Consider the following 56314-nt stretch of genomic DNA (forward strand, 5'->3'; position numbering starts at 1 on the left):
GCTACCTGCCGGCGGCTTTGCGCAACTACCTCGTGCGCCTCGGCTGGAGCCACGGCGACCAGGAAGTGTTCTCCACCGACGAGATGATCGCGGCCTTCGATCTCAAGTCCATCGGGCGCTCGCCCGCGCGTTTCGATTTCGCCAAGCTGGAGAATCTCAACGGGCTCTACATCCGAGGCGCCGACGACGCGGATCTCGTCGCAGCCCTCGACGGCGTGCTGCCGGCCCTGGGCCCGTCGCGCGGCATCGCCTCGCCCATGGCACCCGAACTCCGCGAGAAGCTGATTGCGGCGATGCCCGGCCTGAAGGAGCGGGCGAAGACCCTCGTCGACCTCCTCGACAGCGCCTACTACCTCACGGCGGCCCGGCCCCTGGCCCTCGACGACAAGGCCGCCTCCCTCCTCGGCCCGGAGGCGCGGACCCGCCTCTCCGCGATCCTGCCCGCCCTGGAAGCGCTTCCGGAATGGAGCGCTGCCGCAACGGAAGGCACCGTGCGCGCTTTCGCCGAATCGGCGGCCGTGAAGCTCGGGCAGATCGCGCAGCCCCTGCGGGCGGCGCTGACCGGGCGGGCGACCTCGCCGCCGGTCTTCGACGTAATGGCCGTGCTCGGGCGCGAAGAGTGCCTCAGTCGCTTGCGTGATCAGGCCACCGCCTGACGCGGCGGGTTTCGCTGGCGTCGACGCGGAACGCCCGGGCCGAATGACAAACCGGCCTGGATTTCGCTTCGTGGCGTTCGTGATGCGGACGCTCGGTTGAAGGCGGTCGACCGATCCGCTAACCCGATGCTCGTGTGAGCAAGTGCAGCATGCGTTGCCCTTGCGCCCCGGAACCGGGTTGGTGAACCATCGCCACACGGGCCGGCGCCGCCCCGCTGCCACGAAAGGGTCCACGTCTCCATGAGCGCCACCAGCACCATCACCGTGGGCGACGCGCAGGTCGAGTTGCCGATCAAGACCGGTACCATCGGCCCCGACGTCATCGATATCGGCCAGCTCTACGCCAAGACCGGCAAATTCACGTTCGACCCGGGTTTCACCTCGACCGCGTCGTGTGAATCCAAGATCACCTACATCGACGGCGATGCCGGCGTGCTACTCTATCGCGGCTACCCCATCGACCAGATCGCCGAGAACGGCGATTTCCTCGAGACCTGCTATCTCATGCTGTTCGGCGAGTTGCCGACGCCGGCCCAGAAGGCCGACTTCGATTACCGGGTCACGCGCCACACCATGGTGCATGACCAGATGAACCGATTCTTCCAGGGGTTCCGCCGCGACGCGCACCCGATGGCGATCATGGTCGCCTGCGTCGGCGCCCTGTCGGCGTTCTATCACGACTCGACGGACATCTCGGACGACAAGCAGCGCATGATCGCGAGCTTGCGCATGATCGCCAAGATGCCGACACTCGCTGCGATGGCTTACAAGTATTCCATCGGTCAGCCGTTCGTCTATCCCAAGAACGACCTCGACTATACGTCGAACTTTCTGCGGATGTGTTTCGCGGTGCCGTGCGAGGAATTCAAGGTCAATCCGATCTTCGCCCGGGCGCTCGACCGGATCTTCATCCTCCACGCCGATCACGAGCAGAACGCTTCGACCTCCACCGTGCGTCTCGCCGGCTCGTCGGGGGCCAACCCGTTCGCCTGCGTCGCCGCCGGCATCGCCTGCCTGTGGGGACCGGCCCATGGCGGCGCCAACGAGGCGGCCCTCAAGATGCTCGAGGAGATCGGGCACCCTGAGAACGTGGCCAAGTACGTCGCCAAGGCCAAGGACAAGAACGACCCGTTCCGGCTCATGGGCTTCGGTCACCGGGTATACAAGAACTACGATCCGCGTGCGCGAATCATGCAGAAGACCACCCACGAGGTGCTCGGCCAACTCGGGATCAAGGACGATCCGCTGCTGGAGGTCGCCGTCCAGCTCGAGAAGATCGCCCTCGAAGACGACTACTTCATTGAGAAGAAGCTCTACCCGAACATCGATTTCTACTCGGGCATCACCCTCAAGGCGATGGGCTTCCCGACTTCGATGTTCACCGTGCTGTTTGCGCTCGCCCGCACCACGGGCTGGATCGCCCAGTGGGCCGAGATGATCGAGGACCCGTCTCAGAAGATCGGCCGGCCGCGTCAGCTCTATATCGGCCCGGACAAGCGCGAATACGTGCCCATCGATCAGCGCGCCTGAAGGCGGGGCGGCTCATCCGGTAGAGGGCGAGCCAGGGACAGTGCAGCCGGGTAGGATTTATCCCGCCCGGCCGTACCCGCTACGTGGGCGGAGGCATGCGGCCTTCGCCGCCCGGAGGCACCCATGATCCTTCCGAATGGGCTGTCGGCCTTTCCGATCACACCGGCGGATCCGAGCGGATGTGTCGATGTCGGGGCGTTGCGTCGGCTGGTTACGCCCTTGCGCGATGCCGGGGTCGATTCCATCGGCCTTCTCGGCAGCACCGGCTCGTACCCGTATCTTAGCCGGCAGGAGCGGCGTCGCGCCGTTGAAGCGGCCCTGGATGCAGTCGGCACCGATGTTCCGATCCTCGTCGGCGTCGGCGCCCTGCGGACGGACGAGGCCGTGGCGCTGGCCCAGGACGCCAGAGCCATGGGGGCCGCGGCCGGGCTGCTGGCCGCCATCTCCTATACGCCCCTGACCGAAGACGAGGTGTTCGCGCATTTCGTGACCGTCGCCCGGGAGAGCGGCCTGCCGCTCTGCATCTACGACAATCCCGGCACCACCCATTTCGCCTTCACGGCCGCGCTCGTCGGACGCCTCAGCCGTGAACCCGGCGTGATCGCCGTCAAAAGTCCGGCCTGCGCACCGCCGGAGATCACCGCACATCTGCAAGGCTTGCGCGAGGCCGTCACGGCCGGTTTCTCCCTCGGCTACAGCGGCGACTGGAACACCGTCGAGGCTCTGCTGGCTGGGGCCGACACCTGGTACAGCGTCATGGGCGGATTGTTTCCGCAGACCGCCATGGCGATCGTGAGGGCCATCCGGACGGGAGACCATACAGCGGCGCGGGAGTTGGACGTACGATTGCAGCCGCTCTGGAGTCTGTTCAAGGAGTTCTCGAGCCTGCGCGTGATCTATGCCTATGCCGATGCCCTCGGGGTCTGCCACACCGACCCGCCACGCCCGATCCTACCCCTTCCGGATCGCGCACGGGACCGCGTCGTGCAGACCTTACGTGGTTTGGATCTTCGCTAAGGTCGTCGCCCCGGATCCGATCGCGCCGACAAGCGGATGAGGCGCGGGCGCCAGATACCAAGAACCACGTTGGCCGTCGCGACCGCGAGGAGAACCCAGAGGGTGTTCGCCTCGGCGCCGAGGGATTGGCCCAGCATGGCGAGATCGGCCTTGCCGATCAGGGCGCCGGCGCTGAGGTCCGCCTCCTGCTGCATCGGTCCCTGAACGTAGACGAGGCCACCTTCGAACATCAGCACGCCGGTGGCAAGCTTCACCCAGGCCCAACCCGCATTGTGGAAGGCGCGTTGTGCGAGGGCGAGTAGGCCGGCCAGCAGCGTCAGAGCGAGAGAAGGGAGGAAGATCCAGGACGCCACCGCGCCCATGGCTCCGCGCATCAGCGCATAGCCGGCGAGGGACGAGGACGGGGGCGTGAAGCTCAGCATCACGACGAGGCAGGCCATCGCCCCCATGACGCCAATGGCCCCCATGGTGTGGAGGAATTTGAGCGTGCGTCGCACCGTACCGAGCCCGCCGTACGATTGGGTCCGTGCAAACCTATCGTACGCCGTACACCCCGTCGATCAGGTCACCCGCGTCGCGCCCAGCACGATTCGGGCCGCACGCCGGCTCGGTTCCTCGCCACCGGGCAGCCGCATCAGGCCGTCGATCCGCGACAGGGCCTCGATCTGCGCGTCGCGTGCCGGCCCGCCGGCCAGAAGAGGCGCCAAGGCCTCGACGAGGCGCTGAGCCGTGCAATCGGCCTGGATGAACTCCGGCATGGCGTTCTGCGCCAGAATCAGGTTCGGCAGCACGATGGTGGGCACCTGGATCAGGCGCCGGGCCACAGCCTCCTCGATACGCGAGACCTTGTAGGCGACCACCATCGGCACGCCGGCCAAGGCAAGTTCGAGAGTCACGGTGCCGGAGGCCGCGAGCGCCGCGCGGGCACGCCTGAAGGCCTCATGCTTGGCGGCCTCGCCGTACACGAGGCGCACCGGGGCGTCCCACGCTCGCGCCAGGCGTTCGATGAGGGCGCGGTGGCGGGTCACGGCAGGCAGCACCGCCTCGATCTCACCGAAGCGCTTCCTGAGCTGCCCCAGGGTCGCGCCGAACACAGGCATCAGCCGCTCGATCTCGGAGCGGCGTGACCCCGGCAGGATCACCAGGGTCGGCGGCGTCGCCGCGCGCGCCTGCGCCTCCCGGGCGTCGGGCCGTAGCTCCTCCAGACGCTCGATCAGGGGGTGACCGACATAGGTGCAGGCCGGACCGCCGAGGCGGCGATGGGCTTCCGGCTCGAACGGCAGCAGGGCAAGGACGTGATCGATGAACGGCCGCATCTTCGCCGCGCGCCAGGGCCGCCACGCCCATACGCTGGGCGACACGTAATCGACGATGGGCAGGTCCGGCATCCGCTTGCGCACGCGTGACGCGACCGCATGGGTGAAGCCCGGACTGTCGATGATGACGAGGATATCGGGGCGGGCGTCCACCACGTCGCGCACGGTCTGGCGGATGCGGCGCAGCAGGGTTCGCAGCCGTGCGGCCACGGGCAGGTAGCCCATCACCGCCACGTCATCGATGGGAAACAGCGACGTGAAGCCTTGCTCCGTCATCGCCTCGCCGCCGACGCCGCCGAACCGGATCGGTCGGTCCGACAGGTCGCGCAAGCCGCGCATGAGCTTGGCGCCGAGCTGGTCGCCCGAATCCTCGCCCGCGACGAGCCAAATCTTCCTTGGCGCGGTCTTGTCGCTCATGCGTCGATCCCCAGACCGACGAGGAACAGGCCTGCGCGATCGGCGGCTGCGATGGTCGCGGGCCGGTCGATGATGAGGGTGAACCCGGCCTGGATCGCGAGGCCGGCGCAGCCCGCCGCCGCCGCCGCCGCGATGGTACGCGGGCCGATGGCCGGCAGATCGACTCGCAGATCCTGCCCGACCTTTGCCACCTTGACGAGAACGGTGCCGGGCTGGCTCGCTCCCAGACCGAACGGCTTGCGGCCGAGCGCTCGCGCGCGGGCGAGCATCCGGTCGGTGCCCTCGGGACCCTCGACGGCGACCGCGCGCTGGGCCACCACCACGGCGGCCTGCCCGACGTCGTAGGGCGCCAGGGCGCCCAGGAGGGCGCGCCCCGTGTCGATGGATTCACGGGCGGCGGCATCGGGCACGTGCCGTCCCATGACGCCCTCGGGGCTCAGGAGATCGGGGGCCACCTCATGGACGCCGACGACGCCGTGGCCGTTCTCTTCGAGCAGCGCCAGGGCCCCGCGCAAGAGCCGGTCGTCGCCGCCACCGGCGATGGCCTTGAGGGCGTCCCGATTGCGCAAGGCCGCGGCGGCGTTGAGGATGGCGGCCGGGTTCGGCCGCGAGACGCCGCCGGCCGGCACCACGCTCACCGGCCCCCAGGCCTTGAGGATGGCCAGCACCCCGGCGATGTCGAGGAGATCGACGGTGGCCTCCGCCCGAGCCCGCATGCCACGCTCTGCGAAGCCCCGGATCGCGAGGATGCGGAACGGACGCCCGGCCCGGTCCAGGGATTCGGCCACGAGCTCGGGCAGACGTCCTGCTCCGGCGACAAGGACGAGGGGAGCCGGCAGGGCTCTCAAGGCGCGCCCGGCGTCTCGCGCGGGGTGCAGATCGAACGCTTGCCGCCGGCTCGGATGAACGCGACGATCTCGGCGACGCCCCGATGGGTATCGAACTCCGCCGCCACGTCCTCCACTCGCTCCATCAGCGTTCCCTCGGGGGCGAACAAGAGGCGATAGGCGCGGCGCAACGCATGGATATCCTCGCGGGCGAAGCCCCGGCGCTGCAGCCCGATGATGTTGAGACCCGACAGATAGGCTCGGTTGCCCAGTGCCATGCCGAAGGGAATGCAGTCGTTCTCGAGGGCCGACATACCGCCGACGAAGGCGTGCGCCCCGACGCGGGCGAACTGGATCACCGCCGCGCCGCCGCCAAGGATGGCGAAATCGCCCACCGTGCAATGGCCGGCGAGCATGACGTTGTTGGAGAACACGACCCCGTTGCCGACCCGGCAATCGTGCCCGACATGGGAGTTGGCCAGGAAGGTACAGGTGTCACCGACCGTGGTTTCCAGGCCGCCGCCGGCGGTGCCGGGGTTCATGGTGACGCCTTCGCGGATAAGGCAATCGGCGCCGATGGTGAGCGTCGACGCCTCCCCGCGGAATTTCAGGTCCTGTGGTGGATGGCCGATGGAGGCGAAGGGATAGAGGCGGGTGCGCGATCCGATGGTGGTGGAGCCGGCCACGACCACGTGGCTGACGAGCTCGCAGCCATCGCCGAGCCTGACCTCCGGGCCGACATGGCAGAACGGGCCGATGCGGACATCGGCCCCGAGGATCGCGCCGTCCTCGATCACGGCACTCGGGTGGATGCCCACCACAGCGGTCATTCCGTCACCAGCATGGCGCCGATCTCGGCCTGCGCCACCAGGGTATCACCGACACGGGCTTCACCCCGGAACCACCACATGGTGCGGCGCTGATTCAGCTTCGTCATGTGGTAGCGCACGGTGTCTCCGGGCACGACGGGCTTGCGGAACTTGCACTTGTCGATGGTCATGAAGAACACCTGCTTGGCGCGCAGATCGTCGGTCATGATGTGCTGGCAGCAGATGGCGCCGGCAGTCTGAGCCATTCCCTCGATGAGGAGCACGCCGGGGAATACCGGCAGACCGGGGAAGTGCCCGGTGAATTGCGGCTCGTTGATCGTGACGTTCTTGATGCCGACACAGGAGCGGTCACCGTCGATCTCGACGATCCGGTCGATCATGAGGAAGGGATAGCGGTGCGGCAGGAGTTCCAGAACCTTCTGGATATCGGCCGAGCCGAGCTCGCGCGGCATCTCGTTCATCGATCGGATCATCTCCCTGACACGCGGCGGCGCTTCCGGCGCTTCGCCCCGCTCGTTCTCGTATCCGCCATTCGAAAAAAGGCGAAGTCTTTGTGGTTGAGGTGAAGTCTTTCGGCAGAAACTTCGCCGGATGCAACCCCCGGGCGGGGGAAGTCACGCGTCCCTGTCGGACAACCGGTCGCGCGTGTTCCGCCGTGAACCCAGCTCACGCACGTTGACCAGCCAAAGCTTCAGTGCGAAATCGTACCATAGGATGGCGGAAGGCATCTCTGGACCGTGCGCCATCAAGATATGGGTCTCATGTCCGTCAACCACCCGTCCGCTGTTCCGGTTCGGCGTTCACGTGATCGCACCGGCCGCCCCGTCGCTTCGCAACAGCCGGAAGCCACCTGGGGTCATCAAACGACCGACGTGAGTTTCGGCTCGGCACTGCAGTCGACCGGCTTCTCGACAGCCCAAACCGGTGAGAACGTCGGATCGCTTCGCGTCGGCATCCGCCAAGGCGTGAACCGTTTCAGGCGCAAACTCGAGAGTCACGTCGCACTCGGGAGCCAGGATGGGGAAGCCGTCGAGCGGCTGACCGCTTCGTCGGAAACTTTCTCCGCACGGTCCGACCTGACCGCCCGGCACGAAACGAAGGGCGGACGCCTGATCCTGATGGAAGGGTTCGCCTGCCGCTACAGTCTGCTGACGGGGGGGCGCCGCCAGATCACGGCCTACCTCGTCCCCGGGGACAGCTACGATCTCGATGCGGGCGCGTCGAACCGGATGGACCACGGCGTGACGACGTTGACCTCGGCTCGCATCGTGCGCGCCGAGTCGTCGACGATCGAGGCGTTGGTGCAGGATCACCCAAGCATCGCAGGGGCCTTGCGCGCTGCCGAGAAGGTGGAGGAGGCGACCCTGCGCGAGTGGCTCGTCAACATCGGAGCCCGCCCGGCTCTCGAGCGGATCGCGCACCTGTTCTGTGAAATCGAGCTTCGCCTTCGGGCCGTCGGGCTGGTCGAGAACGACCGCTGCGACATGCCGATCACGCAATACGATCTCGCCGATACCGCCGGCCTGTCGAGCGTCCACGTCAACCGGACCCTGCAGGAGTTGCGCCGTCAGGGCCTGATCACCCTGACGGGACGCGCGTTGACGATCCACGACCGGCCCTCGCTCCGAGCGTTGGCGGGCTTTGAGGCCGGCTATCTCCGCCTGCGGGAAATGGCCTGAGCGTCAGGCCTTCGGCTCCTTCGACCCGTCGCCGCCGGAGCGTTCCGCGAGTCGTGCGAGGGTGGTGAGTTCGCGGAACCACGCGCGAACCGGCTTGGCCGGCGTGCCGCCCCAGCGAGAACCGGGCGGTACGTCGCGGTTGACGTTGGACGACCCGGCGATCTGTGCACCCATGCCGATGCGCAGGTGGCCGACGACGCCGACCTGCCCGCCGAGGACCACGTAATCCTCCAGGGTGGTCGAACCGGAGATGCCGACGCCCGAAACGATGACGCAATGTCGTCCGATGACGACGTTGTGGGCGATCTGGACGAGGTTGTCGATCTTGGTCCCCTCCCCGATCACCGTATCGCGGCTGGCACCCCGGTCGATGGTGGTGTTGGCACCGATCTCGACATCGTCCTGAACGATGACCCGACCGATCTGGGGCACCTTGAGGTGGCCGCCCGGCCCCATGGCAAAGCCGAACCCGTCCTGGCCGATGCGGGCGCCGGGATGGACGATGACGCGATTGCCGAGCAGGGCATGGGTGACCGTCGAACCCGCGCCGATGGCGCAATCCCGCCCGACCCGGACGTTCGGGCCGATCACCGCGCCCGGACCGATCACCGTTCCTGAGCCGATCTCGGCGCCCGGACCGATTACTGCACCGGGATCGATACGGACACCCGTTTCGAGGCGGGCCTCCGGGTGGACATGGGCACCGGGTGCGACCCCTTTTGAACCGAAGACGGAGGCTGGACGCATCGCCTCCGGGTAGAGCCGGGCCAGGAGGCCCGCATAGGAGCGGTAAGGATCACGGGTGATCAGTGCAATGGTGCCGGTCGGCACACGGGCGGCGAAACGCGGCGAGACGAGGCACACTCCGGCCCGCGTCTGAGCCAGGGCGTCACCGTAGCGGGCATTGTCCATGTAGGCGATATCGCTCGGGCCGGCGCTCTCAAGGGGCGCGGCACCGTTGAAGATTGCCTGCGCGTCCGCCGCGGGGGGGAGCGAAACGCCGGCAGCCTCGGCGATGGCGCCGAGGCTGAGGGCGGTGTCGGGCGTGATGAAGATCGGATCTGCCATGACCGGAAACGCGCCGCCCTTGGAAAAGGGCGACGCCTTTGTCGTTAGAAGCGCGAGCCGCCGGAGAACCGGAACGCCTGTAGCTGATCCTTGCCGATGCGGAAGTTGGTGCCCGGGACCTTCACACCTTCGTCCTTGGTGAGGGCGTAGGCATAATCGAAGCGGATCGGTCCGAGCGGGGAGTTCCACAGGATCGAGGCACCGATGGAAGACCGGATGACCGCCTTGTCGTGAACGTTCACGCACTCCGGTTCGACACCGATGGTGGCCGAGTTGAAGTTACAGACGCCGCCGGGTGCGATGCCGTTGATGAAGGCGTCGCCATTGACGTTGAACTGCGTGCGGCCGTTGTAGCCGAACAGGGTACCGGCATCGGCGAAGACTGCGCCCTTCAGGCCAAGATCCTTGGGAATACCCCAGATCGGGAACTGGACCTCGACGGTGCCGCCCACATAGGTGCTGCCGCCGATGGCGTTGGACCGGCTGTCGGCTATGCCGACGTCGCGCGGACCGATGCCGTTGGGCGCGAAACCACGAACCAGCGACGGGCCGAGGAAGAATTGGTCCGTGATGCGCAGGGGCTCGTCGTTGAGCGCCGAGATGTGACCGCCCTGAAGCCGGACGAAGCCGACCACGTCCTCGTAGAACTCCTTGTAGTACCGGGCGTCGCCGGTCACGCGGAAGAACTTCGAGTCACCACCGAGGCCCGCGAGGTCAGGCTTGAGTTCGGCGTAGAGGCCGTTGCGCGGCAGGCCGATGTTGTCGAGGGTCGAGTAGGCCAGCGTGAGGCCGGCCAGCGACGTGAGAGTGTTGCCTTGCGAGCCCTTGAGGGCGATGGAGGCTTCACCGTCGAAGGCGCAGTTCGGGTAGGCCGCGAGGCCCGACACGTTCTGGCCATTGGCCGTGAACGTGTTGTTCGGATAGACCGCCGTGTAGCCCGGGATCGGGTTCGAGCAGTCGTTGTACGGCCGGCGGATGGTGTTCGGGACGCGCAGCTCGGTGTTGTAGAGCGAGTAACGCAGGGTGATACCGAACTCTTCGGTGATCGGCAGGCCGACGCGGAGCTGGCCGCCGTACACGGTGGTCTCGTAGCGCGAGTAGCGGGTCTGGTCGCTGTACTTGTAGAACGCGTCGAAGCCGGCGGCGAGGCGGTAGCCGAGGAAGTACGGCTCGGTGAACGAGAAGTCGACGCCGCGGGCGTACTGGCCGGCGGTGCCGGCGACGCGGACATACTGGCCGCGGCCGAGGAAGTTCGACTCGGAGACCGAGACTTCACCGATGATGCCGTCCTGGGTCGAGTAGCCACCGGCGACCGAGAACGAACCCGTGGGCTGATCCTCGACGTCGATGTTGATGACCACGCGATCGGCGGCGGAGCCCGGCTCGTTCGAGAACCGGACCTTCTTGAAGAAGCCGAGACCGTTCAGGCGACGCTCCGCCCGGTCCGTGAGGACGCGGTTGTAGGCATCACCCTCGGTGATATCGAGCTCGCGACGGATGACGTAGTCGCGGGTGCGGGTGTTGCCGCGGATGTTGATACGCTCGACGTAGACGCGCGGACCATCCTCGACAACGAAGCCGAGGGCCACGGTACCGGTGGCCGGATCGCGCTGCCCGGTGGGACGCACCTGGGCGAAGGGGAAGCCCTGGCGGGCAACCTGGTTCGTCACGCCACTGAGGGTGCGCTCGACATCCTCGGCGTTGTAGACATCGCCGACCTGGGCGCGAACCTCGCCATCGAGACCCTGCGTGTCGAGGCCGGGAAGGCGCGAATCGATGGCGACGGCACCGACCTTGTACTGCTGGCCTTCCTCGACCACCACGTCGATCACCCAACCGGCATCGGTCTCGGCCTCGACGTAGCGGGCATCGGCCTTGACGACGCGGAAATCGGCGTAACCGTTCTTGAGGTAGAAGCGCCGCACGAGGTCGAGATCGTTGGTGATCCGGTCGGGATCATAGACATCGGAGGTCTTGATGAACGACAGGAAGTTCATCTCCGAGGAGGACATCAGCTCCTTGATCTTCGACTCGGAGTATTCCTTGTTGCCCGATATGTTGATCGCCTTGATGCCGGTCTTGTCGCCTTCCTCGATGACATAGATCACGTCCAGGCGGCCGTTGGGCAGATCGACGGTGCGGAAGCTGACCTTGGCGCTGCCGCGGCCCGAGCGACGGTAGATCTCGCGGATGCGCTGCATGTCGGCGGTGACGATGCCCTGATTGTAGGGACCACGCGCCTTGGCTTCGATCTCACCCTCGAGGGTGGCCTTCTCGACCTTCTTGTTTCCCTCGAACACCACCCGGTTGATGATGTTGTTCTCGCGCACGCTCACCACGGTGCTGCCGCCGCTGCGCGACACCTTAACGTCGGAGAACATGCCGCTCGCCAGGAGGTTGCGGCGGGCTTCCTCGGGCGAACCGGAGGCGGTGCCGGTCACGTAGGACCGGATCGTGTCGGAATCGACGCGCTTGTTACCCTGGACGACGATCTGCTCGGCCTGCGCCACGCCGCCGAGAACCAGCCCTGCGGCCGTGGTGGCGACTAGGACGATGGTCCGCTCCGCCGACTTACGTCGGCGCTTTCCCGTCATCGACATCATGTAATCGCCCGTCTCTTTTATTATCAGTACGGGTTCGCACCCGCGGACAGGCGCCGGTTTGCCCGGTCGTCCCGTCGTCTGGTCCCAAGCTCAGCTTCTAGCGGGTTTCCCGGTCGAAGCAAACGTTGGGGTCACCCGCTCACAGGGGATTTTGGGGACACGTGGCCTTCCGGTCACTTAACGCCGAAACGCCATCGCCGAACATGGTGAACGAAGCCACAACGCGACTTGGCCGCGCGGCGGATGCGCCAGCGCGGCCAGTGATTTGATCGAGTTTGAGGATTGCCTGGGAACGTCGATCAGGTGCCGCGCGACCCCCAGGAGGCACCGAGATTGAGGACGTCGTTCCAGGCGGCGAACAGCATCAGGAACAGCACCAGGGCCAAACCGATCCGGAAGCCGATTTCCTGCGTACGCTCGCTCAGTGGCCGCCCGCGCACGGCCTCGAAGGCGTAAAACAGAAGGTGTCCGCCATCGAGCAGGGGCACCGGAAACAGGTTGAGAAGGCCGATGGACACCGACAGAAGGGCGATGAGGCCGATGAGTCCGCCCGCACCGCTGACCTTGGCGACCTCGCCCGAGACCCGGGCGATGCCGATGGGCCCGGAGAGCTGATCGGCCGATTCACGCCCGGTCACGAGCTTGCCGATGTAATCGATGGTCCGGTCGACCACGAAGTAGGTCTCGGAGACGCCCTGACCCACGGACTGGAGCGGGCCGTAATGGACGAGCTTGGCCTCGCTGCCCTTCGGACCCTGGATGCCGAGGCGACCGAAACGGTGCCGCCCGAACGGGGTACGCTCCTCGACGCCGTCCGGCACGGCGGTGAGCACCTGCCGCTCGCCGTTGCGCTCGACGGTGATGGCGAGGCTGGAACCGGCGCTGGTGGTGACCGAACGCTGCATGTCGGTAAAGCTGTTGACGGTGGTGCCGCCGATGGCCCGGATGATGTCGCCGGGCTGGAAGCCGGCGCGCTCGGCCGCGCTCCCTGCCATCACCGCCTCGACGCGGGCCGGTGTCTCGTAGCGTCCGCCAAAGTAGATCGCTCCGGAGAACAGCACGATGGCGAGGAGGAAGTTGGCGATGGGACCGGCGGCGACGATGGCGGCGCGCTTGGCCAGGGGCTGCGTCGGAAAGCTGGTGGCGCGCTCCTGGGGGCTCATCCGCGCCACCGCATCGGGGTCCGGCACGCTGGCACCGTTCGCGTCGCCGTGGAACTTGACGTAGCCCCCGAGCGGCACGGCCGAAAGCTTCCAGCGTGTGCCGTGACGGTCGTTGAAGCCGAAGAGTTCGGGGCCGAACCCGAGGGAAAAGGCGTGGACGCCGACGCCGCACCAGCGTCCGACGAGGAAGTGCCCCATCTCGTGAACGAACACGACGACGCTGAGCACGATCAGGAACGGGATCACGTTGCCGAAGAATCCGGCGGCTGTCCCGCCCATCGCGTTCAGAAAGTCCATCGTCGATCCTCGAAGCGTCCTGCCGGCAAGCCAATCCGCCTGTAGCAGATCGGGGCCGGGGCCGGCGAACGCAAATGCGCCAGCGTGGTTCTGGCGTCGCACTGGGGCAAAGACCAGCCGGAAAGCCGGTATTCCTGCGATTTGGGTAAAGAGGGAGGGCTTGACCCGAAGCTCGCCGCGACGCGCTCCGGGCGGGATCAAGCCGCCAGGGCTTCGCTGCTCCAGGCCCGCACCTCGGCGTCGATGGCCAGGGCTTCGTCGACATCCGACGGTGCCTGCCGGTAGAGCCCTGCGAAATGGGTACAAGCGCGCTCGACCAGATCGGCGATCCCGTAGAAACCGATGGCGCCACTGATGAAGGCCGCCACCGCGATCTCATTGGCGGCGTTCATCACCGTCGGGGCCGCACCGCCGTCGCGCAGGGCGGCCCTGGCGATCCGAAGGCACGGGAACCGTGTCTCGTCGGCGGCCTCGAAGGTGAGACTCCCCACCGCCGCGAGGTCGAGGGAACGGCCCCGCGCGATGGTCAGCCGCTCGCCGAGCCCCAGGCAATGGGCGATGGGCACCCGCATGTCGGGCATGGCGAGCCCCGCCGTGACGGCGCCGTCACGCCAGGTGATGAGGCCATGCACGATGGATTGTGGGTGGACGATCACGTCGAGGCGCGCCGCCTCGATGGCGAAGAGGTGATGCGCCTCGATGAGTTCGAGGCCCTTGTTCATCAGGGACGCCGAATCGATGTTGATCTTCATGCCCATGGACCAGGTCGGATGGGCGGCGGCCTCCGCGGGCGAGGCGGCGGCGATGCGTTCGGCGGTCCAGGTGCGGAACGGCCCGCCGGAGGCCGTGATGGTCATGGTGGCGATATCCGCGACCTTGCCGTCACCGAGCGCCTGGGCGAGGGCGTTGTGCTCGGAATCCACCGGCAGGAGGGTGGCTCCGTAGCGAACGGCGTCCCGCATGAAGGCGTCGCCGGCGCAGACGAGGCTCTCCTTGTTGGCGAGCGCCACCGTGCGACCCAGGCGGAGCGCGGCGTGGGTCGGGCGAAGACCGGCGGCTCCGCTCACGGCGGCCACGACGATGTCGGCATCGCGTGCCACGGCCTCCAGCACCGCGCCTTCGCCGGCGCCGTTGGGGATACCGGTGCCGGAGAGGAGATCGCGCAGGGCCGCCCCCTGTGATTCGTCGGCCAGCGCCACGAAGTCGGCACCGATTTCGCGCGCGAGCTTCGCGATCGCGACGGCGTCACGGCCGCCCACCAGGGCGCCGATGCGGAAGCGCTCGGGATGCTGGCCGAGAAGGTCCGTGGTGGATCGGCCGATGGAGCCGGTGGCACCCAGGATGGAAACGGTGAGACTCAACGGAGACAATCCTTCAGACCGCGCCCATGCGATGCGCGAGGAGATACAATCCGGCCAGCAAGGCCACGGCGGCGAAACCGTCGAGACGGTCCATGACCCCGCCGTGGCCGGGGATGGAGCGGCCGGAATCCTTGACGCCCCAGTGCCGCTTCAGGGCCGATTCGGCCAGATCGCCGGCCTGACTGAAGATCGAGGCGGCGGCGCTGACAGCGCCCACGATGGCAAGTGAGGTCGCCGCGAGCGGGCTCCAGCCGTAGCCCCGCGCCAGGGCGACGAGGCCGATGCCCGCGGCGGTCCCGGCGGCGAGACCACCGAGCGCGCCCGACCACGTCTTCTTCGGGCTGACACTCGGCATCAGCTTCGGGCCGCCGAACGTGCGGCCTGTGATGTAGGCGACGACATCGGTGGACCACACCACCGCGAACATCCAGGCGGGCCCGAGGATGCCGATGCCGGGATCGTCGCGCAGACCCGGCGGAACGAGGGCGACCACGGCGCCGCCGGCAAGGCCCGCCACCGCGCGGCCCCGCGCCGGACCGTCCTGGGCCAGGACGAGCAGACCGAGGGTCCCCGTCGCGGCGACGGCGAGGAATACGAGGGGGGTGGCTCCCTCCCGGAGGCACAGGGAGAGGCCAGCGAGGGTCACGCCGATGATCGTCAGGAGCAGCCGGCGCGGGCCGGTGCGGCTCATGCCGATCCACTCCGCGGCGCCGACTAGGGCGGCGGCCAGCCAGATGAAGGCGAACGGTCCGCCACCGAGGATCAGGGCCGAGACCACGAGGATCGCCAGCACCACCCCAGACACTAGGCGAAGCTGGAACTCGCGCCCGCTCAGGGGATTGCGCCGCACACCCGGGGCCGCCTCGCTCGGGCTTCCCATCAGCCGGTCTTGTCGCTGAGACCGCCGAAGCGCCGGTCGCGGCGATGGTACTCGCCGATGGCCGCCACGAAGGCATCGTGGTCGAAGTCCGGCCAGAGGGCGGGCGTGGTCACGTACTCGGCGTAGGCCGTCTGCCACGTGAGGAAGTTCGACAGACGCAGTTCGCCCGAGGTGCGGATCACCAGATCGGGATCTGGAATGCCGGTGGTATCGAGGGCCGCCGTGATGGCGTCGATGTCGATGTCGTCGGGACTCGTACTGCCCTCGGCGCAGGCCCGGGCGAGGGTGCGCACGGCGCGGACGATCTCCTGGCGACCACCGTAGTTGAACGCGACCACCAGGGTCAGGCCGGGATTGGCCCGGGTCATCGCCTCGGCCTCGTCCAGAAGGGCGACGATATCGGCGCTCAGGCCCTCGCGGTCGCCGATGATCCGCACGCGCACGCCGTTGCGATGAAGCTCGGCCAGATCGCGGCGGACGAACAACTTGAGCAAGCCCATGAGGTCGGCGACCTCCGCCGGCGGACGGCGCCAGTTCTCGGACGAGAACGTGTAGATGGTCAGGTAGCGTACGCCGAGGTCGATGGAGGACCGCACGGCCCGACGCACGGCCTCGACGCCGCGGCGATGGCCCTCGACGCGGGGCAAACCCCGCCGTGCCGCCCAGCGTCCGTTGCCGTCCATGATGATGGCGACGTGCGCAGGCGCTGGCAGCGCGAGGCCGGCGGGCAGCACCGGTGCCGCACCGGACACGGCCGGCGAGCGGACTTCGAACGCCGACGCGCCCTGCCCTCCCACCATCCCGGCTTCGATGTGACGCGCGCCCTCAGTTCGACCCAACGCGCCCCTCCCCCGTGCTTCGTCCCGTTCGGACGGCAATCCGCCGAACGCTGGAACCGTGATCGATCAAATCGAACCGCGGTCCCAGAACCTTCCCTCGTCCTGCGTCCTTACGACGAACTCAACATCCAAGTCGTCGCAGAGCGCAGGGGAGCATCGTCTCGGATACCCGCTCCAAGACGATGCTCCCGATCCTCGGTCACGCATCGGCTGTTGCGAAAGCCGGTGTCCACCTCTCGGGCAGATGCGCTAGACCTGCATGATTTCCTTTTCCTTGGACGCCAGCACGCCGTCGATCTCGGCGATGTGCTGATCGGTGACCTTCTGGACTTCACCGGCCTGACGCTTCTCGTCGTCTTCGCTGATGGCGCCGTCCTTCTCCAGCTTCTTCAGATGGTCGAGCCCGTCGCGACGCACGTGGCGGACGGCGACACGAGCCTCTTCCGTATACTTGTGTGCGACCTTGACCATTTCCTTGCGGCGCTGCTCGTTCATCTCCGGCACGCGCAGGCGGATGGTTTGGCCTTCCGTCTGGGGGTTCATGCCGAGGTCGGATTCGCGGATCGCTTTCTCGACGGCGCTGACCATGCCCCGGTCCCAGACCGAAATGCTCAGCAGGCGGGGCTCCGGCACGCTCACGGTGGCGACCTGCGCCATTGGCATCATCGCCCCGTAGGCATCGACCTGGATCGGATCGAGGATGCTCGGGGTCGCGCGGCCCGTTCGCAGGGAACCGAGGTCGCCCTTGAGGGAGGTGACGGCCCCCTGCATGCGGCGCTTGATGTCGTTCAGATCGAATTCGGGGATAGCAGCCATGCGTTCAGTGTCCCGACGCGAACAGAGAGGGAGGGAAGCCGGGCCGCCGGGGCCCGTTCTGCGGCTTCAATGAACCAAAACCCTGTGGCCCGCAAATGTGTTCGCGGCCCTTCGGCGTTTCGCATCCGAGGATCGCGGGAGCGTGGATCAAGGAACCACGTGGGTGGCCGGTGCCTCCCCCGTGAGGATGGCCCGGATCGAGCTCGGCGCATGGACGGACCCGACCACGATGGAGAGACGGCTCTCGCGGGCGAGGGCGAAAGCGGCGGTGTCCATCACCTTGAGGTCGCGGCCGATGGCCTCGTCGTGGGTGAGGCGATCGTAGCGGGTGGCGGACGGGTCGATCTTCGGATCGGCAGAGTAGACCCCGTCCACCTGTGTCGCCTTGAGCACGGCATCGCAACGCAGCTCGGCCGCGCGCAGAACGGCGGCCGTATCGGTGGTGAAGAACGGGTTGCCGGTGCCGCCCGCGAGCACGATGACCTGCCCCTTGTCGAGGTGATGCAGGGCGGGCTGCCGCGCGAAGGTCTCGCAGATCGTCGGCATCGACACGGCCGACATGGTGCGGGCGGGTACGCCGGCGGCGTTCAGTGCGGTCTCGAGGGCCAGCGAGTTCATCACCGTCGCCATCATGCCGAGCGAATCCCCGGTGGCCCGGTCGATCCAGCCCGCGGCCGAGATGCGCGCACCGCGGATCATGTTGCCGCCGCCGACCACCAGGGCGAGTTGGATTCCAGCTTCCCGCGTACGGGCGATGTCGTCGGCGATACCGGCGAGCGTCGGGGGGTGCAGCCAGTAACCGTCCGGCGCAGCGAGCGCCTCCCCGGACAGCTTCACGAGGACGCGGCGAAACGGTGTGGTCTCCGGCATCGAGCCAGTCCCCTCAAAGCCGTCCCGAAATCGGGGCGGSGAGCCAATCGGAAGCGGAGGGGTGTCTAGCGCAGGCGGGACCGAAACGTCGAGGGGCGGCGGCATCGCTGCCACCGCCCCCCTCACATTTTCGTCAGACCGTCGGTCCGTGATCAGCCGCGAGCGGCGGCCGCGACCTCGGCGGCGAAATCCGGGGCCTCTTCCTTCTCGATGCCCTCACCGAGGGCGTAGCGAACGAAGGCGGTGAGCTTGACCGGTGCGCCGGCCTTGCCCTCGGCTTCCTTGAGGACCTGCGTGATGGTCTTCGATCCGTCGTGCACGAAGGGCTGCTCGAGGAGGGTGACCTCCTTGTAGTAGCTCTTCAGGCCGCTCTCGACGATCTTGGCGAGCACATTTTCGGGCTTTCCGGCGTTCTTCTCGCGCAGGATGTTGATCTCGCGGTCGAGGGTCGGCTGGTCGACGCCGGCGGCATCGAGGGCCACCGGGTTGGTGGCGGCGACGTGCATGGCGATCTGGCGACCGAGGGTGGAGAGCACCTCGACGTCACCCTCGGACTCGAGGGCGACGAGGACGCCGATCTTGCCGAGGCCGTCGACCACCTGGCCGTGGACGTAGGAGGCGATGACGCCCTTGGTCACGTCGAGCTTGGCGACGCGGCGCAGGGTCATGTTCTCGCCGATGGTGGCGATGAGGTTCGCGAGGCTCTCCTTGACGGTGGTCTCGGCGCCGGGGAACTTGGCGGACTCGAGGCCTTCGAGGGTGCCGTCGGTATCCAGGGCGAGCTTGGCGGCCTCGCGGGCAAAGCCCTGGAAGCTGTCGTTGCGGGCGACGAAGTCCGTCTCGGAGTTCACCTCGACGAGGGCGGCGTGGTGCCCGGCGGACTCGACGGCGACGAGGCCCTCGGCGGCGACGCGGCCGGCCTTCTTGGCGGCCTTGGCGAGGCCCTTCTTGCGCAGCCAGTCGACGGCGGCTTCGATGTCGCCGTCCGTCTCGTTCAGTGCGCCCTTGCAGTCCATCATGCCCGCGCCGGTCTTTTCGCGGAGCTCTTTCACCAGTGCGGCGGTGATGTTGGCCATGGCCTGTCCTTTCCGGGACTCTTGATGTGGGGGATTCTTGAAGTGAAGGAGCCCGGCGCTCTGGAAAAAGCACCGGGCTTCAGGATGATGGTGTCGATCCGTCGGTGGCGGCCCTGGCTCGAGGCCGCCGTGGCGGTCTCAGGCGGCGGCGGCGGCCTCGGCGAAGCCACGGGCCTGCTCGACCCAGCCGTCACGGCCGATGCGGCCATTGAGCTTGAGATCGGCATCGACCTTCGCGACGTCCGCTTCGCTCATCGCGGCGATCTGCCAGTAATGGTAGACGCCGGCTTCGTTGAGCTTCTGAACGATCTGGGGACCGGCACCGTGGAGCTTCGACAGGTCGTCGGGGGCGCCGCGCGGGGCCGAGAGCAGTTCGAAGTGCTCGGTGGACTCAACGAGGGCTGCCACATCGGCCTGGGTGACCGAGCCGGACTCGATGGAAGCCGCGCCCTCGTCGTTGGCGGGCAGCTCCTCGGCGGTCGGCTCCTCGGAGGCACCGAGATCGATGCCGCTCGAGCCCTGACCGCGCGAGATGCCGTCGATGGCAGCGCGGGCGATGAGGTCGCAGTACAGAGCGATTGCGCGGCCGGCGTCATCGTTGGCCGGAACCACGTAGGTGATGCCGTCCGGGTTGCAGTTGGTGTCGACGATGGCGGCCACCGGGATCCCGAGGCGCTGGGCCTCCTTGATCGCGAGCTGCTCCTTGTTGGTGTCGATCACGAACAGCAGGTCGGGCACGCCGCCCATGTCCTTGATGCCGCCGAGGGCCTTCTCGAGCTTGTCCTTCTCGCGGGCGAGCATGAGACGCTCCTTCTTAGTGAGGCCCTGGGCCCCGCCATCGAGGATCTCGTCGACCTTGCGCAGGCGCGAGATCGAGCCCGAGATGGTCTTCCAGTTGGTCAGCATGCCGCCGAGCCAGCGGGAGTTGACGTAGTACTGGGCCGAACGCTTAGCGGCCTCGGCGATGGTGTCGGCGGCCTGGCGCTTGGTGCCGACGAACAGCACGCGGCCACCCTTGGCCACGGTGTCGCTCACGGCCTGCAGGGCTTGGTGAAGCGCCGGCACGGTCTGGGCCAGGTCGATGATGTGGATGTTGTTGCGCGTCCCGAAGATGTAGGACTGCATCTTCGGGTTCCAGCGGTGGGCCTGGTGCCCGAAGTGGGCGCCGGCCTCGAGAAGCTGACGCATGCTGAAATCAACGGCCATGATCTTTTGTCTCTCCGGTTATGCCGCCGCGGAGGAAGCGACCAGGGTCCCGTGGGGCACCGGTCACCGGAAACGCCTCATTCAGGCATGAGGCCAACTCCGCGTGTGGAATGGGCGGGGCCTTACCAGACGGTTTTTGCGATGGCAAGGTTTTGGGGCGGGCGGAGCCCGTCAGGCCTGTGCGCCGCCGAAAACGGCGGCGATCGCGGCCTCGTCCATCACCCGGTACGCGCCGGCCTCGAGATCGGCCGGCAAGTCGAGCCCGCCGATTCGGTCGCGGTGGAGGCCGACGACGTGGTTATCGACGGCGGCGAACATGCGCCGGACCTGATGGTAGCGACCCTCGTGCAGGGTGACGGCGGCGAGGGTCTCGTCGTGAACCTCCGTCTCCACCGGCAGGAGCGGCTTGTCCTCGCCCTCCAGCATCAGGGTGCCGGAGGCGAAAATCGCGGCTTCGTTGCCCTTGAGCGGGCGGTCCAGAGTCACCTGGTATCGCTTGGCGACGTTGGATTTCGGCGCGATGATCCGATGCAGCAGGGCGCCGTCGTCGGTCAGCAGCAGGAGGCCGGACGTCTCCTTGTCGAGGCGGCCGACGGTGGACAGGGCCGGGTCGCGCCGGCGCCAGCGGTCGGGCAGCAGACCGTAGACCAGCGGCCCCGCCTCCTTGTGCGAGCAGGTGACGCCGAGCGGCTTGTGCAGCATCAGGGTCACGCCCGGCGGCGGATCGAGGGGGGCGCCGTCCACCATCATGCGCTGCGCCAGATCGGGTGTGACCGGGATGCGCTGGTCCGAATCCCGCAAGGGGGCGCCGTCGAGGACGACGAGGCCGGCCCCGGTGAGGAGCCCGATCTCACGGCGCGAGCCGTAGCCCATGTTCGCGAGCAGGCGGTCGAGGCGCAGGGTCGGGGTCTTGCCCGCCTTGCTCATTTCCGGGCCTCGAAGATCTTGTAGCCGCCGGACGATGCTTTCAGCTCGACGGTCTTGAATGCGGCCTTGAGGGGCTTCTCGTAGGGAAGGTGCATGTTGGCGGTGAGCCACAGGGTCCCGCCCGGGCGCAGGGCCTCGGCCGCACGGGCGATGAAGCCCTGGCCGAGGGCCTGATCCTCTGAACCGCCGTCGTGGAAGGGCGGGTTCATCACCACGAAGTCGAGGCGGCTGAGGCCGAGATGGCCCGCGCGGATGTCGGCCCAGCGGATCGTGGCGCGCGGATCGCCGACGTTGCGCGTCGCCATTTCCACGGCACGCCGGTCGATGTCGATGAGGGTCAGGGTCGTGACCTTGGGCGAATGCAGGACGGAGCGCGCCAGGACCCCGAGGCCGCAGCCGAAATCGGCACCGCTGCCGGAGAGCGGGGGGAGCAGCGACAGGAGCAGGGCCGAGCCCGGATCGAGGCGGTCGTAGGAGAAGATGCCGGCCTGCGAGCACAGGGCGAGGTTGTCGATATGACGCGGACCACCCTCATCGAGGGCCGCCTTCAGATCGCCGATGGCCTCCGGCCGATCGACCACGCAGATGCGGTGGTGGCGCCGGGCGCTCTCCGTCGCCGGCGCTCCGAAGCCCGCGAGTTCCTTGGCCAAGCGGGAGCCACCCCGGTCCTTCGGGGCGAGGGCCGTGAGGCGGCCTCCGGGACGCAGCGCGCGCAGCGCCTGGGCCAGGACGTAGCGGCGCTCGATGGTGCCGGCCGGCGCCAGCACGTCGATCCGTTCGAGGCTGCCCAGATCGACATCCTCGATCCGTGGCGACCCCGGGATCAGCGGCGAAAGTTGAACGGCGCCGTCGGCGGCCCCCTCCGGCCCATCGATGAGTTCAGCGGGCGGGAGGCCGTAGACGGCGTGCAAGAACGATGTGACGGACATGATGATACGATCCGGCGCGGATGGTGCGCGCCTCGACGGCTGAGAGCGTGACGGGTGACCTGAGCTGGTCGGTGATAGCCGATGCCGAAGCAGGTTCGCGTCGGCAAGCCAACGCTTCACCCTGTTCGGCTTCCTGACAGGTCGCCGATCCTCGACGGGAAACCGGCGACCACATGGGTGAAACCTTGCTAGCCGCGGGGGAATTCCAGGCCCATCTCGCGGTAGCGTGCCGGATCGTCGGCCCAGTTCTCGCGCACCTTCACGTGCAGGAACAGGTGAACCGTCTGCTCGGCCGCCTCGGCGATCTCCCGCCGCGCCGCCTGGCCGATGGCCTTGATGGTCTGGCCGCCCTTGCCGAGCACGATGGAGCGCTGGCTCTCGCGCTCGACGAAGATGGTCTGCTCGATGCGCACCGATCCGTCGGTCCGCACCTGCCACTGATCGGTCTCGACGGTGGAGCGGTAGGGCAGTTCCTCGTGCAGGCGGTCGTAGAGCTTTTCGCGGGTGATCTCGGAGGCCAGCATGCGGATCGGGGCGTCCGAGACCTGATCCTCGGGGTAGAGCCACGGGCTCTTCGGCATCATTGAAGCCAGGGTCGCCTTCAGCACGTCGATGCCGTCGCCGTTCAGCGCCGAGATCATGAAGGTGTGGGTGAAGGCGATGCGCTCGTTGAGCGAGGCGGAGAGCGCCAGCAGGCGGTCGCGCGGGATGAGATCGATTTTGTTGAGGATCAGGACCTTGGGGCGTTTCACATCGGGGAGCTTGGCCAGGATCGCCTCGACCTCGTCGGAGACGCCCTTGCGGGCATCGATGAGCAGGCACACGGCGTCGGCGTCCGACGCGCCGCTCCAGGCGGAATGCACCATGGCGCGGTCGAGGCGGCGCTTCGGCGCGAAGATGCCGGGGGTGTCGACGAGGATGATCTGCGCCGTGCCCTCCATGACGATGCCGCGCACGAGTGCGCGCGTCGTCTGCACCTTGCGGGAGACGATGGACACCTTGGTGCCGACGAGGCTGTTCAAAAGTGTCGACTTGCCGGCATTCGGGATGCCGATGAGAGCGACGAAGCCGGCGGTGGTGTTCTCCGGCATGGGCGCCGAAGGGATCGGCACCAGGGGCGGCAGATCGTCGTCGTCGTGGTCGGTCTCGAAATCGGGATCAGACATCGGGGGAATTTCCTTCGCGGACGTCCGCCGACGTCTCCATGGTTGGGGTGGGGGTCTGACCGAGCACCTCGCGCTCCAGCACGAGGCGGGCGGCCTCCTGCTCGGCAAGGCGCTTGGACGGGCCGGAACCGATGCCGGGCGCGAAGCCCTCGACCCGGGCGGCTATGCGGAACAGGGGGGCATGATCGGGGCCGGAGCGCTCCACCACCTCGTAGGCGGGGATCGGCAGGCCGCGGCCCATCGCCCACTCCTGGAGCGACGACTTGGCGTCGCGTCCCCGCGGGGCGGCCGTGTCGACGCCCGGAGTGAAGGCGGCCTCCACGATGGCCTTGGCCTTGGCATAGCCGGCGTCGAGGAACACGGCGCCGAGGATCGACTCGCAGGCATCGGCCAGGATGGTCTGGTTGCGGCGCCCGCCGCTCTGGACCTCGCCGGGGCCGAGCAACAGGTGCGGACCGACATCCCAGGCGGTGGCCACGGCGGCGCAGGTCTCGCGCCGGACGAGGCCGGCGAGGCGCCGCGACAGGTCACCCTCGTCGGCTCCCGGAAACGCGGCGTAGAGGAGATCGCCGATGGCGAGACCCAGCACACGATCGCCGAGGAATTCGAGGCGCTGATAGCTGCCGAGACGGCCATTGCCGCCCGCCTTGCTCACGTGGGTCAGCGCCAGGACCAGCAGGTTCGGGTCGGCAAAGGCATGGCCGATCGCGGCTTCGAGCACGGCGAGGCCGGGCTTCGGACGCGGCGCGCGCCGCGCCCGGCTGGAGGGACGCGCCTCTTCGTCCACGGTTCGCAATCGCCCTACTGAATGGTGGTGAACAGGCGGCCCCAGCGGACCTTCGCCGGCCAGTTCCAGATCTGCCACGCCGGCGTGCCCTCGTCGATGGAGAAGAAGATCATCTCCGCCCGGCCGACGAAGTTCTCGAATGGCACGAAGCCCACATTGGCGAGATCGCGCGAATCGGTGGAGTTGTCGCGGTTGTCGCCCATCATGAAGAACCGCCCTTCCGGCACGGTGTAGGGCTCGGTGTTGTCCCAGTAACCGTTGTCGCCGTCGCGCTCGATCACCTTGTGGGTGACGCCGCCCGGCAGGGTCTCGAGGTACTGCTCGGCCTTGGCCTGCTCACCGTAGGGGCCGGTGGTCTCGAACGGCGCGATCTTCTCGCGCTTGACCGGCACGTCGTTGATGTAGAGCAGGCCGGCCTTCATCTGGATCTTGTCGCCGGGCAGGCCGATGACGCGCTTGATGTAGTCCGTGGCATTGTCCTTGGGCAGCTTGAACACCGCGATGTCGCCGCGCTTCGGGGTCGCCGCCCAGACCCGGCCGTCGGCCGTGAACGGCAGGTACTCGCTCAGGGGCAGGGAGTATTTCGAGTAGCCATAGGAATATTTCGAGACGAAGAGGTAATCGCCGATGAGGAGCGTCGGCACGAGCGACCCCGACGGGATGTTGAACGGCTGGAACAGCAGCGTCCGTACCACGAGGGCGATGAGCAGCGCCTGGCCGCCGACCTTCAGGGTTTCCTTGATGCTGGCCCAGGTTCCGGTCTCGGCCGCCTTCAAGTCATGCTTCGTCTGGTGGTCCACGCGGGCACGTTCCATCTGGCTGGCCTCTCCGATTCGACACGGAAGGCCGACATCCAGGCCCCGTCCGTCATCGACGGTCGAGCGGCGGCATAGACCATGCGCGGAGGAGCCGCAACGCGAGGGGCCGCCGGCTAGGCCCGGAGGGTGCCGAGCGGCACCGCCTCGATGATCACGAAGGCCTGAGCCATGGGAGGATCGTCCGTAAGGGTGATGTGGACCTTGGGGGCATGACCCGCCGGAATCAGCCCGGCGAGGTGCGTCGCGGCCCCGCCGGTCAGGCGTAGGGTCGGGCGACCGCCGGGCAGGTTCACCACCTCCATGTCCCGCCAGAATACGCCCTGGCTGAGACCGGTGCCGAGCGCCTTGGCGCAGGCCTCCTTGGCGGCGAAGCGCCGGGCGTAGGACGGCGCGCGGGCGGCGCGGGCATCGCATTTCGCCCGCTCTCCGTCGGTGAAGACCCGGTGGGTGAAGCGCTCGCCGTAGCGTTCGAGGGAGCGTGCGATGCGGCGGATGTCGCAGAGATCGGAGCCGATGCCGACGATCATGCGGCGCTCGCTCCCCGGGCGGCGTCCATGGCCGCCCGCATGTCGCGGACGGCTTGATCCAACCCCGTGAAGATCGCCTCGCCGATGAGGGCGTGGCCGATGTTGAGCTCGGCGATCTCGGCCAACGCCGCCACCGGTCCGACGCTGTCCAGGGCCAAGCCGTGACCGGCATGGATCTCCAGGCCGAGGCTGGCGCCATGCGTCGCCGCGCGGGCGATTCGAGCGAGTTCCACCGACACCCGTTTGGTGTTTCCGGCCGCCACCGCCTCGCAATAGGTCCCAGTGTGGAGCTCGACCACGGGGGCGCCGAGGCGGTGTGCGGCGTCCATCACCGCGACATCGGGCTCGACGAACAGGGATACGCGGATGCCGGCCGCGCTCAGGGCAATGATGCGGGGCGCCAGATGTTCGTGGCCGCCGACGATGTCGAGCCCCCCCTCGGTGGTGCGCTCCTCGCGCTTCTCCGGCACGAGGCAGGCGGCATGGGGCTTCAGGCGAATCGCCAGGGCGACCATCTCGTCGGTGGCCGCCATCTCGAAGTTGAGGGGGACGGTCAGGACCCGGGCCAAGGTCTCCATGTCGGCGTCGCGGATGTGGCGCCGGTCCTCGCGCAAGTGCGCCGTGATGCCGTCCGCCCCCGCCTCGACGGCCATGCGCGCCGCCCGGATCGGATCGGGTTGCCCGCCGCCGCGCGCATTGCGAACGGTGGCGACGTGGTCGATGTTCACGCCGAGACGCAAGGAACGATGAGTCATGTTTCCGGCGGACTCCAAACGCGATCCCCACGGAGATCAACACGGCCCGGTCGTTTCACCAGGCCAGCACCATCGTTATATAGGCCTCGCAAGCACGAACGGGGATACGGCATACGATGGGATTTCTCGACGGCCTTCTCGGCCACGGCAGCGACCTCTCGGCGGCGGAGGTCAGCGAGCAGCTCGCCGGCATCCTCACTGAGGGTGAAAGCGTGCAGGTCGCCTTCCGACTCCTGAGGGATCTCATCGTCTTCACCGACCGGCGTTTGATCCTCGTGGACAAGCAGGGGATCACCGGCCGCAAGGTCCAGTACATGACGGTGCCGTACCGGGCGATCACCTGCTTCTCCGTCGAGACGGCCGGGAGTTTCGACCTCGATTCCGAACTCAAGATCTGGGTGTCCGGCAGGGCCGAGCCGATCCAGAAGACCTTGAAGCGGGGCGCGAACATCCTGGGCATCCAGCAGGCGATCGCGGCATCGATTCGGTAGGCCGCGCAGGAACCCACCCCCGGCATTCCCGTTGAACCGTCTAGATTTTTTGCCGGCTCATGGAGTTCTGGATGTCACGCTCGATTCCCCTCGCCCTGGCGCTCGCCCTTGCCGCATCGACGGCAGCACTCGCCGATCAGCCCGGAGCCGATTGGATGCCCGCCGCGCAGGTGAAACAGAAGTTGATGGCGGAGGGCTACACCAGCATCACGGAGTTCGAGGCCGATGATGGCCATTGGGAGGGCGAGGGCGTGAAGAACGGCACGAAGATGCAGTTCCACGCCGATCCGAAGACGGGGGCACTCCTGTCCGAAAAGCCGAACAAATAACCGGACGCCCACGAGCGGACGATGAGCGTCGAATCGTGCTGAGCAACGTCGACATGGTTGGCCGCTTGCTCGTGGCCGCGCTGCTCGGCAGCGTCATCGGCTTCGAACGGGAGCGACTGGTATGGGCGGCCGGCATGCGGACGCACATGCTGGTCTGCGTCGGTTCGTGCCTGCTGATGATCGTCTCGGCCTTCGGGTTCGCCGACATCCTGGGCCGACCGAACGTGACCCTCGATCCGTCGCGTGTCGCCGCCCAGGTGGTGTCCGGCATCGGCTTCCTCGGTGCCGGCACGATCCTCTTGCGCGGTGAGGTTGTGAAGGGCCTCACAACCGCCGCGAGCCTCTGGGCGGTGGCCGCCATTGGTCTTGCGTCCGGGGGCGGGCTCTACGTACCGGCCATCGCCACAACTGCCATCGTGCTGGGTATCCTGGCGGGCATGAAGCCGTTGGAACAACGCTACCGCGAGCGGCGCCAGAAATACGATCTGCGCATCGTCGCTCGACACAATGCGCTGACCCTCGCACACCTGCGCGCCCTCGCCGGGCCGTGTGCGCCGAAGCTGCGGCAGATCGTAATTCGCCAGCGCGGAGTCGATGCGAGCGATGAGATCACCCTTTGCCTCGTGCATGTGGACCGCAATACCCTCAATGCGCTGACCGAGCGGCTGCGCCGGCACGAAGCCGTCGCGAGCGTGGAGACGATCCACCGCGAAACCACCACGCGGGATCCCAGCGTCTGAGATGCCGAGCCGAAGGTCGGCCCTTCTCACCGCTCTGGGCCCGAATGGCGGCTGCCTTGCCAAGCCCGAACAACTGGTTTATCCGCCACCCCTCGTGTTCGCTCCGGCTGGGGGCTGAACGGACGATGCCGATTCGTTCGGCATAGGGCGAGGTTCCGCAAGGGCTTTTCCCGTCGTCCCGTGTCTCCGCCTTCGATCAACCGCTCGGGCCTTCAAACGGCTCGAAGGGCTTGGCGCCGGGCGATTTCGCGTACGAACCGGCCCGACGCTTCTTATCCCGCACTCCCATGTGCCGTCGGGTCCCTTTGGATATGAAGGGCCCGTTAATGCCTCTCTACGAACACGTCTTCCTGGCACGCCAGGACGTGACGACCCAGCAGGTCGAGACCATGGTCGAGACCTACAAGGGCGTCATCGAAGCCAATGGCGGCAAGGTCGAGAAGATCGAGATGTGGGGCGTGAAGTCCCTCGCCTACCGCATCAAGAAGAACCGCAAGGCGCATTTCACGCTCCTCAACGTCGACGCCCCCCCGGCCGCCCTGGCTGAGATGGAGCGCCAGATGCAGATCTCCGAGGACGTCCTGCGTTTCATGACCGTCCGCGTCGAAGAGCTCGAGTCCGAGCCGTCGGCGATGATGCAGAAGCGCGACCGCGACGACCGCAAGGATCGTGAGCGCGGCCGTCGTCGTGACGACGAAGGCTTCGGCGGTGGTGGTGGATTCGGCGGCGACCGCGATCGCGGCGACCGTGGTGATCGCGGCGACCGGGGCGACCGCCCCGAGCGCAGCTTCGGCGGGGAGGCTTAAGCTATGGCGTTTGGTGCTGGACCCGGTGCACCCGCCGCTGGCGGTGCTGGTGGTGGTGCGGGCGGCGGACGCCGTCCCTTCTTCCGTCGTCGGAAGACTTGCCCCTTCTCGGGCGCGAACGCGCCCAAGATCGACTACAAGGACGTCAAGCTCCTGTCGCGCTACGTCTCCGAGCGCGGCAAGATCGTCCCGTCGCGCATCACGGCGGTGTCCGCCAAGAAGCAGCGTGAGCTCGCCCAGGCGATCAAGCGCGCCCGCTTCCTCGGCTTCCTGCCCTACGTGATCAAGTAGTCACGACCGCCTCGGCTCCGATGGAGCCGAGGCACATGCCGGTTCACCGGTAGAAGTGTTTCGTACCGGCCTTCGATGGTGAGGGCTGGGAGACGTTGGGGCGATGCGTGCCTCTAACCCTGCCCGGCACCGGGACAGTGGGACAGCGGGATCGATGGGTCAGTTTCTCGGAATCGGTATCGGCGCGGGCCTCGTCTCGGCCCTCCTCTTCGGCGTGCTGCTGAAGGCGACGGCACTCGCCATCATCCTCTATCTGCTCGCCCCGCTCCCGATCCTCATCGTCGGGCTCGGCTGGAGCCACAAGGCCGCCCTCGTCGCGGCCGTCACCGGCAGCCTCGCGCTGGCCCTCGTGGTGCAGCCCTTCCTCGGCCTCGGCTTTCTCGCCTATCTGGCCCTGCCCGCCTGGTGGCTCGCCTACCTCGCGCTCCTCGGCCGGCCCGGCGCCGACGGTACCATGGAATGGTATCCGACAGGCCGGCTGCTGGCGTGGACCGCCGGCACGGCCGGCCTTGCCTTCGTCGCCATCGCAGTCATCGCGGCGCCGAACTACGAGACCTTCCACACGCAGCTGCGCGACATGACGCGCACCATCGTGAAGATCCAGACCCAGGGGCGCGCGGCCGTCCCGGCCCAGACCGCCCCTGATGCGGCGGACCCGGATGCTCCGAAACCGGACGCGAGCAAGCCCGACGACACCTTGAAGGACGACGTGTCCGACGCCCTGGCCCGCATCGCGCCGGGTCTCGCCGCGCAGGGCTTGGCCGTCCTCCTCGTGTTCTACTTATGGGCCGCCGCGAAAATCGTAAAAATGTCGGGCCGCCTGCCCCGGCCTTGGCCCGACCTGCCCTCCACGCGAATGCCGCGCCGGGTCCTCGGCATCCTGGCCGTCGCCCTCCTGCTGACCTTCACGCCGGGCTATCCCGGTGTGCTCGGCGTGGCCGTGGCCGGCGCCCTCAGCGCGGCCTTCGCCATCCAGGGACTTGCCGCCTTCCACGACCGAAGCCGGGGCCGCCCGGGGCGCCTCGCCCTACTGTTCGGCCTGTACCTCATCCTGTTCGTGACCCAGGGGATCGCCTTCGTGGCCCTGACCCTGTTCGGCATCGCCGACACCGCCCTCGACCGGCGCCGTCCGAAGGACGTGCCCGGGCGACCTTGAGCCTGCCGCCGGCCGAGGCCGGCGGTTTTCCATCCCAACCCCAACCGAAGGACCAGAACCATGGAAGTCATCCTCCTCGAGCGCGTCGCCAAGCTCGGCCAGATGGGCGAGACCGTGAACGTGAAGCCGGGCTACGCCCGCAACTTCCTCCTCGCCCGCGGCAAGGCCCTGCGCGCCACCGCCGGCAACAAGAAGCACTTCGAGACCCAGCGCGCCCAGCTCGAGGCCCGCAACCTCGAGAAGAAGTCCGAGGCCCAGACCGTCGCCGAGACCCTCGAGGGCAAGAGCTTCGTGCTCATCCGCCAGTCGGGCGAGACCGGCGTGCTCTACGGCTCGGTCTCGACCCGCGATCTCGCCGAGGTCGTCACCGCCGAGGGTTTCTCGGTCGGTCGCGACCAGTTCGCGCTGAACCAGCCGATCAAGACCCTCGGCCTGCACGTCGTCCCCGTCGTGCTGCACCCCGAGGTCGAGGTCTCCGTGACCGTCAACGTCGCCCGCTCCCCCGAGGAGGCCGAGCGTCAGGCCCGCGGCGAGTCCACCACCGAGCGCGAGGCGTTCAACCTCGACGACCTCGGCCTCGAAGTCGGCGCGGCGCTGGCCGAGGCCGGCGACGACCGCGAGTAAGCCGATTCACGGCCCTTCGGGGCGGTGGAGAACGGGGAGCGATAGCGTTCACGGTTTGACTTGTTCCTCCTTTGTTCCAAAATAGACGCCCGCGCCTCGCCTGAGTCGCGGGCGTTCGTGCGTCCGGCTCTGGCCGGGCTCGCACGCGGATCGGTCGATCGTGATCAGAGGCTCTTAACCACGGTGCGCCATGGTTGGCCTCTGAATGAAGGCGGGTTGGGTGACCACATCCCCGCGCGCTTGGAAAAGTCGGAGCCTCGAGTCAGCCCATGGCCCTGCCCAACGCCCTCGTGGCCAACCTTCAACAGGTGACGCAGGAATTCCGCGTCGCGCCGCACAACATCGATGCGGAGCAGGCCCTGCTCGGCGCGATCCTAGTCAACAACGACGCCTACTATCGCATCTCGGACTTCCTCTTGGCCGAGCACTTCATGGAAGACGTCCACCGCAAGATCTTCGAGGTGGCTTCGCAGCTCATCAAGGGCGGCAAGCTCGCGACCCCGATCACCCTGAAGACGTATCTCGGCGACGCCGATCTCGGTGGCCAGACGGTGATGCAGTACCTCGCCCGCCTCGCGGCCGAGGCGACCACGGTCATCAACGCGGGCGATTACGGCCGCACCATCTACGATCTGGCTATACGGCGCCGGCTCATCACCATCGGCGAGGATCTGGTGAACGGCGCCTACGAGGCCCCGGTGGAATCCTCGCCCCGCGACCAGATCGAGGGCACCGAGCGCAGGCTCTACGAACTCGCCGAATCGGGCAAGTACGACGGCGGCTTCCAGAAATTTTCCGAGGCGCTCACCACCGCCGTCGACATGGCCGCCAAGGCCTACCAGCGCGAGGGCAAGCTTTCGGGCATCGCCACCGGCCTGTCCGACCTCGACGCCAAGATGGGCGGTTTGCAATCGTCGGATCTCATCATCCTCGCGGGCCGCCCGGCCATGGGCAAGACCTCGCTGGTGACCAACATCGCCTTCAACATCGCCAAGGCCTATAAGGGCGAGAAGGGCGCCGATGGCGTCATGAAGACGGTCAACGGCGGCATCGTCGGGTTCTTCTCCCTCGAAATGTCGGCCGAGCAGCTCGCCACCCGCATCATCGCCGAGCAGTCCGGCGTGCCCTCCTACAAGATCCGCCGCGGCGACATCCGCCCGGAGGATTTCTACAAGATCACCGATGCCGCCCGGGACATGCAGACGATCCCGTTCTACATCGACCAGACCGGCGGCATCTCCATCGCCCAGCTCGCGGCGCGTGCCCGGCGCCTCAAGCGCCAGAAGGGTCTCGACCTGCTCATCGTCGATTACCTCCAGCTCCTGTCGGGCTCCGGCAAGCGCTCGGACAACCGCGTGCAGGAGATGACCGAGATCACCACGGGCATGAAGGCGCTGGCCAAGGAACTCGCCGTGCCGATCATCGGCCTGTCGCAGCTCTCGCGTCAGGTCGAGAACCGCGAGGACAAGCGTCCGCAGCTCTCGGACCTGCGCGAATCGGGCTCCATCGAGCAGGACGCCGATGTGGTGATGTTCGTGTTCCGCGAGGAGTACTACGTCAACAACAAGAAACCCCGTGAGGGCACGGAAGAGTTCTTCGCCTGGGAAGCCGAGATGAACCGCGTCCACGGCAAGGCCGAGGTGATCCTGGGCAAGCAGCGCCACGGCCCCACCGGCACGGTTGAGCTCCAGTTCGACGCAAACATCACGCGGTTCTCGAACCTTGCCCAGTCGGACCGAATCCCCGACCAGCATATGTGATCGCATGTCAGGCGATTCGGTGCCAATTCCTACGAGCGATCTGGTGGTGGAAGCCTCCGGCCCTTGTTTAGGGTCTGCTTCGGAACGAACCCTGCCGAATCAATGACCGAACAAAGCTGGACAGCGTGATCGAAGCAGGCCACGGCGCCACCCTCACCATCGACCTCGGGGCCATCGCGGCGAACTGGCGCCGCCTCGCGGACGAGGCGCCCGGCCTCACCTGCGCGGCGGTGGTCAAGGCCGACGCCTATGGCTGCGGCCTCACCCAAGTCGCGCCCGCCCTGTGGGCGGCCGGGTGCCGAACCTACTTCGTCGCCCACCTCGGCGAGGCCGTCACGGCGCGCGCGCTTCTGCCGCACGCGACCATCTACGTCCTCAACGGGCTTCTGCCCGGCATCGGCCCCGCGCTCATCGCCCATGCCCTGCGCCCGGTCCTCGGATCGCGCGAGGAGATGATCGAGTGGGCGGCGCTTGCCGCCGAGTCCGGCGCTCCGAGGCCAGCCGCGCTCCATATCGACACCGGGATGAACCGCCTCGGCTTCTGCGTGTCCGAGGCGCTGGGACTCGTCGACGATCCCCTCGTGGCCCGGGCGGGCATCGACCTCCTGATGACCCATCTCGTCAGTGCCGAATTGCCGGACGAGGCCATCAATGCGCGGCAGGCTGCGGACTTCGCCCGCCTGCGCGCGGCCTTGCCGGGAATCCCCGCCTCCTTCGCCAATTCATCCGGCGTCTTCCTGGGTACGCGAGCCCACCACGACCTGCTGCGCCCCGGCTATGCGCTCTTCGGTGGCAACCCCAAGCCGGGTACACCCAATCCCATGCGTCCGGTGGTGCGCCTGGAGGCGACCATCGTGCAGGTTCGTACCGTCGTGGCCGGCGAGACCGCCGGCTACAACGCCGCCTGGCGTGCGGATGGCCGCCGCCGCCTCGCTACCCTCTCACTCGGTTACGCCGACGGCTATCCGCGTGCGGCGAGCGGACGGGGTATGGCCCTGGTCGACGGCGTACGTTGCCCAATCGTCGGGCTCATCTCCATGGATCTCGTCATTCTCGACGTCACCGGCGCCCCCGGCGCAGCGCGTGGTGGAACCGCGACGCTCATCGGTGACGCCCTCGACATCGACACTGTCGGGCACGCTGCCGGCACCATCGGCTACGAGATCCTGACGGGGCTGGGTTCTCGCTATGTTCGCCATTATGTGACAGGAACCGAGGCCTGAGGGGCCTCTTCCGGACGCGTCATGGCCAAGATCCAACAGACCTTCGTCTGCCAGTCCTGCGGCGCGGTCTACAACCGCTGGCGCGGGCGCTGCGAAGCCTGCAACGGCTGGAACTGCATCGCCGAAGAGACCGGTGCCGCCGGCCCCCAGTCCGGCCCGGTCAAGACGCGGCCGAGCCGCGCGAAGGGCCGGGTGTTCCCGCTGGAGGGGCTCACCGGCGAGGTCAAGCAGGCGCCGCGCATTCCATCGGGTATCAACGAGCTCGATCGGGTGACCGGCGGCGGCTTCGTCCGCGGCTCGGTGATCCTGCTCGGCGGCGATCCCGGCATCGGCAAATCCACACTGCTGATGCAGGCCACCGCCGCCATGGCGCGCACGGGGGAGCGCGTCGTCTACATCTCCGGCGAGGAGGCGGTGGCCCAGGTGCGCCTGCGCGCCGAGCGCCTCGGCCTCGCCGACGTGCCGGTGGAGCTGGCAGCCGAGACCAACGTCGAGGACATCGTCGAGACCCTGTCGCAGGGCACCCCGCCGGCGCTCTGCATCATCGATTCGATTCAGACCATGTGGACCGAGACGGTGGAATCGGCGCCCGGCACCGTCACCCAGGTGCGCGGCTCGGCCCAGACTCTGATCCGCTTCGCCAAGACCACCGGCACGGCGGTGATCCTCGTCGGTCACGTCACCAAGGACGGGCAGATCGCGGGCCCCCGCGTGGTCGAGCACATGGTCGACGCGGTCGCCTCGTTCGAGGGCGACCAGGGCCACCACTTCCGCATCCTGCGCGCGGTGAAGAACCGCTTCGGACCTACGGACGAGATCGGCGTGTTCGAGATGACCGATATGGGGCTGGCCGAAGTGCCGAATCCCTCCGCCCTGTTCCTGGCGGGGCGCGACCACGCGGCGCCCGGCACGGCGGTGTTTGCCGGCATGGAGGGGACGCGGCCGCTGCTGGTCGAGATCCAGGCCCTCGTCGCGCCCTCCTCCCTCGGCATGCCGCGCCGGGCCGTGGTCGGCTGGGACCCCAACCGGCTCTCGATGGTACTCGCGGTGCTGGAGGCCCATGGCGGCATCCGGCTCGGCACCCACGACGTCTACCTCAACGTTGCCGGCGGCCTGCGCATCACCGAACCGGCGGCGGATCTGGCTGTCGCCGCCGCCCTGGTCTCGTCCCTGTCGGGCTCGGCACTCCCGTCCGAGACGGTGTATTTCGGGGAGATCGGTTTGTCGGGCGCCATTCGCCCGGTGGCCCAGGCGCCGGCCCGCCTGAAGGAAGCGTTGAAGCTCGGCTTTGCCAAGGCGGTGACGCCTCAGGGGCGCGGCGAGGGCGGCAACGACGGGTTTCCCACCGAAGCCCTGCGCCACATCGCCGACCTCGTCGCCGGCATCGCCAGCAACGGCCCGCGCCGGGTCGGGTCCGGCCGGGGACGCGGTGGGGTGGAGTACGACGAGGATTGAAGCCCGTCCCGGCCGGGATGCCGGTCGGCTTGAGGGTGACGGCCAGGATTCGGCACGATATACAGGGGCGCGGCCGGGGGAAGCCGCAGGATACGCTTTGCCGAAGCAACTCCCTTGAAGTGACAATCGCCCACGATGCCGTTCTCCGTTCTCGATCTCGTCGTGCTCGGCATCGTCGTGGTGTCCGCGTTGCTCGCGGCCGTGCGTGGCGCCACCCGAGAGGTGCTGGCCATCATCGCTTGGGTCGCCGCCGCCGCCGTTGCCTGGAAGCTCTATCCCCTGCTACTGCCGACGGTGAGCCAGCACGTCACCAACGCCACCGTGGCCTTGGTGGCGTCCATCGCGGCGATTTTCCTCGGCACCCTCATCGTGGTCTCGATCATCACCGTGAAGGTGTCGGACATGATCCTCGATTCGCGCATCGGCGCCATCGATCGGTCTCTTGGTTTCCTGTTCGGCGCTGGGCGCGGCTTCCTGATCTGCGTCATCGGCTGGGTGTTCCTGGCCTGGCTCGTCCAGGGCAAAATGCCCGATTGGGCAGCCCAGGCCCGCAGCCGCCCGATGCTGGAGAAGTCCGGCGAGGCCCTGGTGGCTCAGCTGCCCGAGAATCCCGAAGGCCTGCTGAAGCAGTTCAAGAAGCCGAAGACGGACAGCCCGTCCGACCCCGTCGAGCCGCCGGAGGGCGACGTGCCGGCCCAGCGCCGCAGCGATGCACCGTCCCCAGCCACGCCCGCCTCGCGACGCTGATCTGCGGTGCCGGCGCTTGGTGCCCGGGCGGACGCCGCTTACATGCTGGCTTCGCGCATGACGGCTTCGTGACGAGGCCGGCTGGCCCAGTACCGGGCAATCAGGGATCGACCGCACCATGTTGGCAGTGAAACCGAGTGCCGGTCCGACCGCCGGGACCGTGGACGGCCTCGATCGCGACGGCGATACCCTGCGCGAGGAATGCGGGGTGTTCGGCATCTTCGGCCATCCCGATGCCTCGGCCATCGTGGCGCTCGGCCTCCATGCCCTCCAGCATCGCGGCCAGGAAGCAGCCGGCATCGTCTCCTTCGATGGCGAAGTCTTCCATTCGGAGCGCCGCCCCGGCCTCGTCGGCGATTCCTTCTCGGATGGCGAGACCATCGCCCGCCTGAAGGGCCGGGCCGCCATCGGGCATGTGCGCTACTCGACCACGGGCGGCACCATCCTGCGCAACGTGCAGCCCCTGTTCGCCGAACTGGCCAGCGGCGGTCTCGCGGTCGCGCACAACGGTAACCTCACCAACGCCCTGTCGATCCGCCGCGACCTCGTGCGCGACGGCGCCATCACGCAGTCGACCTCCGACACAGAGGTGATCCTGCACCTCGCCGCGCGCTCCCGCGCGCCGCGGATCGTGGAGCGGTTCACCGAAGCCCTGAAGCAGATCGAGGGCGCCTACGCCATCGTCGCGCTCACCAACAAGAAGCTCATTGGCGCCCGTGATCCCATGGGCATCCGGCCCCTGGTGCTGGGCGAACTCGACGGCCGCTACATCCTCGCCTCCGAGACCTGCGCCCTCGATATCATCGGCGCCAAGTTCATCCGCGACGTCGAGAACGGCGAGATCGTGGTGATCTCGGAAGAGGGCATCCAGTCGATTCGCTTCGCGCCGGCCCGGCCCATGCGCCCGTGCATCTTCGAGTACATCTATTTCGCCCGGCCCGATTCCGTGGTGAACGGCAAGAGCGTCTATTCGGTTCGCAAGAACATCGGTCACGAACTCGCCCGCGAATCGGCGGCCGACGCCGACGTGGTGATCCCTGTGCCGGATTCCGGCGTGCCCGCCGCCCTCGGCTTCGCCCAGGAGACCGGCCTGCCCTTCGAAATGGGCATCATCCGCAACCACTATGTCGGGCGCACCTTCATCCAACCGACGCAGTCCGTGCGCGAACTCGGCGTGCGCATGAAGCACTCGGCCAACCGCGCCGTGGTCGAGGGCAAGCGCATCGTACTCGTCGACGACAGCCTCGTACGCGGCACCACCTCCGTGAAGATCGTCCGCATGATGCGCGAAGCCGGCGCCCGCGAGGTGCATTTTCGCATCGCCTCCCCGCCGATCACCTACCCGGACTTCTACGGCATCGACACGCCCGAGCGCGAGAAGCTCCTCGCTGCCACGCACGATCTCGAGGGTATGCGCCGCTACATCGGCGCCGATTCGCTTGCCTTCCTCTCCATCGACGGGCTGTACAAGGCCATGGGCGAGGAACGCCGCGACGAGGCCTGCCCGCAATACACCGACCATTGCTTCACCGGCGACTACCCGACGAGCCTGACCGACATGGCCATCGCCGGTCCGCGCCGGCTGGCGATGCTGGCCGAAGCCGACTGAACGCGCGCCCATGATCGACCCGCAAAAACCCCTGGCCGGGCGCGTCGCCGTCGTCACCGGTGCGTCGCGCGGCATCGGCCGGGCCGCCGCCCTCGCCCTGGCGGAGGCAGGCGCCCACATCGTCGCCGTCGCCCGGACCCAGGGTGCGCTGGAAGAACTCGACGATGCCGTTCGCGCGGTGGGTTCGAGCGCCACCCTGGTGCCGCTGGATCTCACCGATTACGACGCCATCGACCGCCTCGGCGCCGGACTTCACGAACGCTGGAAGCGCCTCGACATCGTGGTGGGCAATGCGGGCATTCTCGGCAACCTCACGCCGCTCGGCCACGTCACCCCCAAAACCTGGACCCAGGTGATGGACATCAACGTCACGGCGAACTGGCGCCTGATCCGCTCGTTCGATCCGCTCCTGCGAATGTCCGATGCCGGTCGGGCGATCTTCGTGACCTCAGGTGCCGCCCAGAAGTGCAAGGCCTATTGGGGCCCCTACTCCGTCTCCAAGGCCGCCCTCGATGCCCTGGTCCGGACCTACGCCGCCGAAACCGAGACGACGCCGGTTCGTGCCATGCTGCTCAATCCCGGCCCCCTGCGGACGGACATGCGCCGCGCAGCCATGCCGGGCGAGGATCCCGAGACCTTGAGGACACCGGAGGATCTGGCGCCGCACATCGTCCGGTTGGCGAGCCCCGCTTGGACCGAAACCGGCAAGATCTTCGATTTTCCGAGCGACCGCGTGCTGACGCCCCAGATGGCGCGCTAGAGCTGTGCCCGACCACGTTGGGTCGGGACACATCGCGCGGCCTTTGTTTTGCCGCGCTTTCCCCGCCGAACCGGTATCCACTTTGGCGGAGAGCGCGCTAAAAAAGTCCTCCGGGGCATGACCCACGCAACCGACGTGCCCTGACTTCTCCCGACAAGTCTTCGGTTCGGATCACCGTCTCATCACTAAGTGCCAGGTCCACCATGATCGACGTTCGCTGCATCTGCGCCATCGGCCAACGGGGCCAGCTCGGGCTCAACGGGCATCTCCCCTGGGAGGGCAACACCGATCCCCTCTTCGTCGAGGACGTCACGCGGTTCTTCGCCATCACCATGGGCCACGTGCTCATCGCCGGACCGAAAACCATCGCGTCGGTGCCCGACTTCGCGTTCAAGGACCGCACCATCGACGTGATCCGCAGCCACGAGGATCCCGAGGCGGTGCTGAAGCGGTATCCCGGCCGGCGCATCTTCGTGGGTGGCGGGATCAGCGTCTGGAACGTGTACGCCAAGTATATCCAGCACTGGGACGTGACCCGCCTGCCCTATGACGGCGAGGCCGACCGCTGGTTCGATCCCGCGTGGCTCGTCGGCGGCCCGCTCCGCACCTGACGGCACAAAGGACTACGCTTGCGGGTTGAGATGAGCCCTCCAGCCCCAAGGTCCCCGATGAGCTCGCATTCGTACCGCTTCGGCATCGAAGAAGAGTACTTTCTGGCCGATTCCGAGACGCGCGGCACGCCGGACCGGCGGCTCGGTGCTTTCCACGACGCGGCCGGGGCTGCCCTGCCGGAGATCGGCCGCGAGCTCCTCGAATCACAGATCGAGGCCTGCACGCCGCCCTTGGAAAGCTTTAGCGAGGCCCGCGAGACCCTCGCGCATCACCGGGCGATTCTGGCGCGGATCGGACGGGAGCACGGCGTCCTCGTCTTCGCCGCCGGCACCCATCCGGTCGCGGCCTGGGCGAGGCAGGTGGCGACGCAAGGCGAGCGCTACACCGGTATCCTGGAGGATGTGGGTCTGGCGGGTCGGCGCAGCCTGATCTGCGGCATGCACGTCCATGTCGAGGTGCCGGACCCCGACGCGCGGGTGGACCTCATGAACCGGCTGTTGCCATTCCAGCCCATCCTGCTCGCTCTCTCGGCCTCGTCGCCGTTCTGGCAGGGCCAGCCGACGGGACTCGCCTCTTATCGCCTCAGCGCCTTCGGCGAACTTCCGCGGACAGGCCTACCCGAGCTTTTCGCCGATACGAAAGCCTACGAGCGCTACGTTCGGATCATGACCCGAGCCGGTTCGATCCAGGATGCGAGCTTTCTGTGGTGGTCCCTGCGCCCTTCGATCAAATTCCCGACCCTGGAACTGCGCATCGCCGATTCCTGCACGCGGATCGACAACGCCATCACCATCGCGGCGCTCTATCGCTGCCTCGTTCGCTGCGCCGTGCGCCGCCCGGACCTGAACGCCGGCCTCGACGGCGTCTCGCGGGCGCTGGCGCAGGAGAACCTCTGGCGGGCGCAGCATGGGGGTACGAAGGCGGAGATGATCGACGAGGCGAGCGAGCAGGCCGTGCCATTCGGTGAAGCCCTCGACAGGCTGCTTACGCTGATCGTCGAGGACGCCGAAGCCCTGGGCTGTGTGGCGGAGGTCGAGGCCGCCCGCAGGATCGTCCGTGACGGCACGAGCGCGGAATGCCAGATCGCCGCTTTCGAAACGGTCCGATCCGATGACCGAAGCTCCCTCGGCGCGGTGGTGGATTGGCTAGCGGCCATCACGCGGGGCGACAGTTGAATCTACCGTGCGACGGAGTACCGGCTCAGCCCTTGTTGTCCTTGTCGAACGGGTTCTTCGAGGTCCGCAGGGACAGACGGATCGGCACGCCGGGGAGCTCGAAGGATTCGCGTAGGCCGTTGACGAGGTAACGGGTGTAGGATTTCGGCAGGCCGTCGAGTTGGTTGCCAAACAGGGCGAAGTGCGGCGGGCGGCTCTTCACCTGGGTGGCGTAGCGGATCTTGATGCGGCGGCCCGAGACGGCAGGCGGCGGGTTGCGCTGGGTCGCAGCACTGAGCCAGTCGTTGATCCGCGAAGTGGAGACGCGTGTGTTCCACACCACCTCCGCGCCCGTCACTGCCTGCATGAGCTTGTCGATGCCCTCGCCGGCGAGGCCCGAGAGCGGCACCACGGGCACGCCGCGCACCTGCGGCAGCAGGCGGGTGCAGTCCTCGCGCAGCTTCTTCAAGAGGCCGTTCTGGTCGGCGACGAGATCCCACTTGTTGAGGCCGATGACCAGCGCCCGGCCCTCGCTCTCGATGAGATCGACGATGGTGAGGTCCTGCTTCTCGAACGGGATGGTGGCGTCGAGAAGCACCACCACCACCTCGGCGAAGCGCACGGCGCGCAACCCGTCCGACACGGCGAGCTTCTCGAGCTTGTCGTCGATGCGGGCTTTGCGGCGCATGCCGGCGGTGTCGTGGAGCTTGATCCGGCGCCCGCGCCAGACCCAGTCGAGGGAGATGGAATCCCGGGTGATGCCGGCTTCCGGGCCGACGAGGAGGCGTTCCTCCCCGAGCATCCGATTGATCAGGGTCGACTTGCCCGCATTGGGGCGGCCGACGATGGCGACCTTGAGGGAGCGGTCGGACGGATCCTCGTCCGCATCCTCCTCGTCCTGCGCCGGCAGGGCTTCGGTCAGGGCGTCGTGGAGTTCGCCGATGCCCTCGCCATGCTCGGCCGAGAACGGGATCGGATCGCCCAGCCCCAAGGAGAACGCCTCGTAGGCGCCGCTCAGGCCCGCGCCGCTCTCCGCCTTGTTGGCGATGAGGATGACGGGGCAGCCGGCCCGGCGCACGAGCTCGGCGAAGGGCTGGTCGGCGGGCAGGATCCCGGCGCGGGCGTCGATGACGAACAGCACCACGTCGGCCTCGAGGATCGCGGCCTCCGTCTGGGCGCGCATGCGGCCCAGCAGCGAATCGGCATCGGCCTGTTCGAGGCCGGCGGTGTCGATGATGCGGAAGACGAGGCCACCGAAGTTGACGTCGCCCTCGCGCCGGTCGCGGGTCACGCCGGGGCGGTCGTCCACGAGGGCGAGCTTTTTGCCCACGAGGCGGTTGAAGAGGGTCGACTTGCCGACATTCGGCCGTCCGACGATCGCGACGGTCGGCATGTCCATGGTGTGCTCGATTCAGTCGTACAGGATGGGGAAAGGTGTTTGTCAGCGCGTCACGGGCAGTGGCGCGGCAGGCTCCGGCGTCGCAGCCGTCACGGAGACCGGACCGCCGGCCACGAGGGCGGCATAGACCTCGATGCGCTGGCGCAGGTTCTGCGGCGCCTGCGGGTCGGCATTGATCTGGTCGAACCAGCGTCCGGCCGCCTCGTATTCGCCGCGCTTGAGGGCGACGAGACCGAGCATCTCGCGGGCGGTGTGGCGGAAGGCGCCGGTCGGCGCGGCGAGGCCCTGGAGGCTGGCGAGCGCCGCGTCGGGCTGCGGCCCGTCGAGACGCAGGAGGGCGGCGCGGAGGCGAGCGAGGTCGCGCAGGGCATCGCTCACCCCGGTGTCGGCCGCAAGAGCGTCGTACTCGGTGGCGGCGGCAGCCCCGTCGCGCTTCGACGTCTCGGCGGCCGAGCGGAAGCGGGCGAGGAGGCGATAACCGCCCGGTGCGTCGCTGCGGAGCGCCGCGAACGCCCTGTCGGCCTCCGCGTTCTTGCCGTCGCGGGCAAGGCGGTTGGCGGCGTCGAACTGTTCGGAGGCCGCATCGGCGCGCACGCGCTGGTCGTGCTGCCAGTAGCGCCAGCCGCCGACGGCGGCCACGACGAGGATCGCCACGGCGATGATCGCGCCGCTGTAGCGACGCCAGATCTCGGCGACCTGATCCCGGCGATAGTCTTCGTTGACCTCGCGGATGAACTCGTTGTTCTCGGCCATGCTGTCTCACGCCGGCCGAGACGCGACCGACCGCTCAAAGGAAGAGGAAGGCCTGCGCCTAGCACAGGCCCGCGCCGTTGGCGACCGGTCTTCGCCGCGGGGCCGTCGTGCTCAGGCCTGACCCGGCCAGGCGGCGACGCCGATGAGGATCGGGTGGAGGACCTTGCCGAATACGAACCACACGGCGAGACCTACAACCACCGCGATGGCATCGTTGCGCCATCCGGCCGGGGCCGCGACGACGCCATGTTGGGCAGCCACGGCCGTGGGGTTCAGGGCCCGACGCTTGGCGCTGATCCGGGCGACCACAGCCCAGGCGAGGAAGCTCCCGAACAGCAGGATCGAGCCGAGATCACCGTTGGCGAGGAGGTGGGCGGTCGCCCAGATCTTCACCGCGAGCAACATCGGATGCTTGGCCTTGGCTCGGATATGGCCCGGCAGGTACGCCGAGGCCAGGACGATGAAGGCCAGCAAGGTCAGGACGAGGGAGAGGTGGCGTGTGAAGACCGGCGGATTCCAGACGGCGATGTAGCCGGCCTGGCGATAGAGGTGAAAACCGTAGGCGATGAGCACGAGGCCGAGCACCGAGACGCCGGTGTAGACGAGCTTGTAGCGGCCCTCGCCGACATCGCCGATGACGCTCGCGCGCTTGGCCCGCGCCATGGAGAAGGCGTGCATGCCGAGGAACAGCACGAGGCCGAGGATCAGGATCAGCATGGTGGGCTTTCGTGCATCGGGATGTGGACGGCCGCCGAAAACGCGGCGTCGCGGCAATCAGTCTGTAACGGTTCAAAACCCAAACTCGACGGGATGTCCAGGCATACGCGATGACGCGCCTCATTCTTCGCACCCTCCTCGCGCTGGCGAGCCTCACGGGCGCGGCTGGCGCGGCCTTGGAGCCGCCGCTCTCGGCGCTGACACTCGTCGGACCCCCGACCGTGGTCTTCAAGGCGGGCCGCGACGCTTGCGATGGAGCAGACGTGCCGGATGCCTCGGCGCGGGCGTTCCGAGACGCTTCCAGCGCTGTCGCGCTCTATGGGATGCATTACCGGAACCGCGCCCTGCGGGGTCCGTCCCTCGACGCGCTCAAGCTCGACTGCGCCATCGTCCTCGAGTCCGGTGAGAAGCCCGACCCGGCTCTGTACGACGACCGTTCGTGGGTCGCCGCCACCTGGACCGACGATGGCAAAGCCGTCGCCGCTCTCCTCCACCATGAATACCAAGCCAACGAGCATCCGGGCCGATGCCGCTCCAAGGTCTACCTGGAGTGCTGGTACAACACGGTGGTGGCCGCCGCCTCGACGGATGGCGGACAGCGCTTCTCGCGGGCGACGCCGCCCGTGGTTGTGGCCGGTGCACCGTTCCGCCAGGAAGTCGAACAGGGCCGTCATCGCGGCTTCTTCAACCCGTCGAACATTTTTGGCGATGGGCGCTGGCGCTACATGTTCGCCTCGACCACCGGTTGGGATCTCAAGGGCAGCGACCAGGCGGCGGGGGTTTGCCTGTTCCGCACGGACGATCCCGCCGACCCGTCGCGCTGGCGCGCCTGGACCGGCACCGGCTTCACTGCAGCTTTCCCAGACCCCTACACCAAACCGGCGATGCATCCGGCGACGTGCAAGCCCGTGGCGCCCTTCCCCACCCCCGTGGGTGCGGTGGTGCGCCATCGCGGCAGTGGCGCCTGGATCGCAGTGTTCATGGCGCGAAAGGCGGCGGACTTCCCCGAATCCGGATTCTACTGGACGAGTTCACGCGATCTCGTGACTTGGGACCGTCCGCGCCTGCTTCTGGCGGGTGCGACTCTCTACGACGATCCCTGCGGCGCGTCGGCCGGTTTGATCGCGTATCCGTCGCTGCTCGACCCCGCCGCCATGGGCCGTAACTTCGACGACACCGGCGACACCGCGCTCCTCACCTATGTGACCCTGCGCACGGAGGGCTGCGCCATCACGTCGGATCGCGACCTCGTGCGCCGGCCCCTCGCCATCAAGGTCTGGCCGTGAGACCCGTGATCAGAGCTTGCAGGCTCCGGCGAGCGCCGTGTTCTCGGCGTCCGTGAACAGCCGCGAGCGGATGAGGAAGCGCCTGTCGCGGCCATTTTCGAGGGAGAACATCCCGCCGCGGCCCGGCACCACGTCGAGGATGAGGTGGGTGTGCTTCCAGACCTCGAACTGCGGCCGGCTGATCCAGAAATCGGCACCCGCCACGGTCCCGAGATGCACGTCGCTGTCGCCCGTGAGGAACTCGCCCTGCGGGTAGCACATGGGCGAGGACCCGTCGCAGCAGCCGCCGGACTGGTGGAACATCACCGGGCCGTGCTCGGCGCGCAGCTCCTCAATGAGGGCGAGGGCCGCCGGTGTCGCGGTGACGCGAAGCGGCGTGCCGTCGTTGCCCACTTGATCGGCGGTGGTCTGTTCGGGGGTGGCAACGTCGCTCATCGGTCTGTCCTCGCTCGGGCGATCTGCCGAAGATATGGGGCGAATAACGAAAAAGCCCCGGCCTTTCGGCCGGGGCAAGGTGGTCTCGCGGTCGACGGTTAGAAGAAGCCGAGCTTCTTTGCCGAGTAGCTCACCAGCATGTTCTTGGTCTGCTGATAGTGGTCGAGCATCATCTTGTGGTTCTCACGTCCGATGCCGGACTGCTTGTAGCCGCCGAAGGCCGCGTGGGCCGGATAGGCGTGGTAGCAGTTGGTCCAGACGCGCCCCGCCTGGATGGCACGGCCGAAGCGGTAGGCGCGGGTGCCGTCGCGGGTCCAGATTCCAGCGCCGAGGCCGTAGAGGGTGTCGTTGGCAATCGCGAGGGCGTCGGCATCGTCCTTGAAGGTCGTGACCGAGAGGACGGGCCCAAAAATCTCCTCCTGGAAGATTCGCATCTTGTTGTGGCCCTTGAACACCGTCGGCTTCATGTAGAAGCCGTCCGCGAACTCGCCGTCCTTGACGTTGCGTTCGCCGCCGGTGAGGCACTCGGCGCCCTCCTGCCGGCCGATATCGACGTAGCTCAGGATCTTCTCGAGCTGTTCGGAGGAGGCCTGGGCGCCGATCATGGTGGCGGGGTCGAGGGGAGATCCCTGCGTGATCGCCTCGACGCGCTTGATCGCGCGTTCCATGAAGCGGTCGTAGATCGATTCGTGCACCAGCGCCCGGCTCGGGCAGGTGCAGACCTCGCCCTGGTTAAGGGCGAACATCGTGAAGCCTTCAAGCGCCTTGTCGAAGAAGTCGTCGTCCTCGTTGACGACATCCGCAAAGAAGATGTTCGGCGACTTGCCGCCGAGCTCCAGCGTCACCGGAATCAGGTTCTGCGAGGCGTACTGCATGATCAGCCGGCCCGTCGTCGTTTCACCGGTGAAGGCGATCTTGGCGATGCGGGGCGAGGAGGCCAGCGGCTTGCCGCATTCCAGGCCGAAGCCGTTGACGATGTTGAGCACGCCCGGCGGCAGCAGGTCGGCGATGAGTTCGGCCACCACGAGGATCGACGCGGGGGTCTGCTCGGCGGGCTTCAGCACCACGCAGTTGCCGGCGGCGAGCGCGGGCGCCAGCTTCCACACTGCCATCAGGATGGGGAAGTTCCACGGGATGATCTGGCCGACGACGCCCAGCGGCTCGTGGAAGTGATAGGCTACGGTGTCGTGGTCGATCTCGGAGATCGAGCCTTCCTGGGCGCGCAGGCAGCCGGCGAAGTAGCGCCAATGGTCGATGGCGAGCGGAATGTCGGCGTGTGTGGTCTCACGGATCGGCTTGCCGTTGTCCCAGGTCTCGGCGAGCGCGATGAGATCGAGGTTGTCCTCCATCCGGTCTGCAATTTTGTTCAGGATGCGCGCGCGCTCGTTCGGTGCGGTGCGGCCCCAGGCCTCCTTTGCGGCGTGCGCGGCGTCGAGCGCCTTGTCGACGTCGGCAGCGTCCGAGCGGGCGACCTCACAGATGACCCGGCCGGTGATCGGCGAGGTGTTCTCGAAATAGCGGCCAGCAATGGGTGCGACCCACTGACCGCCGATGAAGTTCTCGTAGCGGGCGGAGAACGGGGACTTGGCGCCCTGGTTCAGGAATTCCGGCTTGTTCATGGTGCTTCCTCCGAATCTTGCTTTTATGCGTGCGGCAGACAAGGCCACACGACCGGCCGACGCAAGGTGGACCTTTGGCCAACCCGGATCGGCGTCCGCGCACCGGATGGCGTCCGGGCAGGGGGTGCAATGGTAGACCCGATCGCGGATCGTTGCGACCCGGGTTGGCGCGGCATCCGTCACCCCGTCATGCCTTCGACCCATGCCACTGCACGACCGACGGCCGGCCGATTGGGATCAAGCTCGCATGCAGGCCGTTAGGCCAGGGCTGTCCTTTCGTGCGGGTACGGTCACGCATTCCGATCCGTTCCGCTCCCAACTTCCGCTCCCGCGTCGAGGATCGCCTTGTCGTTGACACCCCCACCCGCCCCCGTAGCACCGATGCCTTCGGTCTGGAGCGGCCCGCGCTTCGGTGAGTTCGTCGGGATCGTCGCTCTGATGATGGCGGTGACCGCCATTTCCATTGACAATCTCCTGCCGGCGTTCCCCGAGATCCAGGCCGAGTTCGCGGTTGCGGATCCCAACCGGCTGCAATGGCTGATCTACGTCTACATGATCGGCTTCGGGGCGGCGCAGATCGTCTACGGTCCCGTCTCGGACACCTACGGGCGCCGGTCGGTGCTGCTCGTGAGCCTCTCGATCTACGTCGCCGGCACCGTGCTCGCCATGATCGCCCCGTCCTTCGCCTGGCTGCTCGCAGCGCGCGTCATCCAGGGCATCGGCGCGGCCGGCGGCCGGGTGCTGTCCACTGCCATCGTGCGCGACCGGTTCGCCGGGCGCGAGATGGCGAGCGTGATGTCGCTCGTGATGATGGTATTCCTCATCGTGCCTATGATCGCGCCGGCCATCGGCGGGGCGATGCTTCTCCTCGGCTCGTGGCACTACGTCTTCGTGTCGATGCTGGTGCTCGCCGGCCTCCTCGTCGTGTGGTTCTCCGCCCGGATGCCCGAGACCCTGCACCCGCAATACCGACGCCCGTTTTCCCTGCGCGTCGTCGGCCAGGCTGTGGCAGTCACGTTCCGCAACCGGGTGGCGGTGGGCTACGCCACGGCGCTCGGCCTGCTGACGGGCTGCATCATGGGCTATGTCGGCTCGGCCCAGCAGGTGTTCGACACCGGCCTCTATCATCTGGGTGCCCTGTTTCCCCTCGCCTTCGGGCTCGTGGCCGGGGCCATGGGTGCGGCGACCCTGGTCAACGCCCGCCTCGTCCGCCGCCTCGGCATGCGACCCCTCTCCCATGCCGGGCTCACCGCCTTCGTCGCCGTCGCGATGGTCCAGGTGATGGCGGCCCTTGCCTATAGCGGGCGCCCACCCCTCGGCCTGTTCCTCGGACTTCTCGCCGCCAATCAGTTCCTGATCAGCTTCGCCATGCCGAACTTCAACGCCCTGGCCCTGCAACCTCTGGGGGAGATCGCCGGGACGGCCTCGTCCTTCCTCGGCTTCTACACTACGATTCTCGGTGCCCTGTGCGGATTCCTCATCGGCCAGGCCTTCGACGGCACCGTCCTGCCCATCGGTCTCGGCTATGCGGCCCTCGGTGCCCTCGCCCTCCTGGTCGTCGCCTGGACGGAGCGCGGACGCCTGTATCGCGGGGGCGTTTCGGGATGAGCTTCCCGTTTCACCAGCGGCTTTCCGCGCTTTAACCCCGTCTTCAGCCCCCCAGGACATGGTTTGTTCTCAAACCAATCCAGACGGAGCCCGCGACGTGCCCGGCCGTACTCATGACGGACTGCTTCTCCTCGCCCGGCTGCTGCTCGCCGCCGCCCTCCTTCCGACGGGCATCGCTCGGGCGCTGAACGTCTCGGGCTTCGCCCTGACGCTCGCCGGAACAGGCCTGCCCTCGCCGAACCTCGTGGCGACGGCAGCCGTCGTCGTTCAGGTGTTCGGTCCCCTGGCGCTTCTCGTCGGCGTCCTGCCGCGCCTCACCGGTCTTGGTCTCGGAGGCTTCGCGGTCGCCATGGCGGTCCTGCTGCACCCGTTCTGGCAGTTCTCCGGGCCCGCCGCGGTGGCCGAGCGCACCCTGATGCTCGCGGATCTGGGGCTCGCCGGCGGGTTCCTCCTGTACGCTGCGACAGGTCCCGGCGCATGGAGCTGGCAGGGCTGGCGCCAGGGCGCGCGGCCTCAACCGAGACCCACCGCGGCGAGGGCCGCGGCACCGAAGGCGGCCTCGCGCGGCAAACGTCCCGCCGGACGCAGTCCGACCCGCGCGGCGGCGTAGATCACGGCGCCGGCGCGACCCGGCGATGCCCCGATACCTCCGCGCCCGCATCGGGCGCGAGACGACGGAAGGCGAAGACCGACAGGGCCGAGATCGCCGCGACGGCGAGGAAGGCCGGTCCGAAATCCTCCGCGTGGAGATCCGTTCGTCCGTGCCAGGCGGCATTGCCTTCCAGGGCGAGCGCTCCGAGCGAGACGCCGAGACTGAGCGACAGTTGCTGGGCGACGCTGGCGAGACTCGTTCCGGCGCTCATGTCCCGCGGTTCGAGATCCGCATACGCGATGGCGTTGACGCAGGTGAATTGAAGCGAGCGCACGCAGCCGCCGAGCAGCAGGGTGCAGACGATGATCGCGTGCGGCGTCTGCGCCGTGAACAGGCCGTTCGCGGCGAGGAAGCCCGCGGCGACGGCGGCGTTGATCAGCATCACCCGGCGAAAGCCGTAGGCCCGCAGGATGCGCGGACCGATGAGCTTGATCAGGAGCGCGCCGGCGGCGGCGGCGAACGTCAGCAGGCCCGATTGCAGGGGATCGAGGCCGAACCCGATCTGCAGCATCAGGGGGAGCAGGAACGGAATCGCCCCGGTGCCGATGCGGAACAAGCTGCCCCCGGTCACGGCCGCGCGAAACGTCGGATAGCGCAGGAGATCGAGGCGGATGACCGGATGCGCCACCCTGCGCGAATGGCGGAGATAGAGCGATAGCAGGACGATGCCGGCGGCGAGGCACCCCCAAGAGACACCCTCGGGCAGGAGGTGGCGCCCCGTCGAGGCAAGCCCGAGCATCAGGGTCGCAAGCCCGAGACCCGAAAGCGCGAACCCGACGAGGTCGAGGGGCGGCCGCGCGGTCTCGCGTACGTTCTCGAAATACACGCTTGCCAGCACGATCCCGGCGAACCCGATGGGGATGTTGATGAGGAAGATCCAGCGCCAGTCGAGGTAGGTTGTGATCAGGCCGCCGAGGGGCGGCCCCATGATCGGACCGATGAGGGCCGGGATGGTGAGGTAGGCGAGCGCACTGACGAGCTCGCTCTTCGGCACGCTGCGGAGGATGACGAGGCGGCCGACCGGTACCATCATGGCGCCGCCGAGGCCCTGGAAGAACCGGGCGCCGACGAAGCCGACGAGGGAATCGGATGACGCGCAGGCCAGCGACCCGGCCATGAACACCCCGAGCGCCACCCGGAACACCGTACGGGCGCCGTAGCGGTCGGCCATCCAGCCGCTGATGGGAATAAAGATCGCGAGGCTCACGAGGTAGGCGGTGAGCGCGAGCTTCAGGGCGATAGGGTCTTCGCCGAGGCTCCGGGCGATGGTGGGCAGCGCCGTGGCGATCACCGTCGCGTCGGTGTTCTCCATGAACAGGGCTGTGGCGACGACGAGGGGGACGATCTGAGACGGGCGCATCGGAGGGCAACAAGTCCCGGATGGGCCATCGGGTTGCACCTGCGGCGAGAGAAACTTATCGGCTACGTCCCGATTCCTGAGAGCGGTGTGCCGTTCTGTTGGCGTATGGTGGATGAAAATCGCAGCCGGAACCGTGCCGGAACTGCGTGGCGCTTCCGCCACACGCAGCCGCAACAGCGGGCGGCGGGGCGTCGAGCGCCTTTCCACGTGGTCGTCCCCGCAGCTAAGCTGTCGCCCAACACGGACCGTCTGGTGCCGTTCGAGGGCATGTCTGCCCCGGATGCGCCGAGCCGCCGTTCCCGTTCTTCCGTCAAGGTTCCTGGATGCCCTCGCGCTTCGAACGTCGTCTCAGGGTACCCGGCATGACCGCCGGTTTCGCCCTGATGCTCGCCATGGCCGGCTGCGGCACGGTCCTCCTGAACGATTCCGGCTCACTCACCCGCTACGACCGTCTCGTCGGCAGCGAAGAGGTCGCCACACGGGCGAAGCTCTACATCGACCGTGCCGCCACCGCCGCCGCACGGACGATCCGGATCATCCCGACAACGTTTTCCGAGGCCGTCTCAGGTCCCGGCCTGACGTCCGTGGAGCGTCGCCTCGTCGCCAACGCCGCGGACCGGGCGCTCTGCTACGAACTGTCTCTGCGTTACGACGTGGTCTCGGGCCGCAAGGCGGACCTGACCGTGCGCGCCGCCGTCACCCGCGTCGAACTCACCGGATTGCCGGCTGCGGGGGCCACCATCGCCACCTCGGCCGGCGTCAGCATCGCATCGCAGGTCGGTGTCGGATTCGCCACGTCGGTGGGCCGCGTCCCGATCCCGCGGATTCCCATCGGCCTCGGCAGCATCACCATCGAGGCGGAGGCCCTCGACGGCCGCCACGAACAGCGGGCCGCCATGGTGTGGGGCGGGGCCGCCAATTCGTTCACGAGCCAGCCGCGCTTCTCGCCCATCAGCGACGCCTACGACCTCGCTGGCGAATTCGGACAGGATTGGGGCGGCTACCTCGCCACCGGCGTCGATCCATTCAAGGCACCGCTGGCCATCCCGAGCTACGACCGCATCCGCATCACGACCCTCGGCGAGGCGCCCCTCGACCCCGATTGCGAGGCCTTCGGCCGTGCGCCGGGCGTCGACGGCATCGCGGCGGATTACATCGGCCTGCCGCCGGAATACACCGACAAGGGCCCTCTCGCGCCCGTCCGGTGACCGAACGGCTCGGACCGCGCGGCCGGTGAGCCATGCGGACGGGGGATATCCTCGTGCCGCCCGCGGATTCCGCCTTTGCGCGGGTCGGGCCCGCATGATACTGGCCCTTGCCAACTCGATGACGCTGAAGAGGTCCACGGACCCGGCGTCTCACCCCTTCTGGGAGTTGGTTCATGGCCCGCATCACCGCAGATTCCATCATCGAAGGCCTGACCTTCGACGACGTCCTCCTGCGCCCCGCCGCCTCCTCGGTAATGCCCACCGAGGTGAGCGTCGCGAGCCGGCTCACCCGCACCATCCACCTCAATCTGCCGATCCTGGCCTCCGCCATGGACACCGTGACGGAAGCGCCCATGGCCATCGCCATGGCGCAGAACGGCGGCATGGGCGTCATCCACCGCAACCTCGAGCCGGACGAGCAGGCCGAGCAGGTCCGCCTCGTCAAGAAGTACGAGTCGGGAATGGTGCTCAACCCCATCACCATCCACCCCGACGAGACCCTGGCCGACGCCTTCGCGCTGATGAAGCAGAACCGCATCTCCGGTATTCCGGTGGTGGAGCGCGGCCCCAACGGCTCGCGCGGCAAGCTCGTCGGCATCCTCACCAACCGCGATGTGCGCTTCGCAACGAATTCCTCCGAAACCGTCGCCGAACTGATGACCCGCGACCGGCTCATCACCGTGCGCGAAGGCGTGAACCAGGACGAGGCGAAGCGCCTCCTGCACCAGTTCCGCATCGAGAAGCTCCTGGTGGTCGACGACCACTACCGCTGCATCGGCCTCATCACCGTCAAGGACATCGAGAAGCAGGTCGCGTATCCAGGCGCCGTGAAGGACGAGCAGGGCCGCCTGCGCGTGGCGGCGGCCACCACCACGGGCGACAGCGGATTCGAGCGGGCCGAGCGTCTCATCGATGCCGGTTGCGACGTGGTCGTGGTCGACACCGCCCACGGGCACTCGATCAAGGTGCTCGACGCCGTGCGCCGGGTGAAGCAACTCTCCAACACCGTGCAGATCGTCGCCGGCAACGTCGCCACTCGCGACGGCGCCCAGGCCCTCATCGACGCGGGCGCCGACGCCATCAAGGTCGGCATCGGCCCGGGCTCCATCTGCACCACCCGCATCGTCGCCGGTGTCGGCGTGCCCCAGCTCACCGCCCTGATGGAGGCCGTCGAGGCGGCCGACCGCGCCAACGTGCCGGTGATCGCCGATGGCGGCATCAAGTACTCGGGTGACCTCGCCAAGGCCATCGCGGCCGGCGCGTCCGTGGCGATGCTGGGCTCCCTCCTGGCCGGTACCGACGAGGCGCCCGGCGAGGTTTTCCTGCACCAGGGCCGCTCATACAAGAGCTACCGCGGCATGGGCTCGGTCGGCGCCATGGCCCGTGGCTCGGCCGATCGCTACTTCCAGGCGGAGGTCAACGACACGCACAAGCTCGTCCCCGAGGGCATCGAGGGGCAGGTGCCCTACAAGGGACCGGTGGCCGCGGTGCTGCACCAGCTTGCCGGGGGCCTTCGCGCCGCCATGGGCTATGTCGGCGCCCCCACGATCCCGGAGTTCCAGGACAAGGCGCAGTTCGTCCGCATCACCAATGCGGGCCTGCGCGAGAGCCATGTCCACGACGTGACCATCACCCGCGAGAGCCCGAACTACCCCGGACGCGGTTGAACCCCACCCGGCGAACAATCTCGCCCCGTCCAGTCTCCCGCGTGCCCCGGGCGCGGGAGTTTCATCACGCGCGGATGACTCGACCATGACGGTTCCGGCCATCCTCGCACCGGCCTTCGCGCAGGTGTTCCTCACCTTCGCGCTGCTGTTCTGGATGGGGCATGTCCGCTTCGCCGCGTTGAGGGCCGGCACCGTTCGGGTCGGCGACATCGCCGTCGGCCAGAGGGCTTGGCCAGATCGCGCCCAACGGGCGGCCAACGCCTACGCGAACCAGTTCGAACTGCCGGTTCTGTTCTACGCCCTGGTGCCGCTGGCACTGTACACCCGGAAAGCCGACCTGCTGTTCGTGGTGCTGGCCTGGGTCTTCGTCGCGACGCGGGCGGTCCACGCGGTTCTCTACGTCACGACCAATCCGCTCTCGTATCGCTTCCAAGCCTTCGCCGCCGGCGTGGTGGTCCTCCTGGTGATGTGGAGTGTGTTCGCCATACGAATTCTGGCGAGCTGATACGCCCGGAGCGTGTAGAAACTTTCCAGAGAGAACGTCCTCGAATCGAAAGGGATCGTCCCATGCGCGTACTCGTCGTTGGTGCCGGAGCCACCGGAGGATATTTCGGCGCCCGGCTGGCCGCGATCGGCCGGGACGTGACGTTCCTCGTTCGCCCGGCGCGCGCGGAGAAGCTCGCTGCGCGTGGCTTGAGCCTGAAGAGTCCACACGGCGACCTGACGCTTTCGTCGCCGAAGACCGTGACGGCGGCGCAGCTGGCCTCGGCCGGCGCCTTCGACCTCGTGTTCCTCAGCTGCAAGGCCTACGACCTCGACGCAGCTCTCGTGGACGTCGCCCCCGGCATCGGCCCGGAGACGGCGATCCTGCCCGTGCTCAACGGCATGCGCCACCTCGACGCCCTCGAAGCCCGGTTCGGGTCGGAGCGCGTTCTCGGAGGAACCTGCGCCATTGCGGCGACGCTCGGAGCGGACGGCACCGTCCACCAGATGAACGAACTGCACACCCTGACCTACGGCGAGCGCGACGGCAGCCTGTCGCCGCGCATCGAAGCCATCGACGCCCTGATGCAAGGCGCGACCTTCGACCCTCGCCTGAGCCAGACCATGATGCTGGAAATGTGGGAGAAGTGGACTTTCCTGGCGACGTTGGCCGGATCGACCTGCCTCATGCGATCGACCATTGGAGACATCGTCTCGGCCCCCGGCGGGCGGGACTTCATCGAGGCCCTGCTTGAGGAGTGCCGTAGCATCGCGGCGAGCGCTGGCCATGCCCCCCGCGAGAAGTTCGTGGCGCGAACCCGCGCCACCCTGACGGCGGACGGGTCGGGGTTCACCGCCTCGATGCTTCGCGACATCGAGAACGGGGCCCGGATCGAAGTCGACCAGATCATCGGCGACCTCATCGCACGGGCGCCCGACACGGCCGGGCATCCCTTGCTCGACCGTGTCCACACGCATCTGAAAGCCTACGAGGCCCGGCGCACCCGCGAAGCCACGACGGTTCAGTAGCGCGGTCCGGGCGGCGGTGGATTGCCGTATTCCAGCTGCGTCTTCGCGTCGAGCCGGCGCGGCGGCGGGGTCGGATCGATGGCGGCCGGGGCCGTCGCGCAAGCGGCGACGAAGAGCAACAGGAGTCCGGCAAGGCCAAGATGGATGACGGGGGGCATGGGGTTCTCTAAAGCTCCGGGCACCAACCGATGTGGTCCCGCTGCCTTCGTGCCCCGGAATAGTGCCAGAAGCTCGACACCCCTGTGACCCCGCCGCGCTTTAAGCGTGGCCGTATCACGGCATTCGCCCAACCCTCGTGATCCCGCCCGGAGGACCTTCGCCCTGACGCCCCCCGCCCGCCTCTCCGCCGCCATCGAAGTCCTTGCCGACATCGCCGGACGCCGTCGCCCCGCCGCCGATGCCCTCAAGGATTGGGGCCTCGCCCACCGCTTCGCCGGCTCGGGCGACCGGGCGGCCATCGCCAGCCTCGTCTACGATGCCCTGCGCCGGCGGGCGTCCGCCGCCTGGATCATGGACGACGAGAGTCCGCGCGCCCTCGTCATCGGCATGCTGCGCCTCCAGCATGGGCTCGCGGCCTCCACCATCGCAGCCCAGTTCTCGGGCGATCGCTTCGCCCCCGCGCCGTTGTCCGATCACGAACGGACCCGCCTCACCGATGCGAGCTTGGCGCAGGCGCCCGACCACGTCGCCGGCGACGTGCCGGAATGGGTGCTGCCCGCCCTCGCAACGACATTCGGCGACGCGCTGCTCGACGAGTTGCGGGCCCTGGCGCGCCGCGCGCCCCTCGATATCCGGATCAACACCCTCAGGCAGAGCCGCGAATCGGCCATGGCGGGCCTGACCCATCTCGCCCCGGCGACGACGCCCCACGCGCCCAACGGCCTGCGTATCCCCATCGGCGAGGATGGGCGCGGCCCCGCTCTGCATGTCGAGCCTGAATTCCTCGACGGGTGGTACGAGATCCAGGACGAGGGTTCGCAGCTCGCGAGCCTGCTGTCCGGCGCGAAGCCCGGCGAGACCGTGATCGATCTCTGCGCGGGGGGCGGCGGCAAGACCCTGAGCCTGGCGGCGATGATGGGCAATGACGGACGACTGGTCGCCAGCGACGACGATCCACGTCGCCTTGCACCCATTCACGAGCGTCTGCGCCGGGCTGGAGCCCGCGCCGAGATCCGGACCCCACGCGGCGGCCGGGCTCGGACCGATGTTTTGGCGGACCTCGACGGTACCGCGGATCGCGTTCTCGTGGACGCGCCCTGCACGGGCTCCGGCACCTGGCGCCGCAATCCCGATGCGAAGTGGCGGATGCGGCCGGGAGCGCTTACCGCCCGCGTCAACGAGCAGGCCACGGTGCTCGACCGCGCTGCTGCCCTGGTGCGTCCGGGCGGACGCATCACCTACGTCACCTGCTCCCTGCTGCCGGACGAGAACGATGCGGCGGTCGCTGGCTTTCTCGCGCGCGCTGGCGACGCCTTCGCGGTGGTGCCGGCAACGGCCGTGGTGGCTGGGGAGAAGCCCGATCTCGGCCCGTTCCTGCGGTTCACCGAGCACGGTTTGCAGATGAGCCCGGCTCTCACGGGCACGGACGGATTCTACGTTGCGACTCTGGAACGCAAGGCGGGCAGCTGACACCCGAACCGCAGAATCCCCAGACGGTTGCGGTTCCTGCACGGCGCACATCGCTCCATCCGTTGCACCGTGCGTGAGCCTCGTCTAACTCCGGTTCCATGATCACCGACCACGACAAGATCCTCATCGTCGATTTCGGCTCCCAGGTGACGCAACTCATCGCGCGACGTGTGCGCGAGGAGGGCGTCTACTGCGAGATCGTCCCCTTCACCAAAGCCGCCGAGGCATTTGCCGAGTCGAAGCCGAAGGGCGTGATCCTTTCGGGCGGGCCAGAATCGGTGACCACGGACGCTTCGCCGCGAACGCCGCAGATCGTCTTCGATTCGGGCGTCCCGGTCTTCGGCATTTGCTA

57 protein-coding genes (2 of these 57 running past the window's edge) are annotated in these 56314 nt (G+C 67.9%); 28 read left to right on the forward strand and 29 right to left on the reverse strand.

What is annotated here, in order from left to right:
* From gltX to ASF25_RS17105, 3 genes are all read left to right on the forward strand, one after another.
* On the forward strand, window positions 1-656 hold the 3' portion of the coding sequence (gltX, locus tag ASF25_RS17095; RefSeq protein ID WP_056173167.1) for a glutamate--tRNA ligase. The gene continues 769 nt to the left of window position 1, outside the view; 656 of the gene's 1425 nt are visible here — the last part of the coding sequence; the start codon falls outside the window, past its left edge; the stop codon is at window positions 654-656.
* 240 nt (window positions 657-896) lie between these two features.
* Window positions 897-2186: a citrate synthase gene (gltA, locus tag ASF25_RS17100; RefSeq protein WP_056173165.1), complete on the forward strand. Its 1290-nt coding sequence runs from the start codon at window positions 897-899 to the stop codon at window positions 2184-2186.
* Between the two features lie 123 nt (window positions 2187-2309).
* Window positions 2310-3203, forward strand: coding sequence for a dihydrodipicolinate synthase family protein (locus ASF25_RS17105; RefSeq protein WP_056306068.1), 894 nt, complete (start codon window positions 2310-2312; stop codon window positions 3201-3203).
* Here the strand turns inward: ASF25_RS17105 and ASF25_RS17110 are convergent.
* The 5 genes from ASF25_RS17110 to fabZ all read right to left on the reverse strand — a co-directional run bounded on the left by ASF25_RS17110 (window position 3200) and on the right by fabZ (window position 7054).
* Window positions 3200-3700, reverse strand: coding sequence for a hypothetical protein (locus ASF25_RS17110; RefSeq protein WP_056306070.1), 501 nt, complete (start codon window positions 3698-3700; stop codon window positions 3200-3202). The genes ASF25_RS17105 and ASF25_RS17110 overlap by 4 nt on opposite strands.
* 63 nt (window positions 3701-3763) lie before the next feature.
* Complete coding sequence (gene lpxB / locus ASF25_RS17115) at window positions 3764-4936, reverse strand: lipid-A-disaccharide synthase (protein ID WP_056306072.1); 1173 nt, start codon at window positions 4934-4936, stop codon at window positions 3764-3766.
* Window positions 4933-5784, reverse strand: a complete 852-nt coding sequence (gene lpxI, locus ASF25_RS17120; RefSeq protein WP_056262795.1) for a UDP-2,3-diacylglucosamine diphosphatase LpxI — start codon at window positions 5782-5784, stop codon at window positions 4933-4935. The genes lpxB and lpxI overlap by 4 nt, the downstream gene beginning before the upstream one ends.
* Window positions 5781-6593: an acyl-ACP--UDP-N-acetylglucosamine O-acyltransferase gene (gene lpxA, locus ASF25_RS17125; RefSeq protein WP_056173150.1), complete on the reverse strand. Its 813-nt coding sequence runs from the start codon at window positions 6591-6593 to the stop codon at window positions 5781-5783. The genes lpxI and lpxA overlap by 4 nt, the downstream gene beginning before the upstream one ends.
* Window positions 6590-7054, reverse strand: a complete 465-nt coding sequence (gene fabZ / locus ASF25_RS17130; protein ID WP_056174090.1) for a 3-hydroxyacyl-ACP dehydratase FabZ — start codon at window positions 7052-7054, stop codon at window positions 6590-6592. Before fabZ ends, lpxA begins: the two co-directional genes overlap by 4 nt.
* 300 nt (window positions 7055-7354) lie before the next feature.
* On the opposite strand from fabZ, the gene ASF25_RS17135 reads away from it, so the two are divergent.
* Window positions 7355-8272: a Crp/Fnr family transcriptional regulator gene (locus ASF25_RS17135; protein ID WP_082502873.1), complete on the forward strand. Its 918-nt coding sequence runs from the start codon at window positions 7355-7357 to the stop codon at window positions 8270-8272.
* A 3-nt stretch (window positions 8273-8275) separates the two neighbouring features.
* Here ASF25_RS17135 and lpxD read toward each other — a convergent pair whose 3' ends face one another.
* From lpxD to ASF25_RS17220, 17 genes are all read right to left on the reverse strand, one after another.
* Complete coding sequence (lpxD, locus tag ASF25_RS17140; RefSeq protein ID WP_056306073.1) at window positions 8276-9340, reverse strand: UDP-3-O-(3-hydroxymyristoyl)glucosamine N-acyltransferase; 1065 nt, start codon at window positions 9338-9340, stop codon at window positions 8276-8278.
* A gap of 44 nt (window positions 9341-9384) precedes the next feature.
* Window positions 9385-11943: an outer membrane protein assembly factor BamA gene (gene bamA, locus ASF25_RS17145; protein WP_056173144.1), complete on the reverse strand. Its 2559-nt coding sequence runs from the start codon at window positions 11941-11943 to the stop codon at window positions 9385-9387.
* A 299-nt stretch (window positions 11944-12242) separates the two neighbouring features.
* The gene (gene rseP / locus ASF25_RS17150; protein WP_056306075.1) at window positions 12243-13403 is read right to left on the reverse strand and encodes an RIP metalloprotease RseP; all 1161 of its coding nucleotides are present in this window, start codon (window positions 13401-13403) and stop codon (window positions 12243-12245) included.
* Between the two features lie 197 nt (window positions 13404-13600).
* The gene (dxr, locus tag ASF25_RS17155; protein ID WP_056306077.1) at window positions 13601-14764 is read right to left on the reverse strand and encodes a 1-deoxy-D-xylulose-5-phosphate reductoisomerase; all 1164 of its coding nucleotides are present in this window, start codon (window positions 14762-14764) and stop codon (window positions 13601-13603) included.
* 13 nt (window positions 14765-14777) lie between these two features.
* Window positions 14778-15644 carry a phosphatidate cytidylyltransferase gene (locus tag ASF25_RS17160; protein ID WP_056173134.1) on the reverse strand — a complete coding sequence of 289 codons (867 nt, stop codon included), beginning with the start codon at window positions 15642-15644 and terminating at the stop codon, window positions 14778-14780.
* Window positions 15644-16483, reverse strand: coding sequence for an isoprenyl transferase (locus ASF25_RS17165; protein WP_244473073.1), 840 nt, complete (start codon window positions 16481-16483; stop codon window positions 15644-15646). Before ASF25_RS17165 ends, ASF25_RS17160 begins: the two co-directional genes overlap by 1 nt.
* Window positions 16484-16732: 249 nt before the next feature.
* Complete coding sequence (gene frr, locus ASF25_RS17170) at window positions 16733-17299, reverse strand: ribosome recycling factor (protein WP_056173131.1); 567 nt, start codon at window positions 17297-17299, stop codon at window positions 16733-16735.
* Between the two features lie 147 nt (window positions 17300-17446).
* Window positions 17447-18169 carry a UMP kinase gene (pyrH, locus tag ASF25_RS17175; RefSeq protein WP_056173129.1) on the reverse strand — a complete coding sequence of 241 codons (723 nt, stop codon included), beginning with the start codon at window positions 18167-18169 and terminating at the stop codon, window positions 17447-17449.
* A 152-nt stretch (window positions 18170-18321) separates the two neighbouring features.
* Entirely contained in the window at window positions 18322-19245 is a 924-nt protein-coding gene (gene tsf / locus ASF25_RS17180) for a translation elongation factor Ts (protein WP_056173126.1), read from the reverse strand.
* Window positions 19246-19383: 138 nt separating this feature from the next.
* Entirely contained in the window at window positions 19384-20451 is a 1068-nt protein-coding gene (locus ASF25_RS17185) for a 30S ribosomal protein S2 (RefSeq protein ID WP_056173123.1), read from the reverse strand.
* A 171-nt stretch (window positions 20452-20622) separates the two neighbouring features.
* The gene (locus tag ASF25_RS17190; RefSeq protein WP_056306079.1) at window positions 20623-21378 is read right to left on the reverse strand and encodes a pseudouridine synthase; all 756 of its coding nucleotides are present in this window, start codon (window positions 21376-21378) and stop codon (window positions 20623-20625) included.
* Complete coding sequence (locus tag ASF25_RS17195) at window positions 21375-22307, reverse strand: methyltransferase (RefSeq protein WP_056306082.1); 933 nt, start codon at window positions 22305-22307, stop codon at window positions 21375-21377. Before ASF25_RS17195 ends, ASF25_RS17190 begins: the two co-directional genes overlap by 4 nt.
* A 188-nt stretch (window positions 22308-22495) precedes the next feature.
* A complete protein-coding gene (gene era / locus ASF25_RS17200; protein ID WP_056173114.1) occupies window positions 22496-23473 on the reverse strand; it encodes a GTPase Era in 978 nt (325 codons plus the stop codon).
* Window positions 23466-24260 carry a ribonuclease III gene (gene rnc, locus ASF25_RS17205; protein WP_056262778.1) on the reverse strand — a complete coding sequence of 265 codons (795 nt, stop codon included), beginning with the start codon at window positions 24258-24260 and terminating at the stop codon, window positions 23466-23468. The genes era and rnc overlap by 8 nt, the downstream gene beginning before the upstream one ends.
* 14 nt (window positions 24261-24274) lie before the next feature.
* Window positions 24275-25075, reverse strand: coding sequence for a signal peptidase I (gene lepB / locus ASF25_RS17210; protein WP_056173108.1), 801 nt, complete (start codon window positions 25073-25075; stop codon window positions 24275-24277).
* A 116-nt stretch (window positions 25076-25191) separates the two neighbouring features.
* Window positions 25192-25605 (reverse strand): holo-ACP synthase, encoded by a 414-nt coding sequence (gene acpS / locus ASF25_RS17215; protein WP_056306083.1) that lies wholly within the window; start codon window positions 25603-25605, stop codon window positions 25192-25194.
* Entirely contained in the window at window positions 25602-26360 is a 759-nt protein-coding gene (locus ASF25_RS17220; protein WP_056306085.1) for a pyridoxine 5'-phosphate synthase, read from the reverse strand. The genes acpS and ASF25_RS17220 overlap by 4 nt, the downstream gene beginning before the upstream one ends.
* A 116-nt stretch (window positions 26361-26476) precedes the next feature.
* Here ASF25_RS17220 and ASF25_RS17225 point away from each other — a divergent pair, with 116 nt between their 5' ends.
* The 15 genes from ASF25_RS17225 (at window position 26477) to ASF25_RS17295 (ending at window position 40138) form a co-directional block, all read left to right on the forward strand.
* On the forward strand, window positions 26477-26851 hold the full coding sequence (locus ASF25_RS17225; protein ID WP_056173100.1) for a PH domain-containing protein: 375 nt from the start codon (window positions 26477-26479) through the stop codon (window positions 26849-26851).
* A 71-nt stretch (window positions 26852-26922) separates the two neighbouring features.
* Entirely contained in the window at window positions 26923-27180 is a 258-nt protein-coding gene (locus ASF25_RS17230) for a PepSY domain-containing protein (protein WP_056174085.1), read from the forward strand.
* 35 nt (window positions 27181-27215) lie between these two features.
* On the forward strand, window positions 27216-27920 hold the full coding sequence (locus ASF25_RS17235) for an MgtC/SapB family protein (RefSeq protein ID WP_056306087.1): 705 nt from the start codon (window positions 27216-27218) through the stop codon (window positions 27918-27920).
* A gap of 326 nt (window positions 27921-28246) precedes the next feature.
* Window positions 28247-28726 (forward strand): 30S ribosomal protein S6, encoded by a 480-nt coding sequence (gene rpsF, locus ASF25_RS17240; RefSeq protein ID WP_056173095.1) that lies wholly within the window; start codon window positions 28247-28249, stop codon window positions 28724-28726.
* 3 nt (window positions 28727-28729) lie between these two features.
* Window positions 28730-29017, forward strand: a complete 288-nt coding sequence (gene rpsR, locus ASF25_RS17245; RefSeq protein WP_056173092.1) for a 30S ribosomal protein S18 — start codon at window positions 28730-28732, stop codon at window positions 29015-29017.
* Between the two features lie 154 nt (window positions 29018-29171).
* On the forward strand, window positions 29172-30173 hold the full coding sequence (locus ASF25_RS17250; protein WP_056306089.1) for a DUF2232 domain-containing protein: 1002 nt from the start codon (window positions 29172-29174) through the stop codon (window positions 30171-30173).
* 60 nt (window positions 30174-30233) lie between these two features.
* Window positions 30234-30797, forward strand: a complete 564-nt coding sequence (gene rplI / locus ASF25_RS17255; protein ID WP_056086662.1) for a 50S ribosomal protein L9 — start codon at window positions 30234-30236, stop codon at window positions 30795-30797.
* A 269-nt stretch (window positions 30798-31066) separates the two neighbouring features.
* Complete coding sequence (locus tag ASF25_RS17260) at window positions 31067-32557, forward strand: replicative DNA helicase (protein WP_056086665.1); 1491 nt, start codon at window positions 31067-31069, stop codon at window positions 32555-32557.
* Between the two features lie 125 nt (window positions 32558-32682).
* Entirely contained in the window at window positions 32683-33780 is a 1098-nt protein-coding gene (gene alr / locus ASF25_RS17265; protein ID WP_082502861.1) for an alanine racemase, read from the forward strand.
* 21 nt (window positions 33781-33801) lie between these two features.
* On the forward strand, window positions 33802-35235 hold the full coding sequence (gene radA / locus ASF25_RS17270) for a DNA repair protein RadA (protein WP_056173085.1): 1434 nt from the start codon (window positions 33802-33804) through the stop codon (window positions 35233-35235).
* Window positions 35236-35370: 135 nt separating this feature from the next.
* Window positions 35371-35982, forward strand: a complete 612-nt coding sequence (locus ASF25_RS17275) for a CvpA family protein (RefSeq protein ID WP_056306092.1) — start codon at window positions 35371-35373, stop codon at window positions 35980-35982.
* Window positions 35983-36100: 118 nt separating this feature from the next.
* Entirely contained in the window at window positions 36101-37591 is a 1491-nt protein-coding gene (purF, locus tag ASF25_RS17280; RefSeq protein ID WP_056306094.1) for an amidophosphoribosyltransferase, read from the forward strand.
* Window positions 37592-37601: 10 nt separating this feature from the next.
* Window positions 37602-38351, forward strand: coding sequence for an SDR family NAD(P)-dependent oxidoreductase (locus tag ASF25_RS17285; RefSeq protein WP_056262764.1), 750 nt, complete (start codon window positions 37602-37604; stop codon window positions 38349-38351).
* 203 nt (window positions 38352-38554) lie between these two features.
* The gene (locus tag ASF25_RS17290) at window positions 38555-38962 is read left to right on the forward strand and encodes a dihydrofolate reductase (protein WP_056306096.1); all 408 of its coding nucleotides are present in this window, start codon (window positions 38555-38557) and stop codon (window positions 38960-38962) included.
* 57 nt (window positions 38963-39019) lie between these two features.
* Window positions 39020-40138 carry a carboxylate-amine ligase gene (locus ASF25_RS17295; RefSeq protein WP_056306098.1) on the forward strand — a complete coding sequence of 373 codons (1119 nt, stop codon included), beginning with the start codon at window positions 39020-39022 and terminating at the stop codon, window positions 40136-40138.
* Window positions 40139-40163: 25 nt separating this feature from the next.
* Here the strand turns inward: ASF25_RS17295 and der are convergent, their stop codons facing one another.
* The 3 genes from der to ASF25_RS17310 all read right to left on the reverse strand — a co-directional run bounded on the left by der (window position 40164) and on the right by ASF25_RS17310 (window position 42986).
* The gene (gene der, locus ASF25_RS17300) at window positions 40164-41516 is read right to left on the reverse strand and encodes a ribosome biogenesis GTPase Der (RefSeq protein WP_056173063.1); all 1353 of its coding nucleotides are present in this window, start codon (window positions 41514-41516) and stop codon (window positions 40164-40166) included.
* Window positions 41517-41558: 42 nt separating this feature from the next.
* Window positions 41559-42269, reverse strand: a complete 711-nt coding sequence (locus ASF25_RS17305; protein ID WP_056262758.1) for a tetratricopeptide repeat protein — start codon at window positions 42267-42269, stop codon at window positions 41559-41561.
* Window positions 42270-42380: 111 nt separating this feature from the next.
* Window positions 42381-42986 carry an NnrU family protein gene (locus ASF25_RS17310; protein WP_056173059.1) on the reverse strand — a complete coding sequence of 202 codons (606 nt, stop codon included), beginning with the start codon at window positions 42984-42986 and terminating at the stop codon, window positions 42381-42383.
* Between the two features lie 110 nt (window positions 42987-43096).
* Between ASF25_RS17310 and ASF25_RS17315 the strand changes: the two genes are divergently transcribed.
* A complete protein-coding gene (locus ASF25_RS17315) occupies window positions 43097-44272 on the forward strand; it encodes a hypothetical protein (protein WP_056306100.1) in 1176 nt (391 codons plus the stop codon).
* A gap of 9 nt (window positions 44273-44281) precedes the next feature.
* Here ASF25_RS17315 and ASF25_RS17320 read toward each other — a convergent pair whose 3' ends face one another.
* A complete protein-coding gene (locus ASF25_RS17320; protein ID WP_056306102.1) occupies window positions 44282-44707 on the reverse strand; it encodes a DUF779 domain-containing protein in 426 nt (141 codons plus the stop codon).
* Between the two features lie 98 nt (window positions 44708-44805).
* Window positions 44806-46326 carry an aldehyde dehydrogenase gene (gene adh / locus ASF25_RS17325; RefSeq protein ID WP_056262749.1) on the reverse strand — a complete coding sequence of 507 codons (1521 nt, stop codon included), beginning with the start codon at window positions 46324-46326 and terminating at the stop codon, window positions 44806-44808.
* 381 nt (window positions 46327-46707) lie between these two features.
* On the opposite strand from adh, the gene ASF25_RS17330 reads away from it, so the two are divergent.
* Both ASF25_RS17330 and ASF25_RS17335 read left to right on the forward strand, forming a co-directional pair.
* A complete protein-coding gene (locus ASF25_RS17330) occupies window positions 46708-47934 on the forward strand; it encodes a multidrug effflux MFS transporter (protein WP_056306104.1) in 1227 nt (408 codons plus the stop codon).
* A 58-nt stretch (window positions 47935-47992) separates the two neighbouring features.
* Entirely contained in the window at window positions 47993-48544 is a 552-nt protein-coding gene (locus tag ASF25_RS17335) for a DoxX family protein (RefSeq protein ID WP_056173046.1), read from the forward strand.
* A gap of 1 nt (window position 48545) precedes the next feature.
* Here ASF25_RS17335 and ASF25_RS17340 read toward each other — a convergent pair whose 3' ends face one another.
* A complete protein-coding gene (locus tag ASF25_RS17340; protein ID WP_056306106.1) occupies window positions 48546-49946 on the reverse strand; it encodes an MFS transporter in 1401 nt (466 codons plus the stop codon).
* A 323-nt stretch (window positions 49947-50269) separates the two neighbouring features.
* Between ASF25_RS17340 and ASF25_RS17345 the strand changes: the two genes are divergently transcribed.
* The 4 genes from ASF25_RS17345 (at window position 50270) to panE (ending at window position 54333) form a co-directional block, all read left to right on the forward strand.
* Window positions 50270-51154 (forward strand): DUF3313 domain-containing protein, encoded by an 885-nt coding sequence (locus ASF25_RS17345; RefSeq protein ID WP_056173041.1) that lies wholly within the window; start codon window positions 50270-50272, stop codon window positions 51152-51154.
* Between the two features lie 173 nt (window positions 51155-51327).
* Complete coding sequence (gene guaB, locus ASF25_RS17350) at window positions 51328-52821, forward strand: IMP dehydrogenase (RefSeq protein WP_056306108.1); 1494 nt, start codon at window positions 51328-51330, stop codon at window positions 52819-52821.
* An 85-nt stretch (window positions 52822-52906) separates the two neighbouring features.
* Window positions 52907-53326, forward strand: a complete 420-nt coding sequence (locus tag ASF25_RS17355; RefSeq protein WP_056306110.1) for an MAPEG family protein — start codon at window positions 52907-52909, stop codon at window positions 53324-53326.
* A 62-nt stretch (window positions 53327-53388) separates the two neighbouring features.
* Complete coding sequence (gene panE, locus ASF25_RS17360) at window positions 53389-54333, forward strand: 2-dehydropantoate 2-reductase (protein ID WP_056306112.1); 945 nt, start codon at window positions 53389-53391, stop codon at window positions 54331-54333.
* On the opposite strand, the gene ASF25_RS23270 is transcribed toward panE, so the two are convergent.
* The gene (locus ASF25_RS23270) at window positions 54327-54491 is read right to left on the reverse strand and encodes a hypothetical protein (protein WP_200918712.1); all 165 of its coding nucleotides are present in this window, start codon (window positions 54489-54491) and stop codon (window positions 54327-54329) included. The genes panE and ASF25_RS23270 overlap by 7 nt on opposite strands.
* 163 nt (window positions 54492-54654) lie before the next feature.
* Here ASF25_RS23270 and ASF25_RS17365 point away from each other — a divergent pair, with 163 nt between their 5' ends.
* Window positions 54655-55962, forward strand: a complete 1308-nt coding sequence (locus tag ASF25_RS17365; protein WP_056306158.1) for an RsmB/NOP family class I SAM-dependent RNA methyltransferase — start codon at window positions 54655-54657, stop codon at window positions 55960-55962.
* A 98-nt stretch (window positions 55963-56060) separates the two neighbouring features.
* Window positions 56061-56314, forward strand: the 5' end (the start) of a protein-coding gene (gene guaA, locus ASF25_RS17370) for a glutamine-hydrolyzing GMP synthase (protein ID WP_056306113.1). The gene runs 1303 nt beyond the window's last position; 254 of the gene's 1557 nt are visible here — the first part of the coding sequence; its start codon is at window positions 56061-56063; the stop codon falls past the right edge of the window.

This window comes from Methylobacterium sp. Leaf100 (assembly GCF_001422845.1).
Classification (GTDB): Bacteria; Pseudomonadota; Alphaproteobacteria; order Rhizobiales; family Beijerinckiaceae; genus Methylobacterium.

Bases quoted from the DNA above. Each gene is read 5' to 3' on its own strand.
- lpxB (WP_056306072.1), bottom strand. From the start codon at position 4,936: ATGAGCGACAAGACCGCGCCAAGGAAGATTTGGCTCGTCGCGGGCGAG.
- tsf (WP_056173126.1), bottom strand. From the start codon at position 19,245: ATGGCCAACATCACCGCCGCACTGGTGAAAGAGCTCCGCGAAAAGACC.
- lpxA (WP_056173150.1), bottom strand. From the start codon at position 6,593: ATGACCGCTGTGGTGGGCATCCACCCGAGTGCCGTGATCGAGGACGGC.
- panE (WP_056306112.1), top strand. From the start codon at position 53,389: ATGCGCGTACTCGTCGTTGGTGCCGGAGCCACCGGAGGATATTTCGGC.
- fabZ (WP_056174090.1), bottom strand. From the start codon at position 7,054: ATGAACGAGATGCCGCGCGAGCTCGGCTCGGCCGATATCCAGAAGGTT.
- ASF25_RS17320 (WP_056306102.1), bottom strand. From the start codon at position 44,707: ATGAGCGACGTTGCCACCCCCGAACAGACCACCGCCGATCAAGTGGGC.
- ASF25_RS17220 (WP_056306085.1), bottom strand. From the start codon at position 26,360: ATGACTCATCGTTCCTTGCGTCTCGGCGTGAACATCGACCACGTCGCC.
- bamA (WP_056173144.1), bottom strand. From the start codon at position 11,943: ATGATGTCGATGACGGGAAAGCGCCGACGTAAGTCGGCGGAGCGGACC.
- era (WP_056173114.1), bottom strand. From the start codon at position 23,473: ATGTCTGATCCCGATTTCGAGACCGACCACGACGACGACGATCTGCCG.
- ASF25_RS17305 (WP_056262758.1), bottom strand. From the start codon at position 42,269: ATGGCCGAGAACAACGAGTTCATCCGCGAGGTCAACGAAGACTATCGC.
- rseP (WP_056306075.1), bottom strand. From the start codon at position 13,403: ATGGACTTTCTGAACGCGATGGGCGGGACAGCCGCCGGATTCTTCGGC.
- ASF25_RS17310 (WP_056173059.1), bottom strand. From the start codon at position 42,986: ATGCTGATCCTGATCCTCGGCCTCGTGCTGTTCCTCGGCATGCACGCC.
- ASF25_RS17105 (WP_056306068.1), top strand. From the start codon at position 2,310: ATGATCCTTCCGAATGGGCTGTCGGCCTTTCCGATCACACCGGCGGAT.
- ASF25_RS23270 (WP_200918712.1), bottom strand. From the start codon at position 54,491: ATGCCCCCCGTCATCCATCTTGGCCTTGCCGGACTCCTGTTGCTCTTC.
- frr (WP_056173131.1), bottom strand. From the start codon at position 17,299: ATGGCTGCTATCCCCGAATTCGATCTGAACGACATCAAGCGCCGCATG.
- ASF25_RS17190 (WP_056306079.1), bottom strand. From the start codon at position 21,378: ATGAGCAAGGCGGGCAAGACCCCGACCCTGCGCCTCGACCGCCTGCTC.
- ASF25_RS17225 (WP_056173100.1), top strand. From the start codon at position 26,477: ATGGGATTTCTCGACGGCCTTCTCGGCCACGGCAGCGACCTCTCGGCG.
- ASF25_RS17355 (WP_056306110.1), top strand. From the start codon at position 52,907: ATGACGGTTCCGGCCATCCTCGCACCGGCCTTCGCGCAGGTGTTCCTC.
- ASF25_RS17185 (WP_056173123.1), bottom strand. From the start codon at position 20,451: ATGGCCGTTGATTTCAGCATGCGTCAGCTTCTCGAGGCCGGCGCCCAC.
- ASF25_RS17290 (WP_056306096.1), top strand. From the start codon at position 38,555: ATGATCGACGTTCGCTGCATCTGCGCCATCGGCCAACGGGGCCAGCTC.
- guaB (WP_056306108.1), top strand. From the start codon at position 51,328: ATGGCCCGCATCACCGCAGATTCCATCATCGAAGGCCTGACCTTCGAC.
- rpsR (WP_056173092.1), top strand. From the start codon at position 28,730: ATGGCGTTTGGTGCTGGACCCGGTGCACCCGCCGCTGGCGGTGCTGGT.
- ASF25_RS17315 (WP_056306100.1), top strand. From the start codon at position 43,097: ATGACGCGCCTCATTCTTCGCACCCTCCTCGCGCTGGCGAGCCTCACG.
- rplI (WP_056086662.1), top strand. From the start codon at position 30,234: ATGGAAGTCATCCTCCTCGAGCGCGTCGCCAAGCTCGGCCAGATGGGC.
- ASF25_RS17295 (WP_056306098.1), top strand. From the start codon at position 39,020: ATGAGCTCGCATTCGTACCGCTTCGGCATCGAAGAAGAGTACTTTCTG.
- ASF25_RS17285 (WP_056262764.1), top strand. From the start codon at position 37,602: ATGATCGACCCGCAAAAACCCCTGGCCGGGCGCGTCGCCGTCGTCACC.
- ASF25_RS17345 (WP_056173041.1), top strand. From the start codon at position 50,270: ATGCCCTCGCGCTTCGAACGTCGTCTCAGGGTACCCGGCATGACCGCC.
- gltA (WP_056173165.1), top strand. From the start codon at position 897: ATGAGCGCCACCAGCACCATCACCGTGGGCGACGCGCAGGTCGAGTTG.
- ASF25_RS17275 (WP_056306092.1), top strand. From the start codon at position 35,371: ATGCCGTTCTCCGTTCTCGATCTCGTCGTGCTCGGCATCGTCGTGGTG.
- acpS (WP_056306083.1), bottom strand. From the start codon at position 25,605: ATGATCGTCGGCATCGGCTCCGATCTCTGCGACATCCGCCGCATCGCA.
- lepB (WP_056173108.1), bottom strand. From the start codon at position 25,075: ATGGAACGTGCCCGCGTGGACCACCAGACGAAGCATGACTTGAAGGCG.
- ASF25_RS17260 (WP_056086665.1), top strand. From the start codon at position 31,067: ATGGCCCTGCCCAACGCCCTCGTGGCCAACCTTCAACAGGTGACGCAG.
- ASF25_RS17340 (WP_056306106.1), bottom strand. From the start codon at position 49,946: ATGCGCCCGTCTCAGATCGTCCCCCTCGTCGTCGCCACAGCCCTGTTC.
- radA (WP_056173085.1), top strand. From the start codon at position 33,802: ATGGCCAAGATCCAACAGACCTTCGTCTGCCAGTCCTGCGGCGCGGTC.
- ASF25_RS17230 (WP_056174085.1), top strand. From the start codon at position 26,923: ATGTCACGCTCGATTCCCCTCGCCCTGGCGCTCGCCCTTGCCGCATCG.
- adh (WP_056262749.1), bottom strand. From the start codon at position 46,326: ATGAACAAGCCGGAATTCCTGAACCAGGGCGCCAAGTCCCCGTTCTCC.
- ASF25_RS17135 (WP_082502873.1), top strand. From the start codon at position 7,355: ATGTCCGTCAACCACCCGTCCGCTGTTCCGGTTCGGCGTTCACGTGAT.
- ASF25_RS17250 (WP_056306089.1), top strand. From the start codon at position 29,172: ATGGGTCAGTTTCTCGGAATCGGTATCGGCGCGGGCCTCGTCTCGGCC.
- pyrH (WP_056173129.1), bottom strand. From the start codon at position 18,169: ATGCCGGAGACCACACCGTTTCGCCGCGTCCTCGTGAAGCTGTCCGGG.
- lpxD (WP_056306073.1), bottom strand. From the start codon at position 9,340: ATGGCAGATCCGATCTTCATCACGCCCGACACCGCCCTCAGCCTCGGC.
- rpsF (WP_056173095.1), top strand. From the start codon at position 28,247: ATGCCTCTCTACGAACACGTCTTCCTGGCACGCCAGGACGTGACGACC.
- der (WP_056173063.1), bottom strand. From the start codon at position 41,516: ATGGACATGCCGACCGTCGCGATCGTCGGACGGCCGAATGTCGGCAAG.
- ASF25_RS17195 (WP_056306082.1), bottom strand. From the start codon at position 22,307: ATGTCCGTCACATCGTTCTTGCACGCCGTCTACGGCCTCCCGCCCGCT.
- purF (WP_056306094.1), top strand. From the start codon at position 36,101: ATGTTGGCAGTGAAACCGAGTGCCGGTCCGACCGCCGGGACCGTGGAC.
- ASF25_RS17160 (WP_056173134.1), bottom strand. From the start codon at position 15,644: ATGGGAAGCCCGAGCGAGGCGGCCCCGGGTGTGCGGCGCAATCCCCTG.
- ASF25_RS17335 (WP_056173046.1), top strand. From the start codon at position 47,993: ATGGTTTGTTCTCAAACCAATCCAGACGGAGCCCGCGACGTGCCCGGC.
- ASF25_RS17330 (WP_056306104.1), top strand. From the start codon at position 46,708: ATGCCTTCGGTCTGGAGCGGCCCGCGCTTCGGTGAGTTCGTCGGGATC.